We start from the raw sequence: 56695 nt of genomic DNA, 5'->3' as shown, positions 1-56695 counted from the left end.
GCCAGCGCCTCCTGCGCGAGCGCGGCGTCGCGCATCGCTTCGTCGCGGGCGAGGACGGATTTTGCATGCGCCGGCGCCAGCGTCGCGAGGGCCGCATCGAGCTGCTTCGCGCGATCCAGTTGCGGACCCGCCTCGCGTTGGGTCTTGACCGCGATGTCTACCGCGCTGGCGGCGCTCGTCGCCGCCAGAACCGCATGCTCCTGCGCCGCGACGGCGTTTTGCACGGCGAGTTCGCCTTGCGCCAGCGCGGCATGCAGGGTCGCTTGTTCGGCGGCCAGCCGCTCGCACTCGGCCACCAGCGCGCGAGCCGGCTGCACCGCGTCGAGCGTGGCCAGCGACTGCCGGCGTCCGGCCGCCGCGGCGGCTAGCTCGGTGGCCGCGGCCAGGTCCGCTGACGCTTGCGCCTCGTGCTGGCGCAGCCTGGAATCGTCCTGGTGCCAGCGCAGGTGCTGTTCCAGCGCTTCCTTGCGCGCGTCGACGGCGGCCAGCGCCAGATTGGCCGCGGCGTGCTGTGCGTCGATCGCTGCGCGTTCCTCGGGCGGCAGCGGAGTCTGGTCTTTCAGCCGCATCGCCAGCTGCGCGGTCACGTTCTGCTCGGCCTTGTAGCGTTCGTGCGCGCGCTTCGAAATGTCGCTGTAGATCGCGCTGCCGGTCAGGGTTTCCAGCAGCGCGCCGCGCTCGTTTTCCTCGGTCTTCAGGAAGGCCGAGAATTCGTTCTGCGCCAGCAGCACGGCGCGCGTGAACTGTTCGAACGACAGTCCGATGCGCAGCACGATTTCATCCTGCACCTCGGTCTTGGTCTTGCCCAGCATGACCAGGTCGGACAGGCGCTGCAGCGCCATTTCCGAACTTTGCAGGGCGCCGCTGGCGCGCCGGTACGCGCGCCGCACGCTCCAGCTGGCGCGATACCGGCCGCCATCGTTGCCGACGAAGTCGACTTGCGCGGCCGCTTCGCTGGCGCCGCGCCGCAGCAGCGAGCGCGGATCCTGCGCGGTGACCGTGTCGCTGCCGACGTCGGGCAACTGGCTGCCGACGCCGCGCTTGAGCAGGCGCGGCGTGGCGTCGTACAGCGCCAGGCAGAGGGCGTCGAGCAGGGTGCTCTTGCCGGCGCCGGTCGGGCCGCTGATGGCGAACAGTCCCGCGGACGCGAGCGGCTCCTGCTCGAAGTCGACCGAGAATTCGCCGGCCAGCGATGCCAGGTTGCGGCCGCTGATTTTCAGGATCCTCATGGCGCGCTCTCCGCGCCGGCCGCCAGCACCAGTTCGGCAAAAGCGGATTGCTGGTCCGCCGGCGCTTCCTCGCCATACTTTTGCAGGTAGAGGCGTCGGAAGATATCGTCCGGCTGCATCTGCGCCAGCTGGTCGAGCGTCATCGCCGCCGTCTCCGGCGCCACCGTTTGCTGGCGCCGGGTCGGTTCGATCTTGGCCAGCCGCACCGGTTTACCGGCCAGCGCCGCCTCGATGCGGCCGCGCAGCCCCGGCTCGGGCGCGTCTAGCAGCACCCGCACTTCGAGGAAAGGATGGGCGCATGGCGGCAGGTCCTGGTCGAGTTCCAGCGCCTCGAGCGCGGCCAGCGCCTGTTCCAAAGGCGCCGGCTGCGGCGGCACGCGCAGCAGCTGCACCGGCCGCGGCACCATCAGCGGCGTGACTTCGCGCGCGGCGCCGTCGGCCAGGTCGATGCGCAGCACCTGGTGCTGGTAGCCGACTTCGGCGAACGACAGCGGCAGCGGGCTGCCGCAGTAGCGGATGTGGTCCTTCTGACCGACTCGCTGCGCGAGGTGCAGGTGGCCCAGCGCGACGTAGGCGATGGACGGATCGAACATGGTGGCCGGCAGCGCCTCGGTGCCGCCGATGACGATGCGGCGTTCGGATTCGAGCGAGGCCTGGCCGTCGACCATGTGGCAATGCCCCATCGCCAGGATCGCCTGGCCGGGTTGGCGCCGCGCCTGCGCCAGCGAGTACGCTTGCCGATACAGCGTGGCGATGCCGTGCGAGTAGGGATCGGCCGGCGCCTCGCCGTCGATCGCGCGCGGCAGGTCTCCCGGACGCAGGAACGGGATCGCGACGCACCAGGCGGCCACTTCGCCGCGCTGGTCGCGCAGCGGCACCAGCATGCGTTCGAGGTCGATCTCGCCGCCGGCGTTGCGCATTACGTGGCCGACCACCACCGTGCCGTGCGCTTCGAGCAGCGGACCGGGCGCTTCCAGGCGGCCGGGCGAATCGTGGTTGCCGGCGATGACGACGATATCGAGCTGCGGCGAGCGGGCGCGCGCCTGCTGCAGGAACCGGTACAGCTGCTTCTGCGCCGCCGCCGACGGATTGGCGGTGTCGAACACGTCGCCCGAGATCAGCAGCGCGTCGGCCTGTTCGTCCACGATGGCGTCGAGCAGCCAGTCGAGGAAGCACTGGTGCTCGTACGCGCGGTCGAAATTGTGCAGGGTCTGGCCGAGATGCCAGTCGGAGGTGTGCAGCAGGCGCATGTAAGTCGGTTAATGGCGGCAAGGCGCACACTATAACGCAGCCAGCGGGGGCGGGTCGGCGGGATCCGGCCCCCGGCGCAATCTACCCTTGTTTGACGGGTTTTGCGGTCGCCTTAGCGCGCGCGATGGCCGAGGCGAAGTCGGAAGCCTGCGCGTGCGTTTCCGCTTCCAGCTTGGCGAGGCGCTTCGCGTGCAGGGCGAGAATGCGTTCGAGTTCCTTGTTCTTGCGCTTGAGCTCCTCGCAGCACTTCGATTCAGGACGGCGGATCGGTGTCGCCTGGATGTGGCCGAACAATTCCCAGTCGCCTTCGTTATCCCAGCGACGGCTGAACGGGATCGGGCCGCCTGCCGCTTCCAGCTCGCCGTGGGCAAAGCGGAATACGGCGCTGCCGATCTGGTCATCCATGTTGCCGAAGCCAAGCAGCCATTCGACGACACTCACGCCATCCTTGATCGCCGCCTTCACGGCCGAGCCGATCTGGTCGGTCATCTGGTCGATGTCTGCCTGGGTGGGGGACTGATTGCTGATGCTCAGCTTGCCGAGCAGTTCGGACAGCTTGTCGCGCACCGTGCTGTCTAGCCGTTCATGGCCGCGCGCGGCATCGGAGTCGGAAGTGTTGTCCTCCTCCATCAGCACCACGATGCAGCCGATCATGCCGCCGACTTCGCTCTTGCCCAGCACCGGAGTCGTCAGTGGAATGGGCTTCAGGATCGTCCGGTACTCGCCAATAATGGCTGGAATGGCGACGTCGTCGCCCTCGTCGACATCGCTGGTGCCCAGATTGCCGTGGTTGCCCGGCGTGGTCGCGACGGTCGGTGCTCCTTGTAGGAACACGTGGCTCAGGTCGTCGGTATTGACGACGACGGTGTCGCCATCCACCTTGAAGAACACTGTCCAGAGATAAGGTTCGGCGTTCCCAGGGCCGTCGCCTTCGTCGTGACAGTGGATGCGGTCGAGTTTGAATTCGATGTTCAGGTCGTTCATGATGGAGTCCTGTTGGCGTTGGTCGAATTGTTGATCGTATAAGGATGAGCCGCGCGCTTCCTTGATCGACGCCAAAGGGGAGGGCGGCCGGCGCGTCGTGTTCAGCGGCATCGATCCCCGGCGCGCTTGACCGCCGGTATTAGAATTGCGGGCATGACCGAACTGACACTATCGCTGGCCGCCGCGCGCGCCCTCCACCTCGCTGCCCAGGGCATGCTGCAGCCGCGCCGCCGCAAGGCGACCAAGGACGACGTGATGGCCGCGATCCGCGCCATGGGCGTGCTGCAGATCGACACCATCAGCGTGGTCGCGCGCAGCCCCTACCTGGTGCTGTGGAGCCGCCTCGGCGACTACGACCCCGCGTGGCTGGACCAGCACCTGGCCGAAGGGCGCCTGTTCGAATACTGGGCGCACGAGGCCTGCTTCGTGCCGATCGAGGATTACGGCCTGTATCGCCATCGCATGCTCGACCCGTCCGCGATGGGATGGAAGTATTCGGAAAGCTGGAAGACCGAGAAGGCCGGCGAAGTGGCGGCGGTGCTGGATCACATCCGCGCCCACGGCGCCACCCGGTCGTCGGACTTCGAGCGCACCGACGGCGAGGCCGGCGGCTGGTGGGGCTGGAAGAGCGAGAAGCGTTCGCTCGAAGTGCTGTTCACGGCCGGCCAGCTGATGATCGCGCGGCGCCACAACTTCCAGCGCGTGTACGACCTGGCCGAGCGGGTCCACCCGACCTGGCACGACAGCCGGCTTGCGCCGCTTGCCGAGACCCGGCGCGACATGGCGCTGCGCGCGGTGAAGGCGCTGGGCGTCGCCAGGGCGGCGTGGATTCCCGACTATCACCGCACCCGCCGCCCGCATCCCGACGCCGACGCGCTGGTGGAGCAGGGCGCGCTGCTGCGTGCGCGCGTCGAAGGCTGGGAGGCGCCTGTATACGTGCATCCCGATCACGCCGACCTGGCCCGCAGCGCGGCCGATGGCGCCCTGGCGCCGAGCGTCACCGCGATTCTGTCGCCGTTCGACCCGATCGTCTGGGATCGCAAGCGCGCGCTGGAGCTGTTCGGCTTCGACTACCGGCTCGAGTGCTACACGCCGGCGGAGAAACGCCGCTACGGCTACTTCACCTTGCCGATCCTGCGCCGCGGCGCGCTGGTCGGCCGGGTCGACGCCAAGGCGCACCGGCGCGACCGACGGTTCGAACTGAAGGCGCTGGAACTCGAACCCGGCGTGCGCGTGAGCGATCGCTTCACCCGCGACGTCGCCGCCGCGCTGACTCGCTGCGCGCGCTGGCACGGCTGCACCGAAGTGGTGGTTTCGCAGACGATTCCCGCCGGTTTCGGCGCGCAACTCGAAGCTGCGCTCGCGTCCGGGGTCTGACCCGAAGTGCGGGTCAGACCCCGGCGCGGCGCGCGCCCGGCATCCTTCGTTGGCCTCCCGCAACGCTGGTTCCCGCAGAGCCAGACGGCCGAGTTTGCGCTAGATCAAACCCGGTTCTGTTGAGCTATTTACACTGGTTCCTTCGGGCTGATGAATAAAAGAAAACACCCCAGGCCCGTTCCCGACAACCCCTTTCCCGATTGGCAATGGCCGCGCAGCGCGCGGGCCGGTTGCTGGCCGGGTATTTCCGGAGGAGAACGAATGCTAACTGCCACATACACGCTGGTCGCACTATCGGTCGAGCAAGCCAGCGTCCGGGTGAGTCTGCAGTCCCTGCAAAAAGTCCTTTACAGCAATTTCATACAACAGCGGGCATTGACTCCGGGCCAGGTGGACTACGCCTGCGCCACCCTGCGCCGCGTCTACGATACTTGCCACTGGCGCAAGATCGAAAAATTCCTGATTCCGGCGATCCATCGCGCCACCCATGAGGCCGACCAGCTGCTGCTCGAGCTCGAGCGCCTGAACGGCGCCGCCGCCGACGCGCTGGGCGACATCGCCGAGCGCTTCGCCGGCCTGTCGGTCGACTCGGCCGACCGGGTGGCCGAATTCTGCGCCTCGGTCGACACCTTCTGCAACGCGCTGCTGCAGCGCCTGGCGCGCGAGGAGCAGGAACTGTTCCCGGTCGCGCGCAGCGTGATCTCGGGCGAGGCCTGGTTTTCGATCGCCAACAAGATGCTGGCGCACGACGCCTGGGTGCAGGCCACCAAACCCAGCCGCCCTCCCGACGAGGCCGCCGTGTCGTCGGGCCGCCTGGCCGCCGCGCGCGCCAGGCGGGCCACGCTGGCGCACTGAGCAGGCGCCGGCGCCGGTTCGCCGCCCGAAAGCCTGCCTTCTTGCTATCATGGCGGTTTTGAGCGATAGAGCCGACGCCATGTTCGAATTCCTTTTCAAGCGCCCGGGCGACAAGCCGGGCGACCCGCCGGCCGCGACGGATGCGAAGGCCGACCCGGCTGGCGCGCCGGGCGCTTCGCAACGCGCGCTGCAAGCCGAAAAGGTGCGCGAACTGGCGGGCGACGAGGCGCAAGCGGTCGAATTCATCCTGCACTCCGAGTATTCCGAGCTGCGCCTGGCCGCGGCCGAATTCGTCCACACGCCGGCCCAGCTGGAGCGCGTGCACGCCGCGATCCGCAATACCGACCGGCGCGTGGCCAAACTGATGCAGTCGCGCCTCGACGCGATCCGCCATCACCAGGCCGAACTGCAGCGCGGCCAGGCCTGCATCGACCAGGCCGCGCAGCTGCTGAAGGACGAAAAGCTCACGCCCAACATGGTGGCGGACCTCGATCGCCGCTGGTCGGTGATCGCGGCGACCGAGCTGGCGCCGCAGTTCGACGCCGCGCGCGCCGCGCTGGCGCAGCGCCTCGAAGCGCAGGTGTCGCTGCAGCGCTCCGTGATCGACAGCCTGGCAGCGCTGCGCAAGCTGGGTGCCGGCGGCATCCCGGCGGCCGACATCGCCGCGCAGCTCGCGCAGTTCGCCGACGCCCACGCCGCCGCGCTGTCGGCGCCAGAACACGCCTCGCTGCCGCGCCAGCTGCTCAACGACTTCGCCGCCGAACACGCGCGCATCACGGCCAGCCTGGGCGCGCTCGAGCAAGGGCAGGACGCGCACGCCAAACGCGAGGCGATCCTGGCCGGCTGGCTGGCCACGCCGCCGGCGTCGCTGCACGCCGACACCCTCAAGCGCGAATGGAGCAAGCTGCCCGCCAGTCCCGCCGGCGACGACGCGGCCAGCCAGCAGGCGCGCTTCGACGAACTGCTCGCCACCATTCCGCCGCCGCAGGCAAAGCATAAAGAACAGCGGCCCGCGCAGCAGAAGCAGCCCGGCGCCGACGCCCACTTCATCGACAACCTCTCCGCGATGGAATCGGCGCTGGAACAGGGTTCGCTGCACAGCGCGGCGGAGCACGACAAGGCGCTCAAGGAGTTAAAAGGCGCGCGCCTGACCGGCGCGCAATCGGAACGGCTGGCGCACGCGCGCGCCGAACTCAAACGCCTGTCGGACTGGGCGCGCTGGGGCGGCAATGTCTCGCGCGAAGAACTGATCAAGGCGGTCGAGCAGCTGACGTCGCAGTCGCTGGCGATGAGCGAGCTGGCCAAGAAGGTCGGCAGCATGCGCGAACGCTGGAAGGCGCTCGACACGCTGTCGGGCGCCGCGCCGAAAAGCCTGTGGGAGCGCTTCGACGCCGCCTGCACGGCGGCGTACGCGCCGGCCGCCGCGCATTTCAAGCATCTGGCCGAAGAGCGTCACACCAACGCCGCCAAGGCGCAGCACCTGATCGACGAGGCGAACGCCGAAGCGGAGAAAATGAAGGGCGCCGACAGCGTCGACTGGAAGCGCATGGCGTCGACGGTGCAGAAGCTGCGCCTCGGCTGGAGCCACCTGGGCGCGATCGACCGCAAGGAAAAGAAGAAGCTCGACCAGCAGTTCGCCGATGTGCTGAACATCCTGCAAGGACCGCTGGAACAGCAGCGCAAGTCGGAAGTGGCGCACCGCGAAGAACTGATCGAGCAGGTGGCCGCGCTCAATCCGGCCGACCGCCACGCGCTCGACGCCTTGCGCGCCGCGCAGGAACGCTGGCAGGAACTGGCGCGCGCGCTGCCGCTGGAACGCAAGGCGGAGCAGGCGATGTGGCATCGCTTCCGCGCCGCTTGCGACGCCGTGTTCGCCAAGCGCAAGGAGACTGCGCACGCGGCCGACGCCGAACGGCGCACGCACCAGATGTCGAAGGACGCCATCTCGGCGCGCCTCGAAGCGGCGGCGCAGGAAACGCTCGATGCCGCCACCGCGACGCGCCTGCTGCGCGAAGCGGCTAACGAATGGCACGCGATCGGGGCGGTGCCGCGCGCGGTCGAGGCCAAGGTCGACAAGCGCTACCACGCGGCGATCGCCGCCATCCAGCAACAGGCCGACAACGCGCGCCGAGCCGCCGGCATCGCGCAGGCGAATGCGATGCGCGACAAGCTGCGCCTGTGCCAGGACCTGGAAGCGGCGCTGGCCGCCGGCACCGCCGAAGGGCAGGACTGGGACGCGCGCTGGTCCGCGCTGGCGCCTTTGCAGCCCGACTACGAACGCATCCTGTCGACGCGCTTCCAGGCCGCGCTTGCCGCGCTGGCCGGCGACCGCGCCGCTTACGTCAAGCTGCTCGAACAGAACCGCGCGACGCTGCTGCGGGAAGTGCTGCGGCTTGAAATTGCCGCCGGCATCGACAGCGGCAGCGAGTTCGCGCGCGACCGCCTGAAGATGCAGGTCGAAGTGCTGCAGTCGTCGCTCAAGTCCGGCCACAAGCCGCTGACGCAGGCGGCGCAGTTCCAGCAGCTGGTGGCCACGCCGGCGCTGGTCGACGACCGCACCGCCGCGCGCATCGGCCAGCTGTTCGCGCGCATCGGCAAGGAGGCGCGATGAAAGAGGCGAGGGTGCAGAAGGAGGACTTCGACCTGACTGCCGAAGTGGCGCGCCTGCGCGCCGACAATCCGCGCGTGGGCGCCGTGGTGACGTTCGTCGGCGCGGTGCGCGACATGAACGAAGGCGCCAGCGTCGCCGAGATGGAGCTCGAACACTATCCAGGCATGACCGAGCAGTCGCTGAAGAACATCATCGAACAGGCTTGCGCGCGCTGGCCGCTGTCCGGCGCGCTGGTGATCCACCGTGTCGGGCCGCTCAAGCCGATGGAGCAGATCGTGCTGGTGGCGGTCAGTTCGGCACACCGCGGGGAAGCGTTCGCGGCCTGCGAATTCATCATCGATTACCTGAAGACCGACGCGCCGTTCTGGAAGAAAGAACAGACGCCGGAGGGCGCACGCTGGGTCGATGCGCGCGTCACCGACGAAGCCGCAATGGCGAAGTGGGCTCAGTCTTGAGCTGGGTGGCGGTGGGTTTCGGCGCTGCGCTCGGTGCGTGGCTGCGCTGGGGGCTGGCGCTGTACCTGGGCAGCGTGCACGGCAAACTGAATCTCGGCACCCTGGTCGCCAATCTGGGCGGCGGCTATCTGATCGGCCTCGCGCTCGGTTTCTTTTCCGCGTACCCGCACCTGTCGCCGGAATGGCGCCTGTTCGCCATTACCGGCTTCCTCGGCGGGCTGACCACGTTCTCCACATTTTCCGGCGAGTCGATGCTGCTGCTCCAGCGCGGCGATTACGGCTGGGCGCTTGCGCACACCGCGATGCACCTGTTCGGCGCGCTGGCGTGCTGCGTGGCCGGCTTTGCCACCTGGCGCGCGTTAGCCGGTTGAAGCAGGCGACGGCGACAAGAGCGGGGTCAGGTCCGCCGGACCTGACCCCGGCAAAACATTGGCAACGAACACTGCGCCCTCGGGCGCATTTTTCATTCATGATCGGGTTTCCAGGGTTCTTGAAAAGCAGGTTTCGGAACCCATCTTGTTTCTATTGAAAAATCCTCATTCAGGAGCATTCCATGCGGCAAGACAAACTCACGACCAAGCTACAGGAAGCGCTGTCCGACGCGCAGAGCCTGGCGGTTGGCAACGATAACCAATATATAGAGCCGGTCCACCTGTTGACCGCGCTGCTGAACCAGGATGACGGCGGCGCGCGCTCGCTGCTGCAGCGCGCCGGCGTCAACGTCGGCGGCCTGGCCACGGCGGTGAAAAGTTCGCTCGACCGCCTGCCCAAGGTGTCGGGCACCGGCGGCGAAACCCAGGTCAGCCGCGAGCTGATGGCGATGCTGAACCTGGCCGACAAGGAAGCCCAGAAGCGCGGCGACCAGTTTGTCTCCAGCGAGATGGTGCTGCTGGCGCTGACCGAAGACAAATCCGACGCGGGCCGCGTGGCGCGCGAAGCCGGCCTGACGCGCAAGTCGCTCGACGCCGCGATCGGCGCGGTGCGCGGCGGCGAATCGGTCAACTCGCAGGACGCCGAGGGCCAGCGCGAGGCGCTCAAGAAATACACGATCGACCTGACCGAGCGCGCGCGCCAGGGCAAGCTCGATCCGGTGATCGGCCGCGACGACGAGATCCGCCGCACCATCCAGATCCTGCAGCGCCGCACCAAGAACAACCCGGTGCTGATCGGCGAACCGGGCGTCGGCAAGACCGCGATCGTCGAAGGCCTGGCGCAGCGCATCGTCAACGACGAAGTGCCCGATTCGCTCAAGGGCAAGCGCGTGCTGTCGCTCGACATGGCCGGCCTGCTGGCCGGCGCCAAGTACCGCGGCGAATTCGAGGAGCGCCTGAAGTCCGTGCTGAAGGAACTGGCGATGGACGAGGGCCAGACCATCGTCTTCATCGACGAGCTGCACACGATGGTCGGCGCCGGCAAGGCCGAAGGCGCGATGGACGCGGGGAACATGCTCAAGCCGGCGCTGGCGCGCGGCGAGCTGCATTGCGTCGGCGCCACCACGCTCGACGAGTACCGCAAGTATGTCGAGAAGGACGCCGCGCTCGAGCGCCGCTTCCAGAAAGTGCTGGTCGACGAGCCGACGGTCGAAGCGACCATCGCCATCCTGCGCGGCCTGCAGGATAAATACGAACTGCACCACAAGGTCGAGATTACCGACCCGGCCATCATCGCGGCGGCCGAACTGTCGCACCGCTACATCAGCGACCGCTTCCTGCCGGACAAGGCGATCGACCTGATCGACGAGGCGGCGTCGAAGATCAAGATCGAGATCGACTCCAAGCCGGAGGTGATGGACAAGCTGGAACGCCGCATCATCCAGCTGAAGATCGAGAAGGAAGCGGTCAAGAAGGAGAAGGACGAAGCGTCGCTGCGCCGGCTCGGCCTGATCGACGAGGAGATCGCGCGCCTTGAACGCGAGTACAACGATTACGAGGAGATCCTGAAAGCTGAAAAGGCGATGGTGCAGGGGACCACGCACATCAAGGAGGAGATCGAGCGGATCCGCCACCAGATGGAAGAGGCCAAGCGGCGCAGCGACTACGCGCTGATGTCCGAGCTTCAGTACGGCAAGCTGCCCGAATTGGAGTCGCAGCTGAAGCACGCGGAGGAAGCGGCCGCGCGTGATGGCGCCGAGGCCAAGCCGAAACTGCTGCGCACCCAGGTCGGGGCCGAAGAAATCGCCGAGGTGGTGTCGCGCGCGACCGGCATCCCGGTGTCGCGCATGATGCAGGGCGAGCGCGACAAGCTGCTGCACATCGAAGAGAAGCTGCACGAGCGCGTGGTGGGCCAGGACGAAGCGATCCATGCGGTGTCGGACGCGATCCGCCGTTCGCGCGCCGGCCTGTCCGACCCGAACCGTCCGTATGGCTCGTTCATGTTCCTGGGACCGACGGGCGTCGGCAAGACCGAGTTGTGCAAGGCGCTGGCCACCTTCCTGTTCGACAGCGAGGAATCGATGATCCGCATCGACATGAGCGAATTCATGGAGAAGCATTCGGTGGCGCGGCTGATCGGCGCGCCGCCGGGATATGTCGGCTACGACGAAGGCGGCTACCTGACCGAGGCGGTGCGGCGCCGGCCATACAGCGTGATCCTGCTGGACGAAGTGGAGAAGGCTCACCACGATGTGTTCAACGTGCTGCTGCAGGTGCTCGACGACGGCCGCATGACGGACGGGCAGGGGCGCACGGTGGATTTCAAGAACACCGTGATCGTGATGACCTCGAACCTGGGATCGCACATGATCCAGTCGATGGACAACGCCGATCCGAGCGTGGTGAAGCTGGCCGTGATGGGCGAAGTGCGCAACCATTTCCGGCCCGAGTTCATCAACCGGATCGACGAAATCGTGGTGTTCCATGCGCTCGACGAAAAGAACATCGGCGCGATCGCCAAGATCCAGCTGCGCCAGCTGGTGGAGCGGCTGGCCAAGATGGAGATGTCGCTCGACGTGTCGGAAGAGGCGCTGCAGAAAATCGCGGAGGCCGGCTACGATCCGGTGTATGGCGCGCGGCCGCTCAAGCGCGCGATTCAGCAGCAGATCGAAAATCCGCTGTCCAAGCTGATTCTGTCGGGGCGGTTCGGGCCGAAGGACACGATCCCGGTGCGGGTCGGCAGCCACGGCAACCTGGTCTTCGACGACACCGGCGTCTAAGCAAGATGGGGTCAGGTCCGACGGACCTGATCCCTGTTTGCCACGGCGGCGCCAGCGAACCCGAACCATCGGCGCTACAATATCCTGCTCGACTACAGCAGGATAATTCATGCAAACGCCATCGCTGCGCCACGACGCGCGCGTCATCTCGCTGGTGGGACTCGCCCACGGCACCTCGCACTTCTATCACCTGATCCTGGCCGCGCTGTTCCCCTGGCTGAGGCCTGCATTCAATCTCACCTACGCTGAACTCGGCCTGCTGATGACGGTGTTCTTCGTCGTCTCCGGCGTCGGCCAGGCGCTCGCCGGCTTCGTGGTCGACCGCGTCGGCGCCTTCCGCGTGCTGTTCGGCGGCGTCGCCTTGCTCGGTGTGGCCGCGGTGCTACTGGCCGGCGCCAACGGCTACCCGATGCTGCTGGCCGGTTCGATGCTGGCCGGCGTCGGCAACTCGGTGTTCCATCCGGCCGACTACACGCTGCTGAACCAGCGCGTGTCGAAGGCGCGCCTGGCGCACGGCTTCTCGGTGCACGGCATCAGCGGCAACCTCGGCTGGGCCGCGGCGCCGATCTTCCTCGCCGGCGTCGCCGTCCTGTCGAGCTGGCGCACCGCCGTGCTGGCGTCGGCCGCGATCCCTGTGTGCGTGCTGCTGCTCCTGTATTTCAATCGTCACGCGCTGCGCGCGGATCCGGCCCCCGCAAAACCCGCAGGCAGCAAGCAGGAAGGCTCGTTCGACTTCCTGCGCCTGCCGACCGTGTGGATGTGCTTCGGCTTCTTCTTCCTGTCGGCGGTCGCGCTGGCCGGCATCCAGAGCTTCGCCTCGACCAGCCTGGTGGCGCTGTACGGCGTGTCGCTGGCGTCGGCAACCACTGCCTACACGGCCTACATGCTGGCCTCGGCCGGCGGCATGATCGCCGGCGGCTTCGTCGCCACCCGTTCGAGCCAGCACGACCGCGTGATCGTGATCTCGTTCGCGCTGGCCGCCGCGCTGGCCGTGCTGCTGGCGATGGCCGCCGTCCCGGCGTGGATGGTGGTGCCGCTGATGGGCGCGATCGGCCTCGCTTCCGGCGTGGCCGGCCCGTCGCGCGACCTCCTGATCCGCGCAAGCGCGCCGCCCAACGCCACCGGCCGCGTGTTCGGCGTGGTGTATTCGGGCCTGGACTCCGGCCTGGCGGTCGGCCCGCTGATGTTCGGCGCGCTGATGGATGCGCACCATCCGTCGTGGGTGTTCGTCTGCATCGGCCTGTTCCAGGCGCTGGCGATCGCCACCGCGGTCGGCGTCGGCGCCGGCAAACGCGCGCCGGTGCTGCAACAGGCATAAAATCACTTATCTTCATTTACCTGGAACCGCCATGGACTTTGCCACTTGCGATCTTTGCGACGCCCACCCGCAGGAGCTCGACGACGGCCGCGTGAAGGTGCTGCCGCCGGTGTTCCTGCTATACGGCCAGCGCGTGAAGTTCTCCGGGCCCGCAATCACCGTCAAGGTATTCGAGGACAACGCTCTGGTGCGATCGACCCTGGAAGGGCCGGGCAATGGCCACGTGCTGGTGGTCGACGGCGGCGGCAGCTTGCGCCGTGCGCTGGTCGGCGGCCAGCTGGCGCTGCTGGCGCAGGACAACGGCTGGAGCGGCATCGTGGTCGACGGCTGCGTGCGCGACTGCGACGAAATCAACAGCTGCGAAATCGGCGTGCGCGCGCTGGCGGCGCACCCGCAGCGCCCGGCCAGGACCGGCGCCGGCACCCACGGCGTGCCGGTCTACGTCGGCGGCGTGCCGATCAATCCTGGCGACTGGATCTACGCCGACGCCGACGGCATCCTCGTGTCGCAAAAGAAGCTCACCTGACTCCCTCTTGAAGTTGCACGGCGTCAACACGGACGCCGCTGCCTGCCCCTACAATTTCTTGCCCATCGCTGCGCTTTTCATCTGACGGAAATATCGTTTCGCATTGTGAAAAAGTGCGCGGATAAATATTCCTGTTTTCTCCCATGGCGAGAAATTTCATTCCGCATCCCGAAATACCTGTTTCAGGTAATTGATTTTAAACGAATAAATTTTGCTTATGTGTCTTATATAAGAGTGTGTTGCTACGCACCATACCGGCTTACACTGTGTCTAAGGCATTCGCTTTTTAACTCGGCTTTTCAATCAGGAGAACACCATGGCATCGCGTGAACAGCAAGCAGCAGCACTGCAAAAAGACTGGGACACCAACCCGCGCTGGAACGGCGTCAAGCGCAGCTATAGCGCGGACGACGTGGTGCGCCTGCGCGGCTCGCTGCAGATCGAGCACACGATCGCCCAGCGCGGCGCTGACAAGATGTGGGACTTGCTGCATACCGAGCCGTTCGTCGCCACCCTCGGCGCGCTGACCGGCAACCAGGCCATGCAGCAGGTCAAGGCCGGCCTGAAAGCGATCTACCTGTCCGGCTGGCAGGTGGCGGGCGACGCCAACGTGGCCGGCGAAATGTATCCGGACCAGTCGCTGTACCCGGCCAACTCGGTGCCGACGGTGGTTCGCCGCATCAACAACACCTTCCAGCGCGCCGACCAGATCCAGTGGTCCGAGGGCAAGGACGACGTCGATTACTTCGCGCCGATCATCGCCGATGCGGAAGCCGGGTTCGGCGGCGTGCTCAACGCCTACGAGCTGATGAAGTCGATGATCGACGCGGGCGCGGCCGGCGTGCACTTCGAGGACCAGCTGGCGTCGGTCAAGAAATGCGGCCACATGGGCGGCAAGGTGCTGGTGCCGACCCGCGAATTCGTCGAGAAGCTGACCGCCGCGCGCCTGGCGGCCGACGTGATGGGCACGCGCACCCTGGTAATCGCCCGCACCGACGCCGAGGCGGCCGACCTGCTGACCTCCGACATCGACCCCAACGACCAGCCGTTCTGCACCGGCGAGCGTACCGTCGAGGGCTTCTACCGCGTGAAGAATGGCCTGGAGCAATCGGTGTCGCGCGCGCTGGCCTACTGTCCGTATGCCGACCTGGTGTGGTGCGAGACCGGCAAGCCCGACCTGGCGTTCGCCAAGGCCTTCGCCGACGCGGTGCACGCCAAGTTCCCGGGCAAGATGCTGGCCTATAACTGCTCGCCCTCGTTCAACTGGAAGAAAAACCTGGACGACGCGACCATCGCCAAGTTCCAGCGCGAGCTGGGCGCGATGGGCTACAAGTTCCAGTTCATCACGCTGGCCGGTTTCCATGCGCTCAACTATGGCATGTTCAACCTAGCCCATGGCTACGCGCGCCGCAACATGACGGCCTTCGTCGAGCTGCAGGAGGCCGAATTCGCCGCCGCCGACAAGGGCTTCACGGCGGTCAAGCACCAGCGCGAAGTCGGCACCAGCTATTTCGATGCGGTGACGCAGACGATTCAGCAAGGTCAGAGCTCGACCACGGCGCTGCACGGCTCGACCGAAGACGAGCAATTCTTCGATGAGAAGAAGGTCGCTTAAGCACGCGCCGCCGACCAAGATTTGGGTCAGGTCCGCCGGACCTGACCCCGTTTTGGTCGCCGCCGCCAGCACAGCCCGCGCCAGCAGTTTCCAGTTGTAGTGGATAATGTCGGGATATTCCCCCGATTCACTACTTGGAAACACCATGCTTAGCTACCGCCACGCCTTTCACGCGGGTAACCACGCCGACGTCCTGAAGCACTTCGTGCAAATTCAGCTGCACGAATACATGAACCAAAAGGACACCGCCTACTCTTACATCGACACCCACTCGGGCGCCGGTGTGTACGCGCTCGACAGTGGCTATGCTTCCAAGAACGCCGAATACGAAACCGGCATCGCGCCGCTGTGGGACCGCAAGGACCTGCCCAAGCCGCTGGCCGATTACGTCGACCTGGTCAAGGGCCTGAACCCGAGCGGCAAGATGCGCTACTACCCGGGCTCGCCGTACTGCGCCGACAAGTCGATGCGCGAGCAGGACCGCCTGCGCCTGTTCGAGCTGCATCCGGCCGACGCCAAGATCCTGGCCGACAATTTCCGCAAGGTCGCCGAGCACGCCGCCGCCCAGGGCGAACGCCCGGCCGGCCGCGGCAAGCGCGTGCTGGTCGAGCGCGGCGATGGCTTCCACGCCCTGAAAACCCTGCTGCCGCCGCCGTCGCGCCGCGCGCTGGTGCTGATCGACCCGCCGTATGAAGACAAGCAGGACTACCGCAAGGTGCGCGACGCCGTCGAGGAATCGCTCGGCCGCTTCCCGTCGGGCACCTTCGCGATCTGGTACCCGCTGCTGCAGCGCATGGAATCGCGCCAGTTCGCCGACAAGCTCAAGCGCCTGCCGTGCAAGGACTGGCTGAACGTCACGCTGACCGTCGCGACGCCCGGCCCGGACGGCTTCGGCCTGCACAGCAGCGGCATGTTCATCGTCAACCCGCCGTACACGCTCGAGCCGATCCTGCAGCAGGTGATGCCTTACCTGGTGAAGGTGCTCGGCAAGGACGAGGGCGCCACTTTCGTGATCGAATCCGGCGTGCAGGTCACCGGCTCGGCGTCGAGCCGCGTGGGCGCCAACGGCACGGTCCGCGTGCCGGTCGGCAACGCGCGCCGCGCCAGCCCGACTTCGGGCACCGGCAGCTTGCGCCTGCCTGGCCAGGCCCCGGCAGGCACTCCGGCCGCTGCCGCGCCGCGCAAGACGTCGTCGCGCCCGACCAGCGGCCGTCCGACCGGCCCGCGCACGCCGGGGTCGCGCCGGCCGTGAACTCCGCACACGTTTTCGATGTCTAAATGTAAAGAAATCGAAAATTGGTGTATATTCGGTATGTAGGCATTTCACTGACGGTGCGACCGTCGGGAGTTTGCGTGCCTGACCGATTCAAGGGAGTTTCGCGTGTCCATAGTTGCGAATCAAATGTCTTTGCCGTTCGACGAGTTTTTCCTCGCGCGTCAGCCAATTCTCGGCCGTGACCAGCACCTGGTCGCGTTCGAATTGCTGTTTCGCACGGCCGGCTCGACCGAGGCAAACGTGACCGACGACGCCGCCGCCACGGCCGCGGTGATCTCGCACGCATCGCAGCTGGGCATGGAACATGTTGTAGGCGCACAACTGGCGTTCGTCAACGTCACCGAGGCGGCGCTGATGAGCGACTACGTGCGCTTCCTGCCGGCCGACAAGGTCATTCTCGAAATCCTCGAAACCGTCAAGGCCACGCCCGAGCTGGTGGCGCGCGTGCGCGAACTCAAGACGCTGGGCTTCAAGTTCGCGCTCGACGACGTGATCGCCGTGTCCGAGGACGTGCGCGCGCTGGTCGAACTGGTCGACGTGATCAAGATCGACGTCAAGGGCGTCGACCCGGCGCGCCTGCCGTCGCTGACCGCCTCGCTGCGCCAGCAGAACAAGAAGTTGCTGGCCGAGAAGGTGGAGACGCAGGAAGAATTCCGCCTGTGCCTCGAGCTGGGCTTCGAATATTTCCAGGGCTTCTATTTCGCCCATCCCGACATCATGAGCGGCAAGAAAATCGCGCCGTCCGAGCTGGCGATCCTCGACCTGCTGGAACTGGTGCGCTCCGATGCCGACAATCACACGATCGAGCTGGCGGTCAAGCGCGACGCCCTGATCAGCCTGAACCTGCTGCGCCTGGTGAACACGCCGGCCGCCGGCGTGCGCGGCAAGATCGACACCTTGGGCGAGGCGATCGAAGTGCTGGGGCGCCAGCAGTTGCAGCGCTGGTTGCAGATCCTGCTGTACGCGGCGCCAGGCGCCAAGGTCGAAATGAACATGCCGCTGCTGCAGATGGCCACCACGCGCGGCAAGATGCTCGAACTGATGAGCCTGAAGATCCATCCGGGCCAGCGCGCCGCGGCCGACACCGGCTTCACGGTCGGCATCATGTCGCTGACCGATGCACTGTTTTCGATGTCGATGCAGGACATTCTCGACACCGTCGACGTGGCGGGAGAGGCGCGCGCCGCGCTGCTGGACCGCGAGGGCGAGTATGGCGAGATGCTCAACATCGTCGAGATGCTGGAAAAAGACAAATGCGGCAAGTCGCTGACGACGGCGCTGCGCCATTTGGATTTGACGATCAAGGACCTGCGCGAGATCGAACTGGCCGCCTTCGAGTGGATCAACGAGCTGGCCCAAGAAGTCCACTAGCCAGGTCGTCGTACCAGCGAAGGCTGGTACCTATACTGAGCAAGCCGATCGATTCGCATCTTCAGCATGGGTACCAGCCTGCGCTGGTACGACAGGCGCTTACGCGAGCAGCAGGAAAACGGTCGGCTTCTTGTGGAAGTCCGGCGCCTTGCCGGCTGCCAGCTGCGACTTCCACTTCGCCGCGCTCAAGGTGCGGATCGATTCGGTCGGCAGCGACAAATCGGTCGCCACGCAAATCAGCGTCCCCGGCAGGCACGACCCCGACAGCGCTTCGAGCATCGCGCCGTTCCGATACGGCGTCTCGATCAGCAACTGCGTCTGCTTCTCGCGGCTGGACCGCTGCTCCAGCTCCTTGATCCGCTTGACCCGTAGCGCCGCGTCCGTCGGCAAATACCCGTTGAACGCAAAGCTCTGCCCGTTCAGCCCGCTCGCCATCACCGCCAGCAGCAGCGACGACGGTCCCACCAGCGGCTTGACCGAGATGCCGTGCTGATGCGCCAGGCGCACCAGGTCGGCGCCGGGATCGGCCACCGCCGGCACGCCCGCTTCCGACACCAGGCCGCAATCGCGTCCCGCCAGCAGCGGCGCCAGCAAGCCTTCGAGCGCCGCCGGCGGCGTGTTGACGTTCAGTTCCGCGATATCGATTTCCTGCAATGGCCTGGCCAGCGGATGGTCGATCGCAATCAGTTTCAAAAACGCGCGCGCGGTCTTCGCGTTCTCGGCGACAAAGCAGTCGAGCCGCGCGGTCAGCGCCTGCACGTGCTCGGGAATGACATGGTTCAGCGCGCCGGGAGCGGCGTCGGCAGGGCCCAGGGTGTTGGGAATCAGGTACAGAATGCCGGGCATATTTTTATTGGTGAGGTAAGAGGTTCAAAGGCCGAAAAACCGCACGCCGGCCTTGCGCAGCATGGCGCTAAGCGCAATCATCGGCAGGCCGGTCAGCGCGGTCGGGTCGCTGCTGTCGATCCGTTCCAGGATCGCGATGCCGAGCCCTTCGTTCTTGGCGCTGCCGGCGCAATCGTAAGGCTGCTCGATGCGCAGGTAGGCGTCCAGCTCGGCGTCGGGCAGGTCGCGGAAGGTCACGATGGTCTGGATGTTTTCCAGCTGCGCCGGGCCGGTGAGGGCGCAGGCGCGGCTGTCCCACACGCACAGGGCCGTATGGAACACCACGCGCCGTCCGCGCATCTTCTGCAGCTGGGCCAGCGCGCGCGGATGGTCGCCCGGCTTGCCGATCTGCTCGCCATCGAGCGTGGCGACCTGGTCGGAGCCGATGACGATCGCGCCTGGCGCCTGGCGCGCTACCGCCGACGCCTTTTCGCGCGCCAGCCGCAGCGCCGTCGTTTCCGGTTGTTCGCCCGACAACGGCGTCTCGTCGATGTCGGGCGCCATCACCTCGAACGGCAGTTGCAAACGCGACAGCAGCTCGCGGCGATAGGCCGAACTCGACGCAAGAATCAGGCGGGGCGGGGCGGAATTTGGTATCATCGAAGGCTCGGTGGGGAGGCAGCCTGCCAATTCGTGTCGCGGGCAACACGCCTGGCCCATCGCCGCAAAAAAAAGCGGCAAGTCTTTGACTGCATGGGGATAACCCTGCTATTATCGCAGGTTTTCTCGGGGTGGTTTCTCAAATGAGCGCTTTTGTCATCGACGCTTTTGAATTTAGTCGAAGCAACGGCCATCGCGATGGCGTCACGCCAGTCGCTGAAATGAGCCGCTTGAGCAAGGAATGCGCCGACCAGTCTGGCGATATCGCCTGGGCAGTCGACGGCGCGGTCACCAGCCATGGCTATCCGTCGATGACCTTGTCGGTCTCCGGAACCGTGCAGCTGGTATGCCAGCGATGCCTGACCCCGTTTGCCTATGAAATGGATTCGTCGACCATGCTGGTGCTGGGCAAGGACGACGAGGATGCCGATGCGATCGAGGAAGTCCTCGACGACGAGAGCATCGATGTGATCGTCGGCAGCCGCACCACCGACATCCGCGACCTGATCGAAGACGAGGCGCTGCTGGCGCTGCCGCAGGTGCCGAAGCACGAAGTCTGCCCCGATACCAGGCAGCTCGATGCGCTGAAGGCCGTCAAGCCGTCGCCGTTCGCCGGCCTCAAGGACCTGAAAACCGAATAAGCAGGACGTAACAAACGTGTCAAACGCGTGTAGCAATCGAGTATGGCAGTAAGCAGGGAAATGCAGTACAAGCGTTAAACATGTCGGCAAAGTAATTATTTGCCGCTGGGATACTCGATTCGCATGTATTTGCTGGTCGAATGTGTTAGAATTTTAGAACTTATGTATTAGGAGTTAGTCATGGCAGTTCAGCAGAATAAGAAATCCCCTTCGAAGCGCGGCATGCACCGTTCGCACGACTTCCTGGTCGCGCCACAACTGGGCATCGAGCCTACGACCGGTGAAACGCACCTGCGTCACCACATCAGCCCTAACGGCTTCTACCGTGGCCGTAAGGTTCTCAAGACCAAGAACGACGAGTAATCGACGTCCTTTTCTTGAGTAAGATGAAGGCGGTGCAGCGTAGCTTGTTTGCGTGGCACCGCTTTTTCTTTGTCTTCGGCTGCAAAAATTTGCACACCGTCATTTTGAATTACGCTGACTCTGACTGGCGCTCGCCCACAGATCGCATCCTGCCGCCCGCCATGTTCGAGCCGCGGCACGCCCCTTACAAATGACAATTACACTATCGATCGACTGCATGGGCGGCGACCACGGTTGTTCCGTGACCATTCCTGCGGCCATCTCTTTTCTCCAGCACGAGCCTGACGCCGCGCTGATTCTGGTCGGCATCGAAGCCGACATCCGCGCCGAGCTGCGCAAGCTCAAGGCCGACGCCCATCCCCGCATCACCGTGCAGCACGCCTCCGAAGTGGTGGAGATGGACGACGCTATCGAAATCGCGCTGCGCCGCAAGAAGGATTCCTCGATGCGCGTGGCGATCGAAGCGGTCAAGTCGGGCGCCGCCCAAGCCTGCGTCTCGGCCGGCAACACCGGCGCCCTGATGGCGGTCTCGCGCTACGTGCTCAAGACCATGCCCGGCGTCGACCGCCCGGCGATCTGCTCGATCCTGCCGAACCAGAAGGGCGAGCCGACCTACATGCTCGACCTGGGCGCCAACGTCGATTGCGAAGCCGAGCACCTGCACCAGTTCGCCGTGATGGGCTCGGTGCTGTTCTCGGCCATCGAAGGGGCCAAGCGCCCGACCATCGGTCTGCTCAACGTCGGCACCGAAGACATCAAGGGCAATGAAGTGGTCAAGGCCACCGCCAAGCTGCTGCACGCGGACCACGCGCGCGGCCTGCTGAACTTCCACGGCAACGTCGAAGGCAACGATATCTTCAAGGGCACCGTCAACGTGGTCGTGTGCGACGGTTTCGTCGGCAACGTCACGCTCAAGGCCGTCGAAGGCCTGGGCCGCTTCATGAAGGACGTGCTGAACACCGAATTCCGCCGCAACCCGCTGACCATGCTCGGCGCGCTGATCGCCAAGGGCGCGCTGAAACAGATCAAGGACCGCTTCAACCCGTCGCGCTACAACGGCGCCAGCCTGCTGGGTTTGCGCGGCCTGGTGTTCAAGAGCCACGGCGGCGCCGACGCCTACTCCTACGAGTGGGCGATCAAGCGCGCCTTCGACGCGGCGAAATATAATGTCCAGGAACAGCTGTCGACCATGATCGCCGAGCTGATGCCCAATGCGCCGGAGCGGGCCGTGCCTGACCTGGCGGCGCCAAACCCAACCCTTTAAGTGGACGGCCAGCAATGACTTTGTACAGCAAGATTATCGGCACCGGCAGCTACCTGCCGAAGCAACGCGTCACCAACGAAGACTTGACGGCGCAACTGGCCGCCAAGGGCATCGAAACCTCGGATGAGTGGATCGTTTCGCGCAGCGGCATCTCGGCGCGTCACTACGCGGCCGCGGACGAGCTGTCTTCGGACCTGGCGGTGAACGCGGCGCGCAAGGCGCTGGAAATGGCCGACCTGCAGCCGCACGATATCGACCTGGTCATCGTCGCCAGTTCGACCCCGGATTTCTACGGAAGTTTCCCGAGCACGGCGTGCATCGTCCAGCAGAAACTGGGCATGGGCAACAACAGCGCCGCCTTCGACGTCCAGGCCGTGTGCAGCGGCTTCGTCTACGCGGTATCGGTGGCCGACGCCTTCATCAAGGCCGGCTCGAACAAGAACGTGCTGGTGATCGGCGCCGAAGTGTTTTCGCGCATCCTCAATTTCGACGACCGCACCACCTGCGTGCTGTTCGGCGACGGCGCCGGCGCGATCGTCATGACCGCCTCGAGCGAGCCGGGCATTCTGGCGACCAAGCTGCACGCCGACGGCAGCCACGCCGACATCCTGTCGGTGCCGGGCAACCTGGCCAACGGCGCGATCGCCGGCAGCGGATTCCTGTACATGGACGGCCCGGCCGTCTACAAGCTGGCCGTGTCGGTGCTCGAGCAGGTCGCCAACGAGGCGCTGGAGCATGCCGGCATGAAGCCGGAGCAGCTCGACTGGCTGGTGCCGCACCAGGCCAACATCCGCATCATGAAGAGCACCGCGCGCAAGCTCAAGCTGCCGGAAGAGAAGATGGTCGTCACCGTCGACCAGCACGGCAACACCTCGGCCGCCTCGATTCCGCTGGCGCTCGATGCAGCCGTGCGCGATGGTCGGATCAAGCCGGGACATAATGTGCTGATGGAAGGCGTCGGCGGCGGCTTCACCTGGGGCGCCGTGCTCGCGCGCATGTAATCGCCGCACCCATAACAACAATATTTGGAGCTGATCGTTTCAATGACTAAATTCGCATTCCTGTTTCCTGGCCAGGGCTCGCAAGCCGTCGGCATGTTGAATGGCTTCGCCGGCAACGCGGTGGTCGACCAGACCGTCGCCGAAGCGTCCGACGCGCTCGGTTTCGACCTCGGCCGCATGATCGCCGAAGGGCCGAAGGAAGACCTCGACCTCACCACCAACACCCAGCCGGTCATGCTGACCGCCTCGGTCGCCGTGTACCGCGCCTGGATCGCCGCCGGCGGCCCGCCGCCTGCCATGGTGGCCGGCCACAGCCTCGGCGAATACTCGGCGCTGGTCGCCGCCGGCGTGATCAAATTCAAGGACGCGGTGCCGCTGGTGCGCTTCCGCGCCGGCGCCATGCAGGACGCGGTGCCGGTCGGGCAGGGCGGCATGGCCGTCGTGCTGGGCCTCTCGAGCGACGACGTGCGCGCCGTCTGCGCCGAAGCCGCCGCCGGGATCCCGGGCGCCGTGATCGAGCCGGTCAACTTCAACGAGCCGACCCAGATCGTGATTGCCGGCCACACCGCCGCGATCGACCGCGCCTGCGAAATCGCCAAGGCCAGGGGCGCCAAGCGCGCCATGAAGCTGGCGGTCTCGGCGCCTTTCCACTCGTCGCTGCTCAAGCCCGCGTCGGACCGCCTGCAAGCCTACATGGCCGGCATCGAATTCTCCGCGCCGGTCATCGACCTGGTCAACAACGTCGACGTCGCCGTCGTGCGCGACCCGGCCGCCATCAAGGACGCACTGGTGCGCCAGGCCGCGAGCCCGGTGCGCTGGGTCGAGGCGATGCAGTTCATGGCCGACCAGGGCGTGACGCAAGTGATCGAAAGCGCGCCGAGCAAGGTGCTGATCGGCATGGCCAAGCGCATCGTTCCGCGCCTGGCCGGTGAAGCGCTGGTCGACCAGGCGTCGCTCGAGCGCGTGCTCGCCACGCTGGTGTAATGCCCCGGCGGCTCGCGGGCCGCCGCAATAACTATAAATCAAGGACAACAATGAATCTGGAAAATCAAGTCGCGCTGGTCACCGGCGCATCGCGCGGTATCGGCAAGGCCATCGCGCTGGAGCTGGCGCGCCAGGGCGCCAAAGTGGTCGGCACCGCCACCACCGACAGCGGCGCGGCCGCCATCACCGAATACCTGTCTGAGTTCGGCGGCAAGGGCGTCACGCTCAACGTCACCGACGCCGCGGCCTGCGCCGCCGCCGTCGCCGACGTCGGTCACAGCTTCGGCTCGCTGACCATCCTGGTCAACAACGCCGGCATCACCCAGGACCAGCTGGCCATGCGCATGAAGGACGAGGAGTGGGACAGCGTCATCTCCACCAACCTGAACGCGGTGGGCCGCCTGTCGCGTGCGGTTCTGCGCGGAATGATGAAATCCAAACATGGGCGTATTATTAACATCACGTCGGTGGTAGCATCGTCGGGCAATCCGGGGCAAATGAATTACGCGGCGGCCAAGGCCGGCGTCGAAGGCATGAGCCGTGCGCTGGCCCGCGAGATCGGCAGCCGCAACATCACCGTCAATTGCGTGGCGCCGGGCTTCATCGACACCGACATGACCAAGGCGCTCGGCGCCGACCAGCATGCGGCCTTGCTGACCCAGATTCCACTGGGGCGCCTGGGCGCACCGGAAGATATCGCCCACGCCGTGGCGTTTTTGGCGGGGCCGCAGGGCGCTTACATCACGGGCACCACCCTGCACGTGAATGGCGGCATGTTCATGAATTGATGCAGATTTGGCTGAAGTGGGGCAGAATTGGCGGGGGCGCCACGGTCCTGTTCCAGTGAAATCTCGTCTTTTAGCAGTGCTTTCGGTTGAGTTGACGTCAGACGCCGAAATTAGTTCTAGAACGCGCAAACCTGATAAAATGCGCGCACTTTCCGTAACACACACAATGGAGCCATAACATGTCGGATATCGAACAACGCGTTAAAAAAATCGTCGCTGAACAACTGGGCGTTGCAGAAGCAGACATCAAAATCGATTCCTCGTTCGTTGACGACCTCGGCGCCGATTCCCTCGACACCGTCGAGCTGGTAATGGCACTGGAAGACGAGTTCGAGATGGAAATCCCGGACGAGCAAGCTGAAAAGATCACGACCGTGAAACAGGCAATCGACTACGCCACGGCGCACGTCAAGGCCTAAGTTTCGCTAGCACCAGGAGAATCGCTTGAGCCGTTCACGAAACCGTCGTGTCGTCATCACTGGCCTGGGCGCCGTTTCACCTATCGGCAACAACATTGCCGACAGCTGGAGCGCGGCCCTGGCCGGCAAGTCGGGCATTGCCAACATCACCAAGTTCGACGCCGAGCCGTTTTCGACCCGTTTCGCGGGCGAAGTCAAAGGCTTCAATATCGAGGACTACATCCCCGGCAAAGAAGCGCGCCACATGGATACCTTCATCCATTTCGGCATGGCGGCCGGCATCCAGGCATTGCAGGATTCCGGCATCGAAGTGTCCGATGAAAACCGCGACCGCATCGGCGTGATCGTCGGTTCCGGTATCGGCGGCCTGCCGATGATCGAAGAAACCAAGGAAGACTACGACAAGCGCGGCCCGCGCCGCATTTCGCCGTTCTTCGTGCCTGCTTCGATCATCAACATGATTTCGGGCGACCTGTCGATCAAGTACGGCCTGCGCGGCCCGAACCTGGCCATCGTCACCGCCTGCACCACCGGCCTGCATTGCATCGGCGCGGCTGGCCGCCTGATCGAATACGGCGACGCGGACGTGATGATCGCCGGCGGCGCCGAGTCGACCGTCTCGCCGCTGGGCCTGGGCGGTTTCGCCTCGGCTCGCGCGCTGTCGTCGCGCAACGACGACCCGGCAACCGCATCGCGGCCGTGGGACGTCGACCGCGACGGCTTCGTGCTGGGCGAAGGCGCCGGCGTCATGGTGCTCGAGGAGTATGAGCACGCCAAGGCGCGCGGCGCGAAGATCTACGCCGAGCTGATCGGCTTCGGCATGAGCGCGGACGCCTACCACATGACCTCGCCGGTCGAAGACGGCGCCGGCGCAAGCCGCTGCATGGTCTCGGCGCTGGACAATGCGGGCATCAACGTCGACCAGATCGACTACGTCAACGCGCACGGCACCTCGACGCCGTTGGGCGACCTGGCCGAAGTGCAGGGCATCAAGAAGACGTTCGGTGCGCACGCCAAGAAGCTGGTGGTGAACTCCACCAAGTCGATGACCGGCCACCTGCTGGGCGGCGCCGGCGGCCTCGAGGCGGTGTTCACGGTGCTGGCGATGCACAACCAGATCTCGCCGCCGACGATCAACATCTTCAACCAGGATCCGGCTTGCGACCTGGACTTCTGCGCCAACATCGCGCGGGACATGAAGATCGATTACGCGGTGAAAAACTCGTTCGGCTTCGGCGGCACCAACGGCACCCTGGTGTTCGGCAAAGCGCCGTAAGGCGACAGTTCGGCCGGCCTGCCGGCGGAACTTGCAGCGCCCATCCTTGTCTCAAGGATGGGCGTTTGACTTTTCAGGCTTCCCTTTTGCCCGGCCAGCACGGTCGGCGCCCCGTACCACCCTCATTGCCTTATGTCGCTTGCGGTGTCCGCCGTCGTTCACCCGTCACGCCTGATGCGCTGCGTGTTGCTGTGCCATGGCGCGGCCAACCTCGGCGCCTCGGTCGCCATTGCCGGCGGCGCCGGCGACTTCTCCCATCCGCGCCTCGCCGCCGTCGCCTGCGTGCTCGCGGCCGTGCCGGTGCTGCGCGCCTTGCGCGGCGCCGCAAACCTGCGCCGGATTGATATATCTGGACTCGGCCAATGTCGCCTGACGGTACAACAAGAGGGTGCGCCCGATGAGTTGGACGGCGTCGTGCGCTTGCTGCCTGGTTCGACGCTGTGGCCCGGCTTGCTCTTGTTGCGCCTGGACGGCGGCGGCGGCGCGCTGGCGCTGTGGCCGGACAGCGTCGGCGCCGGACAGTTCCGGCGATTGGCGGTGGCCTTGCGCGATCTCGCCGGGCGCATGGAAACACATAAAAAACTTTGAACTTATTGCAGCGCGCCAACTCTTATACACAAGGAGACAACGCCGCTGCCACCAACGGGGCATGGTTCAGTGACGACAGAACGCGAGTGCGACCAGTTGCTGGTCGAGCGGGTGCAAGGCGGAGACCGGCAGGCGTTCAACCTGCTGGTGGCCAAGTACCAGCGCAGGCTGATGCGCCTGGTGTCGCGCCTGGTGCACGATCCGGCGGAGGCGGAGGATGTTGTTCAAGAAACGTTCATCAAGGCGTACCGGGCCCTGCGGCACTTCCGCGGTGATTCGGCATTTTATACATGGTTGTACCGGATCGGCATCAACACGGCGAAAAATTTTCTGGTGACGCAGGGCCGGCGCGCGCCGACATCGACCGAGTCCGATGCCGAGCACGCCGAAACGTTCGACGACGCCGACAGCCTGCGCGACATCAACACGCCCGAGTCTATGCTGGCGAGCAAGCAGATCGCGCACACGGTCAACGCCGCGATGGAAGCGCTGCCGCTGGAACTGCGCACCGCGATCGTGCTGCGCGAGATTGAAGGATTGAGTTACGAAGAGATATCGGAAGTGATGGCGTGTCCGATCGGCACCGTGCGCAGCCGGATTTTCCGGGCGCGCGAGGTCATTGCCGAAAAATTGAAGCCCTTACTCGATTTCCCGGTTGACAAGCGGCGTCAGCCGTAGTCATGATGGCAATAGCTGGTAGTAAATTGATCACACGGACGGCGATGGAAAGCACGATGGACACAAACAAGAAAATTCGCGAGCACATATCGGCCCTGGGCGACGGCGAACTGGCGGCGTCCGACCTCGAGCTGGCGTTCGCGGCGCTGCGCGCGCGCGACGGCGAGCAGGCGTGGGACGTGTACCACCGGATCGGCGACGAGCTGCGCGCGCGCGCGACGCCCGAGCTGTCCGACGCGTTCGGCGAGCGCCTGGYGGCGCGCCTGGCGGCCGAGCCGGCGCCGGTGCGGCGCGGGGCGGCGCATCCGCCGGCGACCGCGGCAGTCGCCGCCGTGACGCCGGATCTGAAGAAAATCGCCGCCACGTCTTGACGTTCTTGCGGCTTTTGCACGAGCCGCGGCCCAACACCGGGGTCAGGTCCGGCGGACCTGACCCCTTACCTTGTCGGCGGCGCGTGAGCTGCCGCGACAATCCGCTTTTTTTCGCTTACCATTGCGTCAATTGTCGAACTGATCCCATGCTCCCAATGACCATTCCATCCTTCGCCACCCGCATCCTCCTGTCCGCCGCCTTGCTCGCCGCCTTTTCCGCGCCGACCGCATTCGCCGCCTCGCAAGTGTCGGTCCCGGTCGTCACCGGCCTGCCCGATTTCACCGACCTGATCGAGCGTGTCGGCCCGGCCGTCGTCAACATCCGCACCACCGAAAAGGTCAAGCTGGGGCAGGGCAGTCCCGGCGACGAGGAGATGCAGGAGTTCCTGCGCCGCTTCTTCGGCCAGCAGATGCCGCGCCCTTCGCCGCGCGGCAAGCGCGGCGCCCCGCAGCAGGAGGAGGAAGTCCAGCGCGGCGTCGGCTCCGGCTTCATCATTTCGAACGACGGCCTGGTGCTGACCAACGCCCACGTCGTCGAAGGCGCCGACGAGGTGCTGATCACCCTGACCGACCGCCGCGAGTTCAAGGCCAAGGTACTGGGCGCCGACAAGCGTTCCGACGTCGCAGTGCTCAAGCTCGAGGCGACCAACCTGCCTTACCTGAAGACCGGCGACTCGAGCAAGATCCGCGTGGGCGAATGGGTGATCGCGATCGGTTCGCCGTTCAACCTGGAGAACTCGGTCTCGGCCGGCATCATCTCGGCCAAGGCGCGCGACACCGGCGACTACCTGCCGCTGATCCAGACCGACGTCGCAGTCAATCCCGGCAACTCGGGCGGCCCGCTGATCAACATGCGCGGTGAGGTCATCGGCATCAACTCGCAGATCGCCACCCTGTCCGGCGGCTACAACGGCATCTCGTTCGCGGTGCCGATCGACGAGGCGATTCGCGTCTCGGACCAGCTGCGCAAGACCGGCAAGGTCGCGCGCGGCCGGCTCGGCGTGCAGATCGGCGAAGTGGGCAAGGACGTGGCCGAGTCGCTCGGCCTCGGCAAGGCGCGCGGCGCCGAAGTCGCGCTGGTCGAGCCGGGCGGTCCCGCCGACAAGGCCGGCATCAAGGTCGGCGACATCATCCTCAAGTTCAACGGCGTGGCGATCGACCGCAGCGGCGATTTGCCGCGCCAGGTCGGCGGCACCGCGATCGGCAGCCGTGCCATCGTCACCGTGTGGCGCAAGGGGTCGCAGATCGACATCCCGGTCACCGTCGCCCAGCTGGAAGACGAGAAGCCGGCCGCCAGGCCGACGCCGAAAAAACCGAAGCCCGAGGCCGTGCCGAACGCGCTGGGCCTGCACGTGTCCGACCTGACCGACGCGCAGCGCAAGGAGCTCAAGCAGGACGCGGTGCTGGTCGATTCGGCCGAAGGCGCCGCCGCGCGCGCCGACGTGCGTCCGGGCGACCTGATCCTGCAGGTCAACAACGTCGAAGTGAAAGACGCCAAGCAGTTCAACGCGATGGTCGCCAAGCTCGATCCGAAAAAGCCGGTGGCGCTGCTGGTGCGGCGCGACACGGTCACGGCCTATCGCGTGATCCGTCCGCGCCAGTGATCCGCTTCACCCTGTACTCGCGCAGCTACTGCCACCTGTGCGACGACATGCTGGCGGCGTTGAGGGCACTGGAGACTGGCAGCCGGCGCTTCGACATCGACGTGATCGACGTCGACGCCGACCCGGCCCTGGTCGAGCGCTTCGATGAGCTGGTGCCGGTGCTGTACGGCGCCGACCTGTCGGCGCCGGAGCTGTGCCATTATTTCCTTGACCACGATGCGGTCAATGCCTACTTGGAAAGCGCCGCAGCCTAAGATCCGGGGTCAGGTCCGGCGGACCTGACCCCGGGTTTGTCGCTGGCGCTGACCGTTCCGAGTACCCGGGTCGGCGATGGCTGTTGCAATTATGCAAAGTTTTGCATAATTTTGGCCGTGCTCCCTCCCGCGCCGCAGCAGAAACCCGGGCTTTCTACCCTGAAATCCGGTAAAATGCGAGGGTCGGAAAAGCTTCTGTCCTGGCAAACAGCTTCTCTCGCTTGATAAGGCGCTCGTCTGGGGAATCGCATAATCCCCCTCGGAGCGCTTTTTTCGTTGCACCGCTTCACTCTATTGGTCTCGAATTGGTTAATGAATAACATACGTAACTTCTCCATCATCGCCCACATCGATCACGGTAAATCGACGCTGGCCGACCGTATCATTCAAATCTGCGGCGGCCTGTCCGACCGCGACATGGAAGCCCAGGTGCTCGATTCGATGGACCTGGAGCGCGAGCGCGGCATCACCATCAAGGCGCAGACCGCGGCGCTGCACTACAAGGCGCGCGACGGCGTCGTCTACAACCTGAACCTGATCGACACCCCTGGCCACGTCGACTTCAGCTACGAAGTCTCGCGATCGCTGTCGGCGTGCGAAGGCGCGCTGCTGGTGGTCGACGCCTCGCAGGGCGTGGAAGCGCAGACCGTGGCCAACTGCTACACCGCGCTCGATCTCGGCGTGGAAGTGGTGCCGGTGCTGAACAAGATCGACCTGCCGCACGCCGACCCGGCCAACGCGATCAAGGAAATCGAAGACGTGATCGGCATCGACGCGACCGACGCGGTGCAGTGCTCGGCCAAGAGCGGCCTCGGCGTCGAGGACGTGCTCGAGTCGCTGATCGCCAAGGTGCCGCCGCCGAAGGGCGACCCGGACGCGCCGCTGCAGGCGCTGATCGTCGACTCCTGGTTCGACAACTACGTCGGCGTCGTGATGCTGGTGCGCGTGATGAACGGCACCTTGAAGCCGAAAGAAAAAATCCTGTTGATGGCGACCGAATCGACCCAGCTGGTCGAAAGCGTCGGCGTGTTCTCGCCGCGCTCGCAGCCGCTGCCGCAGCTGTCGGCCGGCCAGGTGGGCTTCGTCATCGCCGGCATCAAGGAACTGAAGGCCGCCAAAGTGGGCGACACCGTCACCCACGCGGCCAAGCCGGCCGCGACGCCGCTGCCGGGCTTCAAGGAAGTCCAGCCGCAGGTGTTCGCCGGCCTGTTCCCGGTCGAGGCGAACCAGTACGACGCGCTGCGCGACGCGCTGGAAAAGCTGAAACTGAACGACGCCGCCCTGATGTACGAGCCGGAAGTGTCGCAGGCGCTGGGCTTCGGCTTCCGCTGCGGCTTCCTGGGCCTGCTGCACATGGAGATCGTGCAGGAACGCCTCGAGCGCGAGTTCGACATGGACCTGATCACCACGGCGCCGACCGTGGTGTACGAAGTCGAAATGCGCGACGGCTCGATCCTGAAGGTCGACAACCCATCCAAGATGCCGGAGACGACCAAGATCGCCGAGGTGCGCGAGCCGATCGTCACCGTCAACCTGTACATGCCGCAGGAGTACGTCGGCTCGGTCATCACGCTGGCCGTGGGCAAGCGCGGCGTCCAGATGGACATGAGCTACCACGGCCGCCAGGTCAAGCTGGTGTACGAAATGCCGATGGCCGAAATCGTGCTCGACTTCTTCGACAAGCTGAAGTCGACCTCGCGCGGCTACGCCTCGATGGACTACGAGTTCAAGGAATACCGCGCGGCCGACGTGGTCAAGGTCGACATGCTGATCAACAGCGAGAAGGTCGACGCGCTGGCCATCATCGTGCACCGCTCGAATGCCACTTACCGCGGCCGCCAGGTCGCCGCCAAGATGCGCGAACTGATTCCGCGCCAGATGTTCGACGTGGCGATCCAGGCCGCGATCGGCGTGAACGTGATCTCGCGCGAAAACGTCAAGGCGCTGCGCAAGAACGTGCTGGCCAAGTGCTACGGCGGCGACATCAGCCGGAAAAAGAAACTGCTCGAGAAGCAAAAGGCGGGCAAGAAGCGCATGAAGCAAGTGGGCTCGGTGGAAATCCCGCAAGAGGCTTTCCTGGCAATCTTACAAGTGGACGAATAAATGAACCTGCAAGTCATCCTGGGAAATTTTGCATTGATCCTGTTCGTGTTGATGGTCATCACGGGCGTGATCTGGTTCCTCGATATCTTTGTGTTCGCCAAGCAGCGCCGCCTCGCCGCCGATACCGCGCTGGCGGCTTTCGACGGCCGCAACGCCAAGCTGGCCGCCGACGGCATCAAGACCGACAACACCAGCCGCGCCGCGATCGAGGCCGCGCTGCTGCGCCAGCCGACCTGGATCGAGTACTCGGGCAGTTTCTTTCCGGTCATCGCGCTGGTGTTTTTCCTGCGCTCTTTCCTGTACGAGCCGTTCAAGATTCCATCGTCGTCGATGGTGCCGACGCTGCTGATCGGCGACCTGATCCTGGTGAACAAGTACGCTTACGGCGTGCGTCTGCCGGTGCTCAACAAGAAGATCATCGAAGTGGGCGATCCGCAGCGCGGCGACGTGATGGTGTTCAAGTATCCGAAGGACATGAGCCAGGATTACATCAAACGGGTCATCGGCGTGCCGGGTGATAAAATCACCTATGAAAACAAGCGCTTGACGGTCAACGACAAGCCGGTCGATTACTCCGAGATGCCCGATTACCTGGAAGAGGACAGCCTCGAATTGCGTCAGCAATACAAGGAAGAATTGACAAACGTACCACACAACATCCTGACCGTGAAAAACCGGCGTACCATCGACTTGCAGCAGGTCGACAGTTTCCCGCACCGCGAAGCCTGCGTGTACTCGTACGAGAAATTTACTTGTATCGTGCCTGAGGGCAATTACTTTATGATGGGCGACAACCGGGATAACAGCCTGGACAGCCGCTACTGGGGCTTCGTGCCGAACAAGAACATCGTCGGCAAGGCCTTCTTTGTCTGGATGAGCAGCAAGTTCAATCTGAAGCGCATCGGTAGCATTCACTAAAGTCTTTCAGGGAGCAGTCAGATGCAAGGATCGAAACAGGTATTCAACGGCAGCCAGCGCGGCATTTCGCTGATCGGGCTCATTTTCGTGCTGGCCATCCTCGGCGTAACCGGGATCTTCGCGATGAAAGTGTTCCCGACCTGGGTCGAGTACCGTTCGGTCAAGCAGGGCATCGCCTCGGCCAAGGCAGCCGGCGGCAGCACCCTGGCGATGCAGCAGGCCTTCGACAAGAACGCCGAGATCAACGCCGTCGAAGCGATCCACGGCAAGGACCTGGAGTTCTCGCGCGAGACCGGCCAGACCGAAATCAGCTTCGCCTACCAGAAGAAGATCCCGATCGCCGGCAACGTCAGCCTGCTGATCGACTACGCCGGCACCACGGCGCCTGGCGGTGTGATGCCGGACGCCTCGGCCAAGTAACCAGGAACCACGACCCATTCGCCCAATGAATCTTCAGTTATTGCAAACTCGCTTAGGTTACACGTTCCAGGATGCTGGCCTGTTGCAGCAAGCCTTGACGCACCGTAGCCATAGCAGCGTGCATAACGAACGGCTGGAGTTCCTGGGCGACTCGATCCTCAACTGCGTGGTCGCCTCGGTGCTGTACGAGCGCTTCGCCGCGATCGACGAGGGCGACCTTTCGCGCCTGCGCGCCAACCTGGTCAAGCAGCAGTCGCTGTACGAAATCGCCCAGAAGCTCGAACTGTCGCAGTTTTTGCGGCTGGGCGAGGGCGAGCTGAAGTCGGGCGGATTCCGCCGTCCGTCGATCCTGGCCGACACCCTCGAAGCGCTGCTCGGCGCGATCTTCCTCGACGCCGGCTTCAACGCCGCGCGCGACGTGATCCGCGCCTTCTACATCCCGATCCTCGACTCGGTCGATCCGCGCACCCTGGGCAAGGACGCCAAGACGCTGCTGCAGGAATTCCTGCAAAGTAAAAAAATCTCGCTCCCGACCTACAACGTGGTGGCCACCCACGGCGCCGCGCACAGCCAGGAATTCGAAATCGAATGCCTGGTGCCGAAGCTGGGCATCCAGGTCTACGGACGCGGCGGCAGCCGGCGCGCCGGCGAACAGGCCGCCGCCAAGCTGGCGCTCGAGGTGGCCGAGCAGGCGCTGGTGAAGTCGCCGGCCGGCGCGCGCAAGACCAAGCCGCGCGCCGCCCAGCTCAAGCTGGCCGGCATCGCCACCATCCAGAGCGAGGCCGAAGCCGCCCCAGCCCCCGCCAAAGCGGACGGCAAGGCCGACGCCAAGGCTCCCAAACAAACGCATCCAGAAACGAAGTCGGCATGAATACCTCCAGCAGCACCCCAGATAATTTCCGTTGCGGCTACATTGCCATCATCGGCCGCCCGAACGTCGGCAAATCGACGCTGATGAACGTGCTGATCGGCGCCAAGGTGTCGATCACCTCGCGCAAGGCGCAGACCACGCGCCACCGCATCACCGGCATCCAGACCATCGACGACGCCCAGTTCATCTACGTCGACACGCCGGGCTTCCAGACGCGCCACTCGAATGCGCTGAACAAGACGCTCAACAAGACTGTCACCAATACGCTCATTTCGGCCGACGTGATCCTCTACCTGGTCGAGGCGGGCACCTTCGGGCCGGCCGACCAGCAAGTGGTCGACCTGCTGCCGAAAGAAGTGCCGGTGATCCTGGTGATCAACAAGTCGGACCGCGTCAAGGACAAGGCCGCGCTGATGCCGTTCGCCCAGCAGATCGCCGCCAAGCACGACTTCGCCGCCATCGTGCCGGTGTCGGCCAAGCTGCGCTTCCAGGTCGACGCGCTGCAGGCCGAGATCAAGAAGCTGCTGCCGGAAAACGCGCCGATCTTCGGGCCGGACGACATCACCGACCGCAGCGAGAAGTTCCTCGCCGCCGAGATCGTGCGGGAAAAAGTGTTCCGCCTGGTCGGCGACGAGCTTCCGTACACCAGCACCGTGCTGATCGAGCAGTTCGAGCAGGAAGGCGACCTGCGCCGCATCTTCGCCGCCGTGCTGGTCGAGCGCGACACCCACAAGTCCATGCTGATCGGTAACAAGGGCGCGCGCCTGAAAGAGATTTCGACCCAGTCGCGCCTGGACATGGAAAAGCTGTTCGGCGGACCCGTGTACCTGGAAATCTGGATCAAGGTCAAATCGGGCTGGGCCGATAACGAAGCCGGGCTGCGCGCCTACGGCTACGAATAAGGCAGCTTCCGGCTGCCGCCGCGCATGGACACCCTCGACGCCGACCTCGCCATCGCCGTGCCGGCCGCGGCGGCGCCGAAACGCAGCCGCGCCTTGCCGCGCGACCGCATCAACGGCCAGCCGGGCTTCGTCCTGCACAGCTATCCCTACAAAGAAACCAGCCTGATCGTCGATATGTTCACGCGCGAGTACGGGCGCATCGGACTGGTCGCCAAGGGCGCCAAGCGCCCGCACTCCAAGCTGCGCGGGGTGCTGCAAACCTTCCAGCCGCTGTCGGCGTCGTGGAGCGGCCGCGCCGAGCTGCGCACGCTGATCGACGCCGAATGGGTCGGCGGCATGCTGCCGCTGGAGCGAACCGCGCTCCTGTGCGGCTTCTACCTCAACGAACTGCTGGTCAAGCTGACCGCGCGCGACGACCCGCATCCCGCCTTGTTCGATCAATACGTCGCCACGCTGAACCAACTGGCGCACGGCGAGCCGGCACAAATCGTCTTGAGAAAATTCGAACGGGCCTTACTTAAGGAGACAGGCGTCGCTGCGGATTTAAGCCGCTGCGCCGGTTCGCACGATCCGATCGAGCCGGGCGTCGAATACGTCGTCGATCCCGAGCGCGGCCCGCGCGTGGCGCGCGCCTCCGACACCTGGCCGGCGGTCGACGGCCAGACCCTGCTCGACATGGAGCGCGACGACTACGCCGATCCGCTGACGCAGGCGCAGGGCAAGCAGCTGATGCGCTTCCTGCTGGCGCACCAGCTGGGAGGCGCGCCGCTCAACACGCGCCAGATCCTGATCGACCTGCTGCAGCTATAACCACAACAACGGAACCACCATGAGCTTCCTGCAACCATCCGGCCCGGTCATCGACCTCGGCGTCAACATCGACCACGTGGCGACCCTGCGCAATGCGCGCGGCACCGTCTATCCCGACCCGATCCGCGCCGCGCTGCTTGCCGAGCAGGCCGGCGCCGACGTCATCACGCTGCACCTGCGCGAAGACCGGCGCCACATCAAGGATGCCGACGTGATCGCGATCCGGCCGCAGCTGGTCACGCGCATGAATCTCGAAGCGGCGGTGACGCAGGAGATGATCGACTTCGCCTGCTCGGTCAAACCGCAGGACGTGTGTTTGGTGCCGGAGCGGCGCGAGGAAGTCACCACCGAGGGCGGGCTGGACGTGGTTCGCTACTACAAGCAGGTCGAGGCGGCCATCAAGCAGCTGCAAGGGGAGGGCATCCGCGTCAGCCTGTTCATCGACGCCGACGAAGCGCAGATCGGCGCCGCCGCCGACCTGGGCGCACCGGTGATCGAGCTGCACACGGGCCGCTACGCCGAAGCCGAAGGCGCCGAGCTGGCGCACGAACTGGAACGCATCCGCGCGGGCGCCCGCTTCGGCGTGCAGCGCGGCCTGAAGGTCAACGCCGGCCACGGCCTGCATTACACCAACGTGCAGGCGATCGCCGCTTTGCCCGACATCGGCGAACTGAATATCGGCCACGCCATCGTGGCGCATGCGGTGTTCGCCGGCTTCGAGAACGCGGTGCGCGAGATGAAGGCGATCATGGTCGCCGCGCGCCTCGGCGTCACCCTGGGCCGCGCGCAATGATCTACGGGATCGGCACGGACATCGTGCAAATCTCGCGCGTCGAGGCGGCGCTGGGCCGCAACGAGCGCTTTGCCGAGAAGATCCTGGGTCCCGAGGAGCTGGTCAAGTTCCACGCGCGCCGCGCCAAGAACGAGATCCGCGGCCTGCGCTTCCTGGCCACGCGCTTCTCGGCCAAGGAAGCGTTTTCGAAGGCGATCGGGCTGGGCATGCGCATGCCGATGACCTGGCGCTCGGCGCAGATGCTCAACTCGCCCAGCGGCAAGCCGATGATCGTCTGCAGCGGCGCGCTGCAAGAATTCATGCAGCAGCATAAACTGAGTGCACAGGTGACGATCAGCGACGAAGCCGATTACGGCGTCGCTTTCGTCATCGTCACGCAAGGCTAAATTAAGAATGTCAGAAGTGAATCCCGATCCGCGCGCGCAGGTGCTGGCCACCGTCGCCAAGCTGCCCAACCTGCCGGGCGTGTACCGCTATTTCGACGCCGCCGACGCGGTGCTCTACGTCGGCAAGGCGCGCGACCTGAAGAAGCGCGTGTCGAGCTACTTCCAGAAGAATTTGGCCAGCCCGCGCATCGCCATGATGGTCGAGCGCATCGTGCGGCTCGAGACCACGGTGACGCACAGCGAAGCCGAAGCGCTGATCCTCGAAAATAACCTGATCAAGACGCTCAAGCCGCGCTTCAACATCCTGTTCCGCGACGATAAGTCCTACCCCTACCTGAAGATCACCGGCGGGGACGTGCCGCGCATGGCCTACTACCGCGGCGCGCTGGACAAGCGCAACCAGTACTTCGGGCCGTTCCCGAGCGCGTGGGCGGTGAAGGAATCGATCCAGATCCTGCAAAAGGTGTTCATGCTGCGCACCTGTGAGGACAGCGTGTATTCGAACCGCACGCGTCCCTGCCTGCTGCACCAGATCGGCCGCTGCAGCGCGCCGTGCGTCGACCTGGTGGCGTCCGAGGATTACCGCATCGACGTAGAGAACGCCGGCAAATTCCTGCGCGGGCGCCAGAGCGAAGTGATGGCCGACCTGGAAGCGAAGATGCACGGTTTTGCCGAGCAGCTCAAGTTCGAGCAGGCGGCCGCGGTGCGCAACCAGATCCAGTCGCTGGCCAAAGTGCTGCACCAGCAGAGCATGGAAACGACGGGCGACGCCGACGTCGACATCATCGCCGTGGTGGTGCAGGGCGGCCGCGCCTGCGTCAACCTGGCGATGGTGCGCGGCGGGCGCCACCTGGGCGACCGCGCCTACTTCCCGACCCAGGTGGCCGAGGCGGTCACCGAATCCTCCATCGAGGTCGAAGTGCTGGCGGCTTTCCTGGCGCAGCACTACAGCGAGAAGTTCATCCCGGGTACGCTGATCCTGAATATCGAATTCGACCAGCCGGCCCTGATGGCGGCGCTGATCGAACAGTGCGGGCACCGCATCAACTTGATTTTCCAGCCGGAGAAGCAGCGCCGCCAGTGGCTCGAACTGGCGCAGAAGGGCGCCGAGATCTCGCTGGCGCGCCTGCTGTCCGAGCAGGGTTCGCAGCAGTCGCGCACGCGCGCGCTGGCCGACGTGCTGGGGCTGGAGACCGAAGACCTCGACGCGCTGCGCATCGAATGCTTCGACATCAGCCACACGATGGGCGAAGCGACGCAGGCCTCGTGCGTGGTGTTCCATCACCACGCGATGCAAAACGGCGAGTACCGCCGCTACAACATCACCGGCATCACGCCGGGCGACGATTATGCGGCGATGCGCCAGGTGCTGATGCGGCGCTACGAGAAGGTGGTCAACGGCGACGGCGTGATGCCGGACGTGGTGCTGATCGACGGCGGCAAGGGCCAGGTCGAGATGGCGCGCCAGGTGTTCGCCGAGCTGGGGCTGGACATCAGCCTGATCGTCGGCGTCGCCAAGGGGGAGGGGCGCCGGGTCGGCCTCGAGACGCTGGTGTTCGTCGACGGCCGCGCGCCGCAGGAGCTGGGCAAGGAATCGGCGGCGCTGATGCTCGTCGCGCTGATTCGCGACGAGGCGCATCGCTTCGCCATCACCGGCATGCGCGCCAAGCGCGCCAAGACGCGCCAGACGTCGAGCCTGGAAGAGATCGAAGGCATCGGCGCCAAACGCCGCCAGCGGCTGCTGGCGCGCTTTGGCGGGCTGCGCGGCGTGGTCAACGCCAGCGTCGAAGACCTGAAGTCGGTCGAAGGCATTTCGACGTCGCTGGCCGAAGAAATCTACAGGCAGCTGCATTAAGAGTCTGGGGCTGGTCCGCCGGACCTGACCCCGCCTTGGTCGCCGCAGGACGCAAGTCAAGCAGTTTCGTACATACGCCTTGCACATATGCACGTCCCAACTAGTTTAAAAAGCAATAGCACGGTAGACTAGCGGCGCAAGCATTTCTAACAGTAAACCAGTTCACCCCTTATGCCTTTCAACATTCCGATTCTGCTGACCTGGTTACGCGTAGCGCTCATCCCCCTCGTTGTCGGTGTCTACTACCTTCCAATCCACTGGCTGCCGCGTTCCGACCAGGACCTTGCCGCGACCCTGGTGTTCATCATCGCCGCCATCACCGACTGGTTCGACGGCTTCCTGGCGCGGCGCTGGAACCAGACCTCGGCGTTCGGCGCCTTTTTGGATCCCGTGGCCGACAAGCTGATGGTGGCCGGCGCGCTGCTGGTGCTGGTGCACCTGGACCGGGTGGACCACTTCATCGCCTTCATCATCATCGGCCGCGAGATTGCCATCTCGGCGCTGCGCGAATGGATGGCGCAGATCGGCGCGTCGCGCTCGGTGGCGGTCAGCTCGCTGGGCAAGATCAAGACCGCGGCGCAGATGACGGCGATCCCGATGCTGCTGTTCCATGACATCGTGTGGGGCGCGATCGACACCCAGCTGGTCGGCACCGCGTTCATGTACATCGCCGCGATCCTGACGGTGTGGTCGATGTTTTATTACCTGCGCCTGGCCTGGCCGCTGATCAAGGAAAAGTCGGCCGCGCTGGATTGAAAGAAACCTAAGGCCGCAGCCTTGACACCCCGGCTGGAACCTCTATAATGCGTGCCTGTTGTGAACGACGCGGGAGTAGCTCAGTTGGTAGAGCGCAACCTTGCCAAGGTTGAGGTCGAGAGTTCGAGACTCTTCTCCCGCTCCATAAATTCTGGAGCAAACGTCGAAATGTTGTCCTTGAAAAAAAGTACCTTTTCAGCGATAATAGCTGTCTTGCAAATGCGGGAGTAGCTCAGTTGGTAGAGCGCAACCTTGCCAAGGTTGAGGTCGAGAGTTCGAGACTCTTCTCCCGCTCCAGTGCTTCACTGGCGCATGCAGGTAGTGGTAAAATGCAGGACTCCAATGCGGGAGTAGCTCAGTTGGTAGAGCGCAACCTTGCCAAGGTTGAGGTCGAGAGTTCGAGACTCTTCTCCCGCTCCAGAATTCAAAGGGAAGCCTGGCTTCCCTTTTTGTTAGCGGCCCCCGCGGGCTGTGCAGCAAAGACAGTATTTCCTCGGCGAGGTAGCAAAGAGGTTATGCAGCGGCCTGCAAAGCCGTTTAGACGGGTTCGATTCCCGTCCTCGCCTCCAGCATCGAAAAAAATAGCCCACGTTCGCGTGGGCTATTTTTTTTGTGCGCCACGAACGTCGTCAGGCGGTTCGACGTCGCGACCGCCGCATCACGGGATCAGAATGACAAACGACGCTGTCGCTCCCTGGCCGATCGTCCCGGATACGCTGACCGATCCATCCTGGAAGGGGAGCCCCCCGCTCAGGGCGATCTCGTACGTTCCGACATCGTCCGGTGCGATCGTGGCCGTAATCGACAGCGTGGCAGAGCCGGCGCGCAAGGAACCGAGCGAGCAATTGTTTGATGCGCCAATTTCGGTCGTGCAAAGGATCCGACGATGACAACCGCCTCCCATGTCTCGTCGGCGGTCCGTCTGTTTGTAAACATGCCCGGTTGCAACTCAAAACGCAGAGTCTTCGTCGCGGCGTCATACGTTGCTGGCACCAGTTCAAAGCTGTCCAGCACTTCTTCGCCGCCATCCTGGAACACCTGAACAAAGACGCTCGGCTCATCTTTAGACTGCAGGCGCTGCGCAAGCTCAGCAGGCACATTCGCGCTAACGGTGAGCGTATTTGCGGTTTGGACCGAGCCGGTGTTGATCCGGATCTCACGCGCAGCCCGCTGCGCTGTTTTGAACATCTGCGACGTCACGTCGAAGTCCGCGGCGGTCTCCGCGGTCGCGGTGGTCCACAGCCCGATCCGTGTGGACGCAGTAAATGAGCCAGCGGGTACCTCGATCGAGGCCACTTGGGGCAGTGCGACGTTGAGTGCCATGCTCCCCACAGCTGCCGAAACGGCGGGAGTGGTGATCTCAATCGTGCGGTTCGCCGACGCGGTAGCACCGTCGTCGTCCGTGACCGTCAAATTCAAGACGTACGAACCCGAGGCGCCATAGGCGTGGCGCGGCGATATTTCGCTGCTCGTCGCGCCGTCGCCAAAATCCCACCGCTGGGCGACAATCTTCCCGTCCGCATCGCTGCTCGCTGCCGAAGACAGGACGTACGCAGTGACCTGGTCCGCCGATGGCTGTGAAATGGCAATCGCGGCCTTGGGCGCCTGGTTATCGCTGTGATGGTGACAAGCGGTCAGAAATATCGCCGTGGGATCAAAAGCGACCTGGTTCTCTGTAGATAAAGTGTCATGCTGCTCTCCCGTTCCTCGACTGATGCCCGCGACGAGTTTCGCTCGCAGGCGACGGCTCATTTGGTGTGCTTTGCCAGCATACGGGACGACGACTGTTACCATTTTGACCGAACTGGGAGCGGTAGCGACCGGAGCATGTGGAACGGCTGCGCCAGGTGTTCCGGTTCGCCAACGCCAAGCGCATGGCAATTGCCGTGCACCTGCGCGCGAGCATCAGCCTGAAGCGGCCTTATGGCGCCGAGCAAGCCAAGGTATTTCTCGAACAGCTGATGCCGCTCGCCGAAGACATCCCGGTCCAAGTCGCGCACATGGCCGGTTCCGGACCGGGCTACGACGATCCGCCTGCCCAGGCGGTGATGGGAGTGCTGGCCGCCGCGGTCGAGCGGCGCGACCCGCACACCCGCAATCTGTGGTTCGATGTCGCGTCAAACGCCGCGCCCAATCTGCCAGCAGCGCAGATGGCGCTGCTGGTCAGACACATCCGCCAGGTCGGCGCCGCGCGGATCCTGTACGGTTCGGACGCCGCCGCCGGCGACACGCCGCGCCCGCGCGAAGGCTGGACAGCGTTTCGCCAGTTGCCGTTGACCGGGGCGGAATTCACCCAGATCGCAAGCAACCTGGCGCGGTATTTTCCGCCGCGGGCAGCGGCTATCGAGGCGGCTCCTTCCGCATGTTCCCCCCGCGTCCGCTAATTTGCGCTTCAATCGCGAATCCGATCGAGCGCCGCATCGAGCGCTACCCGGCAGCGGCCACGCTGCGTGATTCCTGTCCTCGCTGCGACCCTGCGCCGTCACTGCGCGATTCGGCAACCGGCTCATCGAACTGGTAGCCGCTCGCTTCCACCAGCTCCCAGGCGCCGTCGCCCATCAGGCGCAGCACATGGGTATGATGGCGCAACACGGCGGCGCGGTGCGCGATGCTGATCAGCGTGGTTCCGCTTGCGCGCAGGCGGGCATACAACGCTGCTTCGTTTTCACTGTCGAGCGCGCTGGTCGCTTCGTCCAGGATGACGATGCTCGGCTGATGGACCAGCACCCGCGCGAAGGCAACGCGCTGCTGCTCGCCTACCGACAACAGTTTTTCCCAGTCGTGCACCGCGTCCAGGCCGCCCACGCGCCCGGCCAGCAGCGGCAGGTGAACCTGCTCCAGGATCTCCGACAGCTGCTCATCGCTCAGTGGTGACTGCGCGCTTGGATAAATCAGCTGGCTGCGCAGCGTGCCCATCTGGAGATAGGGCTGCTGCGGCAGGAAGAACAGCTGTTCCAGCGGCGGATGTTGAATCACGCCGCTGCCGGTGTGCCACAGACCGGCGATCGCGCGCAACAGCGAGCTTTTTCCGCAGCCGCTGTCGCCGGTGATGAGCAGGGCGTCGCCCGGCATCACGGCCAGGCTCAGCTCTTTGATGAGCACCCGTTCCGATTGCGGTGGATGCAGCGTCAGCGCTTCGAGCGCGAGGTGCTGACCCGAACGCGTCTCGATGCGCGGGTGCGCATCGGGGGCAACGGGCTTCGACTCTGCGTGCGGCATCACCAGTTGGGACAACGCCTGCAGGCGGTCGATTCCCGCCACGAAGCGGCTGAGGCTTTCAAAGTTGTCGACGATGACTCCAACCGCGGAGAGCACCGCAGAGAACGCTCCAGCCGCCTGAATCGCTCGCCCCACTTCCATCTGGCCCGACAGCACCGCGTCGGCCAGGATCACGGCGGGCAGCACCAGATCGAGGCGGCTGAACGCGCGCTGGAACAAATTGAGGGAGCGCTGCTTCTTGATCAGCCTGGCAAAATTCTCGATCACTTTCTCGAACTTGCTGTCGATATGTTCGCGTTCCTGCGCCTCGCCGCGGTAAAAGGCGATCGATTCGGCGTTTTCGCGCACGCGCATCAGGCTGAAACGGAAATCCGCCTCGCGCCGCAGCTGCCAGAAATTCAACTTGATCAGCGGATTGCCGAATACGTAGACGGCGACCACGGTGCCGACCATTGCGTACGCCACCAGCACGCCGACCAGCAGATGTGAAATCGACCACAGCACGGCGCTGAACGCCACCAGCGACATGATCGAGCCTAAAAAGATCAGCAGGAAGTTGATGGACCTGCCGGTGAAGGTGTTGATGTCCTCGCTGATGCGTTGGTCGGGATTGTCGATCTCGGTGTCGGATCCCAGCTCGTAATACTTGCGTCCTTTCAGATAGCCATCGAGGAAGCGGCTGGTGAGCCAGCGCCGCCACTGGTTGCCGAACAGGTCGCGCATGTAATAGTAAAACGCGTAGATCGGCACGGCGAACGCCAGTACGAACAGGCACGCGCGCACCGACTTCCAGAAGCGGTCGCCGCTCTGCGCAGCCAGCGCCGACGTCATTTCGCCGGCCTGATTGTTCAGCATCACGGCCAGCTTGGTCTCGACCAGCATCAGGACGATCAGCAGAAACAGCAGGCTCCAGGCCTGCTTTTTCTTGTCCTCCAGCCAGTATGGCTTCGCCACTTTGACGAATTGTTTCCAGGCCGCGAGCGACAAGCCAGGAGGGCGACGTCTTTTTTTGCGCGCCGCCGGGACCTCGGTGGTTGATGCGTCGGGAGGAGCTGAAGTGGGCGTGTTCATTTTCGGTAAATTGCAATAGCAGATAGGGTTAGAACGCGCGGGCTCGGAGGTCGATTGTGGCAAACGCCGCCATCGAAACACTGAGCATACGATCGGGGAAGAAACCGTTCAGTGCGGAAACGGACATAGCGAGCAGGGGGATTGATTCTTTTTTGGACCCGGACCGGATGCGCCGGCGTCGCGTTGGGTCTGGTCCCGCGGACTTGGCCCGTCTTTGTCGGCGCGACGCGGCGCCGAACCGCTTTCCGGTAGGTTCAGGACTGCGCTGCCGCGTCGCGCTTGCCGCGGCGCCGCCGATTCGCCGCGACCACGCTAACCCCGACCAGCGCCAGGCTCAACATGGCTCCGAGAGACGGCGACGCGAGCCAGCGCAGCGGCTGGCCAGGCCTTTCGGACGGCTCCTCGCGCTGGGGATCGGAGTGGCCGTGACGCAGGGCAGGACCATTGCCGGGTTCGCCGCTCAGAAACGGGATCAGCTCGTTGATGAGCGCGTCGATGTCCTCGGGGCACCTGCTCGACAGCCAGTTCGCATCCCGCACCACCGATTCGTTCAGCCAGGTGGCGCCGGCATTGACCAGGTCGTCGCGCACGCCGGGCCAGGAGGTCAGCGTGCGGTTCGTCGCCAGCCCGGCCGAGACGAGAATCAGGGGCGCCTGGGACATCAGCGCAATCGGCTTGCCGAGGGCGTTCATGGCGCGCACGAAGTCGCGCGCGGGGGCCGACTGGCGCAGCAGGTCCGGACTGATGTAGCCACCCGGAATCAGGAGGCCGTCGTAGTCCGGCGCGCGCGCGTCGCGCACGGTTTTGTGGACCGGCAGCAGGTCGGCCGGCTGATGCACATCCATGCCGCGGATCCTGCCGGAATGCAGGGAGACGATCACGACCTCGGCGCCCGCGTCCCTGAGTGCCGCGGTCGGCGCGACCATTTCCATCTTTTCAAAACCGTCCGCCGCCAACACGGCGATTCGCTTGCCAGCCAGTTTATTGGGCGCGTTCATGTGGTTCTCCCGACGACTCTCTCTTTCTACAGAGTTGCAGGCGGACGCTTTAGTTCCGGGAAGCGTAGTGCGCTAGCGACGGATTTACGCAAGCCTGTATTTCAGGGGAGGATAGATGGAAGCCGCTGGATCGTGATCGCAACGTCAGGCCGCATCGGGGTGGCGCGCCAGCCAGGCGGCGAGCGCGAGATCGTAACGTTCCATGGCTGCGTCGTACAAGTCGAACACGCAGGGCGTGCAGCCGCTGCGGCAGCAATCGTCCAGCTCCGGCTGGCGCGGCGGACGCGGACGCGCATCGGCCAGCTCGCTGCGCGAGCCGGCCGATTCCTTCGATGCGGCGTCCGGTGATTTCGGCGGCTTCGGCTTCATTCACGCATTGTAGCCGCGCTGCGCGCCACCTGCTGCCGGGGACCGTCAGCCCTTTTTCTCCATCATGGGAGCGTCGCCTTCGGGCGCCTTCTTGTCCATGTTGTCCTTGTTCATGTCCTTTTTCATTTTCTTGTGCATCTTCTTGTGCATCTTCTTGTGCGACTTCATGCCCATGTCGGCCTGGGTCGGCTGGTTCGACTGCAGCGCCTGCGCGTGCTTCTCGATCTCGGCGATCTTCGCAGGGTCGGTGATTTCGGTTGCCATTTTGTTTTGGGCCATTGCCACGCCGGCCAGGGACAGAAGGGATGCAAACAGCCAGATTTTTGCTTTCATGATTGCCTCACAAGAAAAGTTTTTAGTTGTCGGAGATTGCGTCCACATGGCAGCTTTGGTGCGTGTGTGCGCCTTGCCGGCCATGGCACAAAAACAAGCTTACACCGGTCGGCGCAAGGGCAGCGCACCGGACACGCCACCCGTCGGCTCCATCGTTTGACGCCGCTCCAAACGCGGCTTCGGCGCACGCATAATATTGGTCGTGGCGAGGTAGCAAAGAGGTTATGCGACGGCCTGCAAAGCCGTTCAGATGGGTTCGATTCCCGTCCTCGCCTCCAGTCAATCGACACCGCCGCCTACGGTCCGGGGTCGGGTCCGCCGGACCTGATCCTGGTTTTGTCGCTCCGGCATATCTTTTCCGACGAGACAAAAAAAACCGCGCTGAATGAGCGCGGCTGTGAACACATCTAGAGAGAGAACTCGCACTATAGCGCGATCGCGCGCGTGCTGGATTACACCCAGATTACATTTGGCGCGCCGCCTACTTCTTGCGCACGATCTTGCCGTGAATGTCGTTCACCGCCATCAGCCCCGCCGAGCTGAAAAACTTGTGGTACTCGGCCACCATCTCGCCGTTGATGATCACCGGATCGGTAGCCACGAACGTCTTCGCCTCTTCGATATCGCCGGTGGCGAAGACGAACACGCCGCGCCAGCCGTCGACGCCGTCCAGCGGCCCCGCCACCGCCAGCTTTTTGTCGGCCGCCAGCCGTTCCATATTGGCGAAATGGCCCTCGAACATCTTCTTGCGCGCCGGTCCATCCGCCATCTTGTTCGGCCCCGTCTTGAGGATCACCAGCACGTACGAGCGCATGCCGCTGTCGTTGCCGCCCAGCGATTGCGCCAGCGCGGCGTCGTAGGCCGGCGCGGGCACTGCCTGAGCGGACGCCGCGCCGACACACAAGACCGCGCACGCGGCCAACAAGGCTTGCTTGAACATGGAGGAGCTCCTGGATGAGGTTATCGCCGTTTGCCGGCCTGGTCGAACACGTGGACGCGCGCCGCCGGCGCTCCGAATAATACGCGCTCGCCGATCTCCCAATGACGCTCCGGGTCGGCCCGCGCGACGATCTGTTCGCCGCTGTGCTCCGCCTTGGCGTACAGGTAGGTGCCCTCGCCGAGCCGCTCGACGCCGAACACGCTGGCCGGTATCCCGTCCGCCGCGTCGGCCTGGATGTGCTCCGGCCGGATCCCCACCGTGACTTCTTCGCCGAGATTCATCCGCACCGGCGCCGCGACTTGCGCGCCGCCGGCCAGCGTCACCATCACGCCGTCCACCAGCAGCTCGCTCACGCGGCCCGGCAGGAAATTCATCGGCGGCGCACCCAGGAAGCCGGCCACGAACAGGTTGTCTGGCCGGTGATACAGGTCCAGCGGCGCGCCCACCTGCTCGATGCGCCCCGCGTTCAGCACCACGATGCGGTCGGCCAGCGTCATCGCCTCGACCTGGTCGTGCGTCACGTAGATCATCGTCGTCGCCAGCGTGCGGTGCAGCTTGGCCAGCTCGATGCGCATCTGCACCCGCAGCGATGCGTCCAGGTTCGACAGCGGCTCGTCGAACAGGAACACCTTCGGCTGGCGCACGATCGCGCGTCCGATCGCCACCCGCTGGCGCTGGCCGCCGGACAGCTCTTTCGGCCGGCGCTGCAGCAGCGGCACGATCTGCAGCGTCTGCGCCGCGTTCATCACCGCGGCGTCGATTTCGGCCTTCGGCTTGCCGGCCAGCTTGAGCGCGAACGCCATGTTCTCGTGCACCGTCATGTGCGGGTACAGCGCGTAGCTCTGGAACACCATGGCCAGGCCGCGCTGCGCCGGCGGCATGTCGTTCACGAGCTCGTCGCCGATCACGATCTCGCCGCTGTCGATATCTTCCAGGCCGCAAATGGCCCGCAGCAGCGTCGACTTGCCGCAGCCGGAAGGGCCGACGAAGACGATGAACTCGCCGTCGAGGATGTCGAGGTCGATCCCGTGCAGGATGGCGACGTCGCCATACGATTTGCGGATGCCTTCCAGTCTCAGTTCAGCCATGTGCGCCCTGGTGTTGTTGGATTGCGGTTGCGTCGAATTAAGCGGACGGCAGGATCATCTCGACCCGGTGCGCCTTGCCGTCGGCGACCAGCGGCACCAGCGCGGCGCCATCGGTCACGGGTACAGCCTGGCCGTCCAGTGTAGCCGAAGCCGCGCCGGCTGCGTGCTTCACCGTGATCTCGTAAGTGGTTGCGCCATCGGCCAGCCGGTAACGGATCGAATACGATGGCCACGATTTCGGCACCACCGGCTTCAGGCGAATGCTGTTGCCGCCCTCGATGGTGAAGCCCAGCACCGATTCCAGCGCCACGCGGTACATCCAGCCGGACGATCCCGTGTACCAGGTCCAGCCGCCGCGCCCCACGTGCGGATCGGCGCCATAGATATCGGCCGCGATCACGTAAGGCTCCACCTGGTAGGTCGCCACCGCCTCCGGCGTCAGCGCGTGGCTGACGGGACTCAGGTTCTCGAGCAGCTGCGCCGCGCGTTCGCCGCGGCCCGCTTCGGCCACCGCGCGCACTGCCCAGCATGCCGCGTGGGTGTACTGGCCGCCGTTCTCGCGCACCCCCGCCACGTAACCCTTGATGTAACCCGGGTCCTGCGGCGTGTCGACGAACGGTGGCGTGAGCAGGCGGATCAGGCCTTCGCTGTCCGACACCAGATGCCGTTCCATCGCGTCCAGCGCCTGCTGCGCGCGGTGCGCCGGCGCCGCGCCGGAAATCACCGACCAGGCCTGCGCCAGCGCGTCGATCTTGCACTCGTCGCTGTCCTTCGATCCCATCACGGCGCCATTGTCGTAGTAGGCGCGGCGATACCACTCGCCGTCCCAGCCGGTGTCGTTCAGCGCGACCGACAGGTGGTCGCGGTACGCCGTGTAGCTGGCAATGCGCCCGCTGTCGCCGCGCCGTTCGCACATCGGCAGGAAGTCGGTGATGATGCGGAACAGGAAGAAGCCCATCCACACGCTTTCGCCGCGGCCTTCGCGTCCCACCCGGTTCATGCCGTCGTTCCAGTCGCCGGTGCCCATCAGCGGCAGGCCGTGCGCGCCCCTGGTCAGCGAGCGGTCCAGCGCGCGGCAGCAGTGCTCGTACACGTCGCCGCTCTGGCCCGATGGCGACGGCGTGAGGAATTCCTCGTCCTCGCCTTCGGCCAGCAGCGGCGCGGTCAGGAAGCCTTCGACCTCATCGAGCACGCTCCAGTCGCCGGTGGACTTGATGTAGAACGCGGTCACGTACGGGAGCCACAGCAGGTCGTCGGAAAAATTCGTGCGCAGGCCTTTTTCCAGCGGCGCCGGATGCCACCAGTGCAGCACGTCGCCCTCCACGAACTGGTGCGCCGCGTGCAGGCGGATCTGCCGGCGCGTCATCTCCGGCAGCGTGTAGATCATCGCGCTCGAATCCTGCAGCTGGTCGCGGTAGCCGATCGCGCCGCCGGACTGGTAGAACGCCGAGCGGCCCCAGATGCGGCAGCTCAGGTTCTGGTAGGCCAGCCAGCCGTTGACCATCAGGTCCACCGCCGGCGCCGGCGTGGTCACTTCGATGGCGCCCGTGGTGGCGCGCCAGAACGCGCGCATCTCGGCAAGCGCCGCATCGACCGCGCCGGGCGCGCGATAGCGCTCGACCAGCGCAAGCGAGTCGGCGCGCGACGTGGTTTCGCCGAGCAGGAACGCGCAGTCGATGCTGGCGCCCGGGGCGAGGGTGACGCGCAGCTGGAATGCCGCGCATGGATCGAGGCCAGCGCCGCTGCGGCCGTCCAGCGTCGGCTGGGCCAGCGCCGCCGGCTGCGCGCAGCTGCCGCCTTCGCCGATGAAACTGGCGCGGTCGGCGCTGATCCACTGCTGCTCGGCGCCCGGCGCAATCGCCGCGGCGACCGTGACGCCGTCGGCGAATGGGCCGGCCATGCGGTTGACGGCGAGCAGCGCGCCGTCCTCGACGCCGGTGACGACGTGGCGTCCGCTGTCGAACGGCGTGGTGCCGAGCACCAGCTGCTGGAACGAGAACAGCGACAGCGTGCGCGCGCGCGCCGACTGGTTGCGCAAGGTCACGCGGACGATCTTCAGCGGATCGTGGCGCGGCACGAACACCGTGGTCTCCTGTTCGAGCTCGTGGCTGCGATGGCGGAAGGTCGTGTAGCCGAATCCGTGCACGGCCTCGTAGGCGGCGTCGGCCGGCGCGGGGCCGGGCATCGGCGACCAGAACTCGCCGCCGTCTTCGTCGCGTATATACAGTGCTTCGCCATGCGGGTCGCGCACCGGGTCGTTGAACCACGGCGTCAGGCGGTGCTCGCGGCTGTTGCGGCTCCAGGTGTAGCCGGCGCCGGTCTCGCTGATCAACACGCCGACCTTTTCGTTGGCGATCACGTTGGTCCAGGGCAGGGGCGGGCGCACGTGGCCGGCCAATGCGTCCCACGCCATCCGCACCACGTATTCCTTGCCGTCGGCGGAAAAGCCGCCGTTCCCGTTGAAGAACTGGAGCGGCTCGGCCGGCATCGGCGAGCCCGGTTCGGCGATGTGCGCGAGCGTGCTGGCGATGCGCGGCTGGCGCGGCGCGAACGCCGGAAGCGGGCCGTCGATCACGGCGCGCGCCAGGACCAGGATCCGATCGAGGTCCGCGGCCGGCACCCGCGCCGGGTCGAGCAGCGTGGCGTTGGCGGGCAGCGCCTGCCAGCCGGCGGTGTCGCCGACCACCACCAGGTGGATCGGCTGCGCCAGCGCCTGCCAGTAGCGCGCGGCCAGCAGCAGTGCCGGAACATCGGCCGCGCCGGCGATCGCCACGCACAGCGCCTTGCCGCCGGGGATCTGATATTCGCCCAGGATGCCGGCGCTGCCGGTCGCGCGGGTCTGCACGTCGGCGCGCGCGCGCAGGGCGGTGTCGCCGTACAGCATGGCCACCGCGAGTTCTTCGTAAGCACCCGCCTGCGCCGCATCGATGCCCAGTTGCCGCAGCAGGTCGCTCTGGCGCGCGGCCGCGCGCGCACTGGCCGCGTCGAAATCGGCCGTGCGCTGCGCCAGCGCCAATGCGGCGTCGCGATCGGCCGCGGCGCCGAGCAGGAAGCTCAGGGTGGCGCTGGCGCCGCCTTCCAGCACCACGCTGCGGCGCAGGCTCATGGCCGGATCGAGCACGTTGCCGGCGGTGCCGGAGAGAGTAGCGCCGGGCGCCATCATCGCCGGCGCGGCCAGGCTGTTCGCCCGTCCGACGAAGCGCTTGCGGTCCGTTTCGAATTCGCCGCCGGCGCCGCCGTGCACCGCATGCACCATCCACACGCTGTTCTCGCCGGCGCCGCGCGGACGGCGCCGCGCCAGCAGGGCGTCGCCATGCGCCTCGGTCTGCACGAACAGTTTCGAGAAGGCGGGGTGCGACGATTCGGCCGCGCGCAGGTTCAGCACGATTTCGAGGTAGCTCGTGACGTCGATGCGGCGCGCCCCGGCGCCCAGGTTGCGCAGCGTGAGCTTGCGCAGTTCGGCGTCGGCGTCGCCGACCGCGATCTCGAGGCGCGCTTCGATGTCCCGGAAGGTGCAGGCCAGCCAGGTGCCGGCGTCGCTGCGGCCGGCGGAGTAGGCGGCGCCGGCGCGCGGATACAGCGCGCCGATCGACCAGGATTCGCCGCTGTCGGCGTCGCGCAGGTAGAGCAGGGAGCCGTCGCCGTCTTCCACCGGGTCGCCTTGCCAGCGCGTCAGCGCGAAGTCCGGTAACTCGCTGTAGCCGCTGCCGGCGGCGGTGATCAGCGTGGAAAAGCGGCCGTTGGAAAGCAGGCGCGCGCCGGATGCGGGGCTGGGGGAGGTCGGGATCATGGACTCGCCAAAAGAGATGAAATCGGTTTGTAATCGGTTACATCGCGCAGATTCTACCGGACATTTTTCACGATGTGATGGAATTATTGTAATGACCGAAGTGTTGTATGCAGGGGAAAAATGAGCAGAAAAACTACACGATGGCAAAAAAAATGCGCTACATTAGAAAAATGTAATCGGTTACTTTCGCGCAACTTAGACCAAGAAGGCAAGATCTTATGGCGGTAACGATCAAGGATGTGGCGCGTGCGGCGAACGTTTCGGTGGCTTCCGTGTCGCGTGCCTTGAACGGTCATACCAACGTTACCGACGAAACCCGCAAGCTGGTGCTCGAGACCGCGCGCAGCCTGCGCTACATCCCGCACAGCGGCGCGCGCAGCCTGTCCACCAGCCGCACCGACACCATCGGCGTGGTCCTTCCCGACCTGTACGGCGAATTCTTTTCCGAGCTCATTCGCGGCATCGACCAGGCGGCGCGCCGGCGCGGCCTGCACCTGCTGGTATCGAGTTCGCACGGCGACGCCGGCGAGGCGGCTGCCGCCCTGCGCGCGATGAGCGGCCGGGTCGATGGCCTCATCATCATGTCGCCCCACGTCGACGCCAGCTTCCTGTCCGATAACCTGCCCGGCGTGCTGCCGGTGGTGCTGCTCAACACGCACGACACCGCGCACGAATATTCGTCGCTGGCGGTCGACAACTACGGCGGCGCCGCGGCCATGGTGCAGCACCTGGTGGAGATGGGCCACCGGCGCATCATGATGATCGCCGGCCCGTCCAACAATTTCGAGGCGGAGGAGCGCCTGCGCGGCTTCCGCGAAACCATGACGCGCCTGCTGCCGGCCTACGATCCGCAGGACGTCAGCGTGGTGCGCGGCGACTTCACCGAGGACTCGGGCTACCGCGCCGGACAGCAGATGCAGGCCCTCAAGCGCCTGCCCGACGCGATTTTCGCCGCCAACGACATGATGGCGATCGGCTGCCTGTTCGCCCTCAACGAAGCGGGCGTGCACGTGCCGAACGACGTCGCGCTGGTCGGCTTCGACGATATCCCGATGGCGCGCTTCATCTCGCCGCCGCTCACCACGGTGCGCGTGCGCATGACCGATATGGGCAGCCGGGCCTTGGAGGGCTTGGCGTTCCAGATCGAGAACCCGGAAGGCACCAGGAATTCGGTCCAGGTGCTTCAAACAGAGTTGGTTGTTCGTAGATCCTGCGGCTCCCCACGGGTCGCAGGCCGTATCGCAGTATAAAAAAATTAGAAATCAAAATCAGGAGACTTGCATGAAGATGAAGACTGGAGTTCGCGAACTGCGCATGGCCTTGCTCGGCCTGTCGACGGCTGCGATGCTGGCGTGCGCACCCGCGTACGCGCAGCTGAGCACCTCGACCATCAAGGGCCAGATCACCCAGGCAGGCGCCCCCGCGCAAGCCGCCACCCAGATCGTCGCGGTCAACCGCGCCACCGGGTTCACCTACCGGACCACGACGGCGGCCGACGGCAGCTACGTGATCACCGGCCTGGCGCCTGGCGTGTACCAGATCCAGGTGGGCGCCGAGAAGTCGGAAGCCGTCACCGTCGCCATTGGCGAAACCGCGTCGGTCGACCTGGCCGTGGGCGCCGCCGCCGCGCCGGGCGTCTCGCGCGTCGTGATCCAGGGCTCGCTGCAGCGCAAGGACGTCAAGACCTCGGAAGTTGGCACGGCAGTGTCGCGCGCCCAGATCGAGAACACGCCGCAGGCCTCCCGCAACTTCCTCGCGTTCGCCGACCTGGCGCCGGGCGTGCGCTTCGACGTCGATCCGAACTCGGGCTACGGCAAGCTGCAGAGCGGCGCGCAGAACCAGGACAACGTCAACGTGTTCATCGATGGCGTCGGCCAGAAGAACTACATCCTGCGCGGCGGCATGTCCGGCCTCGACGCCTCGCGCGGCAACCCGTTCCCGCAATCGGCGGTGGCGGAATACAAGATCATCTCGCAGAACTACAAGGCTGAATTCGACCAGGTCAGTTCGGCCGCGATCACGGCCATCACCAAGTCGGGCACCAACGAATTCCACGGCGAGGCGTTCTACGACCGCACCGGGGCCAACTGGACGGCCTACAGCCCGTTCCAGCAGAAGAACCGCGACCAGGGCGTGGATCGCCCGAACTACACCCAGAGCCAGTACGGCTTCAACCTCGGCGGCCCGATCAAGCAGGATGCGATGCACTTCTTCGCCGCCTACGAGGGCAAGGACATCAATTCGCCGCGCCAGGTGGTCGCGCAGCGCCAGGACCTGCTGCCGAACGCCGGCATCGTGCCAGGCCTGCTGGCGCGCGCCGGCGGCACTACGTCGAAATTCAAGGAGCATCTGTTCCTCGGCAAGGTCGATGCGCAGTTGAGCGACGAACAGCGGCTGGAAGTGTCGGCCCGCATCCGCCGCGAAAGCGACCTGACGCCCGAGGATTTCAAGCTGTCGGTGCCGGGTAACGAAAAGGACCGCACCAACGACGAGACCCGCTTCGACGTCAAGCACGAATGGACGCGCGGCGACATGCTCAACGAGGCGCGCTTCGGCTACGAGGAATTCCTCTTCAACCCGCACGCCTTGCTGAACGAGCCCTTCATCAAGTATGTCGTCTCGCCGTCGAATACCCCGAACAACACCTTCGACGTGCTGTTCACCGGCGGCTCGCCGGACGACCAGTATCGTCGCCAGCGCGGCTACACGATCGCCGACGACCTGACCTGGACCGGCCTGCAAGGCCACACGGTCAAGGGCGGGATCAAGATCAAGCGCGTCGATTTCAAGCTGACCGGCACATCGCGCAGCGTCGACATCCTGCGCCAGATGATCGACAACAAGACCGGCCAGCCGACCACCATCCAGACCGACAAGGCACTGGCTCCGGTTGGTATCGAGTACGGCGACACCCAGTATGGCCTGTACCTGCAGGACGACTGGAAGGTCAACTCGAAGCTGGAGCTGAACCTCGGCATGCGTTGGGACTACGAGACGAACATGCTTAACAACGGCTACGTAACCCCGGCCGACCGCGTGGCGATCTTCGGCAAGCAGGACCCGCGCCCAGGCGCAGCTGTCGGCCAGACCTACGCACAGTCGCTGGCCAAGGGCGGCGTGGTCATCGGCGATTACATCAGCAACGGCTCGAACCGCGAAGCGTACAAGAAAGCGTTCCAGCCGCGCGTGGGATTCTCGTATGACCTGAGCGGCGACCGCAACACCGTCATCTTCGGCGGCTTCGGACGCGCGTTCGACCGCACCATCGCCAACCACGCCGTGGACGAACTGCAGAAGAACGCCCAGACCAACGGCGAAATCTGGCTGGTGAAGAGCGATCACAAGATGCCTTACACCGACCAGTTCAGCCTCGGCCTGCGCCAGGGCGTGGGCAAGTGGAACACGGAAGCCGGCGCGACCTATTCGCGCAGCCACAACCAGTTCAACTGGTTCGGCGGCAACCGCGATCCACAGGGCGGATGGGGCACCCAGAGCCCGATCGATCCGCTGTGGGGTTCGATCGATCCGTACGGCACGCTCATCCTGGGCGACTTCATCACCCAGGCGCGCACGACGACGGTGTACGGGAAGGCTGACAAGCCGTTCTCCGTGTCTTCCGGCTGGGGCCTCGCGGCGACCTATACCTATTCCGAGGGCGAGACCACCAACAAGGAGTGGACCAACGATATCTTCAACTGGACCTACGGCCGCTCGACTTCGGGCTGGAATCCATCGACCGACGTTGAAAAACATCGCCTGGTGGTGTCTGGTCTGACCGACCGCCTGCTGCCTTACGGGATCATGCTGTCGTCGAAGGTCACGCTCGGCTCCGGCCGGCCGTACCGCATCACCGACTGCTCGAAGGGCTTCTCGAACTGCATTTCGCAGAAAGGTGAGGGCGGTTCGTTCCGCGAAGTCGACCTGGCGATTTCGAAAGACATCAGCGTCGGCTTCGGCAAGATCGGCCTGCGGATGGACGTGCTGAACCTGTTCAACACGATCAACTACGGCGGCTACGATTCGTGGGTTGGCGGTCCTTCGACGCCTCCTAGGAACTACCTGGGCGGCGACAACAGCAACCTCGGCGTACCGGGCAGCGTGTCCGGTCCGATGCGTACTGTGAAGCTCAGCGCGCGCTACACGTTCTAAGCAGTCCCCGGGGGCCGCGCCTTCCTGGCGCGGCCCCGTTTACCTGGAAGCACCGATCATGTTCCGACGCCTCATTCCGCTGGCCGCGCTTCTGTGCGGCTGTGCGTCTACGCCCCCTGTTGTCCAGGCTCCCGTTCCCGTCCAGGCGCCGGCGCCGGTGCAGTTCGACCAGGCCAAGCCCTACCTCGACGACCTGTCCGAACGCACCTTCCGCTTCTTCTGGGAGACCGCCAATCCGGCCAACGGGCTGATACCGGACCGCTATCCGACGCCGTCGTTCTCCAGCATCGCCGCGGTCGGCTTCGGCCTGACCGCGTATCCGATCGGGATCGAACGCGGCTACGTGACACGGGCCGACGCGCGCGGACGCGTGCTGACCACGCTGCGCTTCTTCCACGACGCGCCGCAAGGGCCGGCGCCACAAGGCATGAGCGGCTACAAAGGCTTCTTCTACCACTTCCTCGACATGAAGACCGGCGCCCGCAGCTCCAATTCGGAGCTGTCGACGGTCGACACCGCGCTGCTGCTGGGCGGCGTGCTGCACGTGCAAAGCTACTTCGACGGCGCCGATCCGCAGGAAGCCGAGATCCGCCGCCTGGCCGACGACATCTACCGCCGCGTCGACTGGCGCTGGGCGCAAAATCACGGCGCCGCCATCACCCACGGCTGGAATCCGGAAAACGGCATGCTGCCTTACGACTGGAAAGGCTACAACGAGGCGATGCTGGTCTACGTGCTGGCGCTCGGATCGCCGACCCATCCGGTCGGCGCCGACGCCTGGGCCGAATGGACCCAGCCTTACGACAAGAGCTGGGGCACGCACTACGGCCAGCAATACCTGGCTTTCCCGCCGCATTTCGGCCACCAGTATTCGGCGGTCTGGATCGACTTCCGCGGCATCAAGGACGGCTACATGCAGAGGAAGGGCATCGACTATTTCGAAAACAGCCGGCGCGCGACCTACGCGCAGCAGGCCTACGCGGTCGCCAATCCGATGGGCTGCAAAGGCTACGGCCAGAACATGTGGGGCGTGACCGCCAGCGACGGCCCGGCCGACACGGTAATTACCGACGGCGCCCGCCGGCGCAAGTTCCACAGCTACGCCGGCCGCGGCATGGGCGGCGAAGCCACCTACGACGACTGCACGATGGCGCCGACCGGCGCCGCCGCATCGATCGCGTTCGCGCCC

The 56695-nt window shown here is 65.2% G+C and carries 53 protein-coding genes and 5 tRNA genes (2 of these 58 cut by a window edge); 44 read left to right on the top strand and 14 right to left on the bottom strand.

The genetic code is table 11. The features are described from left to right. The 3 genes from AC1D02_RS04910 to AC1D02_RS04900 form a co-directional block, all read right to left on the bottom strand. Positions 1-1229: the start of an AAA family ATPase gene (locus AC1D02_RS04910; protein WP_477314307.1), read on the bottom strand. It extends 2515 nt beyond the left edge of the window; the window shows 1229 of its 3744 coding nt (coding positions 1-1229); the start codon lies at positions 1227-1229; its stop codon lies beyond the left edge, outside the window. Then, a complete protein-coding gene (locus AC1D02_RS04905; RefSeq protein WP_477314305.1) occupies positions 1226-2479 on the bottom strand; it encodes an exonuclease SbcCD subunit D C-terminal domain-containing protein in 1254 nt (417 codons plus the stop codon). The genes AC1D02_RS04910 and AC1D02_RS04905 overlap by 4 nt, the downstream gene beginning before the upstream one ends. A gap of 82 nt (positions 2480-2561) precedes the next feature. Beyond that, entirely contained in the window at positions 2562-3464 is a 903-nt protein-coding gene (locus AC1D02_RS04900; RefSeq protein WP_477314303.1) for a hypothetical protein, read from the bottom strand. Positions 3465-3617: 153 nt separating this feature from the next. Here AC1D02_RS04900 and AC1D02_RS04895 point away from each other — a divergent pair, with 153 nt between their 5' ends. The 8 genes from AC1D02_RS04895 (at position 3618) to rraA (ending at position 13757) form a co-directional block, all read left to right on the top strand. Then, on the top strand, positions 3618-4841 hold the full coding sequence (locus AC1D02_RS04895; protein WP_477314301.1) for a winged helix-turn-helix domain-containing protein: 1224 nt from the start codon (positions 3618-3620) through the stop codon (positions 4839-4841). Positions 4842-5102: 261 nt separating this feature from the next. After that, positions 5103-5696: a hypothetical protein gene (locus AC1D02_RS04890; RefSeq protein WP_477314299.1), complete on the top strand. Its 594-nt coding sequence runs from the start codon at positions 5103-5105 to the stop codon at positions 5694-5696. Between the two features lie 79 nt (positions 5697-5775). Further along, positions 5776-8307 (top strand): DUF349 domain-containing protein, encoded by a 2532-nt coding sequence (locus AC1D02_RS04885; protein ID WP_477314297.1) that lies wholly within the window; start codon positions 5776-5778, stop codon positions 8305-8307. Beyond that, positions 8304-8762, top strand: a complete 459-nt coding sequence (gene moaE / locus AC1D02_RS04880) for a molybdopterin synthase catalytic subunit MoaE (protein ID WP_477314295.1) — start codon at positions 8304-8306, stop codon at positions 8760-8762. Before AC1D02_RS04885 ends, moaE begins: the two co-directional genes overlap by 4 nt. Next, positions 8747-9133 carry a fluoride efflux transporter CrcB gene (gene crcB, locus AC1D02_RS04875; protein ID WP_477314293.1) on the top strand — a complete coding sequence of 129 codons (387 nt, stop codon included), beginning with the start codon at positions 8747-8749 and terminating at the stop codon, positions 9131-9133. The genes moaE and crcB overlap by 16 nt, the downstream gene beginning before the upstream one ends. 182 nt (positions 9134-9315) lie before the next feature. Beyond that, a complete protein-coding gene (gene clpB / locus AC1D02_RS04870; protein WP_477314291.1) occupies positions 9316-11913 on the top strand; it encodes an ATP-dependent chaperone ClpB in 2598 nt (865 codons plus the stop codon). A 109-nt stretch (positions 11914-12022) separates the two neighbouring features. Then, positions 12023-13231, top strand: coding sequence for an MFS transporter (locus tag AC1D02_RS04865; protein ID WP_477314289.1), 1209 nt, complete (start codon positions 12023-12025; stop codon positions 13229-13231). Between the two features lie 31 nt (positions 13232-13262). Then, positions 13263-13757 carry a ribonuclease E activity regulator RraA gene (rraA, locus tag AC1D02_RS04860; RefSeq protein ID WP_477314287.1) on the top strand — a complete coding sequence of 165 codons (495 nt, stop codon included), beginning with the start codon at positions 13263-13265 and terminating at the stop codon, positions 13755-13757. Here the strand turns inward: rraA and AC1D02_RS04855 are convergent. Beyond that, positions 13750-13917: a hypothetical protein gene (locus AC1D02_RS04855; RefSeq protein WP_477314285.1), complete on the bottom strand. Its 168-nt coding sequence runs from the start codon at positions 13915-13917 to the stop codon at positions 13750-13752. The two genes, rraA and AC1D02_RS04855, sit on opposite strands and share 8 nt — an antisense overlap. A gap of 156 nt (positions 13918-14073) precedes the next feature. On the opposite strand from AC1D02_RS04855, the gene aceA reads away from it, so the two are divergent. The 3 genes from aceA (at position 14074) to AC1D02_RS04840 (ending at position 18019) form a co-directional block, all read left to right on the top strand. Next, entirely contained in the window at positions 14074-15372 is a 1299-nt protein-coding gene (gene aceA, locus AC1D02_RS04850) for an isocitrate lyase (RefSeq protein WP_477314283.1), read from the top strand. 145 nt (positions 15373-15517) lie between these two features. Continuing rightward, complete coding sequence (locus tag AC1D02_RS04845) at positions 15518-16624, top strand: 23S rRNA (adenine(2030)-N(6))-methyltransferase RlmJ (protein WP_477314281.1); 1107 nt, start codon at positions 15518-15520, stop codon at positions 16622-16624. A 150-nt stretch (positions 16625-16774) separates the two neighbouring features. Then, positions 16775-18019 (top strand): EAL and HDOD domain-containing protein, encoded by a 1245-nt coding sequence (locus AC1D02_RS04840; RefSeq protein ID WP_477314279.1) that lies wholly within the window; start codon positions 16775-16777, stop codon positions 18017-18019. 99 nt (positions 18020-18118) lie between these two features. On the opposite strand, the gene AC1D02_RS04835 is transcribed toward AC1D02_RS04840, so the two are convergent. Continuing rightward, positions 18119-18865, bottom strand: a complete 747-nt coding sequence (locus tag AC1D02_RS04835; RefSeq protein WP_477314277.1) for an SAM-dependent methyltransferase — start codon at positions 18863-18865, stop codon at positions 18119-18121. Positions 18866-18889: 24 nt separating this feature from the next. Then, a complete protein-coding gene (locus AC1D02_RS04830; RefSeq protein WP_477314275.1) occupies positions 18890-19504 on the bottom strand; it encodes a Maf-like protein in 615 nt (204 codons plus the stop codon). Positions 19505-19647: 143 nt separating this feature from the next. On the opposite strand from AC1D02_RS04830, the gene AC1D02_RS04825 reads away from it, so the two are divergent. The 27 genes from AC1D02_RS04825 to AC1D02_RS04695 all read left to right on the top strand — a co-directional run bounded on the left by AC1D02_RS04825 (position 19648) and on the right by AC1D02_RS04695 (position 40118). After that, positions 19648-20145 carry a YceD family protein gene (locus AC1D02_RS04825; RefSeq protein WP_477314273.1) on the top strand — a complete coding sequence of 166 codons (498 nt, stop codon included), beginning with the start codon at positions 19648-19650 and terminating at the stop codon, positions 20143-20145. 180 nt (positions 20146-20325) lie between these two features. Further along, complete coding sequence (rpmF, locus tag AC1D02_RS04820) at positions 20326-20508, top strand: 50S ribosomal protein L32 (RefSeq protein WP_008449924.1); 183 nt, start codon at positions 20326-20328, stop codon at positions 20506-20508. Positions 20509-20698: 190 nt separating this feature from the next. Further along, a complete protein-coding gene (gene plsX, locus AC1D02_RS04815) occupies positions 20699-21772 on the top strand; it encodes a phosphate acyltransferase PlsX (protein WP_477314269.1) in 1074 nt (357 codons plus the stop codon). 14 nt (positions 21773-21786) lie between these two features. Then, positions 21787-22773, top strand: coding sequence for a beta-ketoacyl-ACP synthase III (locus AC1D02_RS04810; RefSeq protein WP_477314267.1), 987 nt, complete (start codon positions 21787-21789; stop codon positions 22771-22773). Positions 22774-22815: 42 nt separating this feature from the next. Continuing rightward, on the top strand, positions 22816-23757 hold the full coding sequence (gene fabD, locus AC1D02_RS04805) for an ACP S-malonyltransferase (RefSeq protein WP_477314265.1): 942 nt from the start codon (positions 22816-22818) through the stop codon (positions 23755-23757). Between the two features lie 50 nt (positions 23758-23807). Continuing rightward, positions 23808-24545: a 3-oxoacyl-ACP reductase FabG gene (fabG, locus tag AC1D02_RS04800; protein WP_477314263.1), complete on the top strand. Its 738-nt coding sequence runs from the start codon at positions 23808-23810 to the stop codon at positions 24543-24545. Between the two features lie 179 nt (positions 24546-24724). After that, a complete protein-coding gene (gene acpP, locus AC1D02_RS04795; RefSeq protein ID WP_005666812.1) occupies positions 24725-24964 on the top strand; it encodes an acyl carrier protein in 240 nt (79 codons plus the stop codon). A gap of 25 nt (positions 24965-24989) precedes the next feature. Next, positions 24990-26240: a beta-ketoacyl-ACP synthase II gene (gene fabF, locus AC1D02_RS04790; protein ID WP_477314261.1), complete on the top strand. Its 1251-nt coding sequence runs from the start codon at positions 24990-24992 to the stop codon at positions 26238-26240. Between the two features lie 132 nt (positions 26241-26372). Further along, positions 26373-26828, top strand: a complete 456-nt coding sequence (locus AC1D02_RS04785) for a hypothetical protein (RefSeq protein WP_477314259.1) — start codon at positions 26373-26375, stop codon at positions 26826-26828. A 69-nt stretch (positions 26829-26897) separates the two neighbouring features. Further along, positions 26898-27506, top strand: a complete 609-nt coding sequence (rpoE, locus tag AC1D02_RS04780) for an RNA polymerase sigma factor RpoE (protein WP_477314257.1) — start codon at positions 26898-26900, stop codon at positions 27504-27506. 56 nt (positions 27507-27562) lie between these two features. Then, positions 27563-27877 (top strand): RseA family anti-sigma factor, encoded by a 315-nt coding sequence (locus AC1D02_RS04775; protein WP_477314255.1) that lies wholly within the window; start codon positions 27563-27565, stop codon positions 27875-27877. A 155-nt stretch (positions 27878-28032) separates the two neighbouring features. Continuing rightward, positions 28033-29481: a DegQ family serine endoprotease gene (locus AC1D02_RS04770; protein WP_477314253.1), complete on the top strand. Its 1449-nt coding sequence runs from the start codon at positions 28033-28035 to the stop codon at positions 29479-29481. Next, positions 29481-29735 carry a glutaredoxin family protein gene (locus AC1D02_RS04765; protein WP_477315355.1) on the top strand — a complete coding sequence of 85 codons (255 nt, stop codon included), beginning with the start codon at positions 29481-29483 and terminating at the stop codon, positions 29733-29735. Before AC1D02_RS04770 ends, AC1D02_RS04765 begins: the two co-directional genes overlap by 1 nt. A 312-nt stretch (positions 29736-30047) precedes the next feature. Then, positions 30048-31838 (top strand): translation elongation factor 4, encoded by a 1791-nt coding sequence (gene lepA, locus AC1D02_RS04760; protein WP_477314251.1) that lies wholly within the window; start codon positions 30048-30050, stop codon positions 31836-31838. Continuing rightward, a complete protein-coding gene (lepB, locus tag AC1D02_RS04755; protein ID WP_477314249.1) occupies positions 31839-32756 on the top strand; it encodes a signal peptidase I in 918 nt (305 codons plus the stop codon). 21 nt (positions 32757-32777) lie between these two features. Beyond that, positions 32778-33176, top strand: coding sequence for a DUF4845 domain-containing protein (locus AC1D02_RS04750; RefSeq protein WP_477314247.1), 399 nt, complete (start codon positions 32778-32780; stop codon positions 33174-33176). Between the two features lie 25 nt (positions 33177-33201). Then, a complete protein-coding gene (rnc, locus tag AC1D02_RS04745) occupies positions 33202-34047 on the top strand; it encodes a ribonuclease III (protein WP_477314245.1) in 846 nt (281 codons plus the stop codon). Then, on the top strand, positions 34044-34949 hold the full coding sequence (gene era, locus AC1D02_RS04740; protein WP_477314243.1) for a GTPase Era: 906 nt from the start codon (positions 34044-34046) through the stop codon (positions 34947-34949). The genes rnc and era overlap by 4 nt, the downstream gene beginning before the upstream one ends. Before the next feature lie 24 nt (positions 34950-34973). After that, positions 34974-35759: a DNA repair protein RecO gene (gene recO / locus AC1D02_RS04735; protein WP_477314241.1), complete on the top strand. Its 786-nt coding sequence runs from the start codon at positions 34974-34976 to the stop codon at positions 35757-35759. Positions 35760-35778: 19 nt separating this feature from the next. After that, a complete protein-coding gene (gene pdxJ, locus AC1D02_RS04730) occupies positions 35779-36552 on the top strand; it encodes a pyridoxine 5'-phosphate synthase (RefSeq protein ID WP_477314239.1) in 774 nt (257 codons plus the stop codon). Then, a complete protein-coding gene (acpS, locus tag AC1D02_RS04725; protein WP_477314237.1) occupies positions 36549-36938 on the top strand; it encodes a holo-ACP synthase in 390 nt (129 codons plus the stop codon). Before pdxJ ends, acpS begins: the two co-directional genes overlap by 4 nt. 7 nt (positions 36939-36945) lie before the next feature. Beyond that, positions 36946-38793: an excinuclease ABC subunit UvrC gene (gene uvrC, locus AC1D02_RS04720; RefSeq protein ID WP_477314235.1), complete on the top strand. Its 1848-nt coding sequence runs from the start codon at positions 36946-36948 to the stop codon at positions 38791-38793. Positions 38794-38964: 171 nt separating this feature from the next. Then, positions 38965-39549 (top strand): CDP-diacylglycerol--glycerol-3-phosphate 3-phosphatidyltransferase, encoded by a 585-nt coding sequence (gene pgsA / locus AC1D02_RS04715; RefSeq protein ID WP_477314233.1) that lies wholly within the window; start codon positions 38965-38967, stop codon positions 39547-39549. 69 nt (positions 39550-39618) lie between these two features. Continuing rightward, positions 39619-39694, top strand: a tRNA-Gly gene (locus AC1D02_RS04710). Between the two features lie 76 nt (positions 39695-39770). Next, positions 39771-39846: transfer RNA gene (locus tag AC1D02_RS04705), tRNA-Gly, on the top strand. 47 nt (positions 39847-39893) lie between these two features. After that, positions 39894-39969: transfer RNA gene (locus AC1D02_RS04700), tRNA-Gly, on the top strand. Between the two features lie 75 nt (positions 39970-40044). After that, a tRNA-Cys gene (locus tag AC1D02_RS04695) sits at positions 40045-40118 on the top strand. 181 nt (positions 40119-40299) lie between these two features. On the opposite strand, the gene AC1D02_RS04690 is transcribed toward AC1D02_RS04695, so the two are convergent. Then, positions 40300-41301 (bottom strand): PKD domain-containing protein, encoded by a 1002-nt coding sequence (locus tag AC1D02_RS04690; RefSeq protein ID WP_477314231.1) that lies wholly within the window; start codon positions 41299-41301, stop codon positions 40300-40302. Positions 41302-41378: 77 nt separating this feature from the next. Here AC1D02_RS04690 and AC1D02_RS04685 point away from each other — a divergent pair, with 77 nt between their 5' ends. Continuing rightward, positions 41379-41933: an amidohydrolase family protein gene (locus AC1D02_RS04685; RefSeq protein WP_477314229.1), complete on the top strand. Its 555-nt coding sequence runs from the start codon at positions 41379-41381 to the stop codon at positions 41931-41933. Between the two features lie 43 nt (positions 41934-41976). Here AC1D02_RS04685 and AC1D02_RS04680 read toward each other — a convergent pair whose 3' ends face one another. The 4 genes from AC1D02_RS04680 to AC1D02_RS04665 all read right to left on the bottom strand — a co-directional run bounded on the left by AC1D02_RS04680 (position 41977) and on the right by AC1D02_RS04665 (position 45470). Next, positions 41977-43722, bottom strand: coding sequence for an ABC transporter ATP-binding protein/permease (locus tag AC1D02_RS04680; protein WP_477314227.1), 1746 nt, complete (start codon positions 43720-43722; stop codon positions 41977-41979). Positions 43723-44093: 371 nt separating this feature from the next. Further along, entirely contained in the window at positions 44094-44837 is a 744-nt protein-coding gene (locus tag AC1D02_RS04675) for a type 1 glutamine amidotransferase domain-containing protein (RefSeq protein WP_477314225.1), read from the bottom strand. A 144-nt stretch (positions 44838-44981) separates the two neighbouring features. Further along, positions 44982-45206, bottom strand: coding sequence for an oxidoreductase-like domain-containing protein (locus AC1D02_RS04670; RefSeq protein ID WP_477314223.1), 225 nt, complete (start codon positions 45204-45206; stop codon positions 44982-44984). A 45-nt stretch (positions 45207-45251) separates the two neighbouring features. Then, a complete protein-coding gene (locus AC1D02_RS04665) occupies positions 45252-45470 on the bottom strand; it encodes a hypothetical protein (RefSeq protein ID WP_477314221.1) in 219 nt (72 codons plus the stop codon). Here AC1D02_RS04665 and AC1D02_RS04660 point away from each other — a divergent pair. Continuing rightward, entirely contained in the window at positions 45454-45699 is a 246-nt protein-coding gene (locus AC1D02_RS04660; RefSeq protein ID WP_477314219.1) for a hypothetical protein, read from the top strand. The two genes, AC1D02_RS04665 and AC1D02_RS04660, sit on opposite strands and share 17 nt — an antisense overlap. A 44-nt stretch (positions 45700-45743) precedes the next feature. Continuing rightward, positions 45744-45817: transfer RNA gene (locus AC1D02_RS04655), tRNA-Cys, on the top strand. A gap of 203 nt (positions 45818-46020) precedes the next feature. Here the strand turns inward: AC1D02_RS04655 and AC1D02_RS04650 are convergent. Genes AC1D02_RS04650 through AC1D02_RS04640 form a run of 3 tightly spaced genes read right to left on the bottom strand, consistent with a single transcriptional unit; the run spans position 46021 to position 51357 of the window. After that, entirely contained in the window at positions 46021-46479 is a 459-nt protein-coding gene (locus tag AC1D02_RS04650) for a YciI family protein (protein WP_477314217.1), read from the bottom strand. A gap of 20 nt (positions 46480-46499) precedes the next feature. After that, positions 46500-47567 (bottom strand): ABC transporter ATP-binding protein, encoded by a 1068-nt coding sequence (locus AC1D02_RS04645; protein WP_477314215.1) that lies wholly within the window; start codon positions 47565-47567, stop codon positions 46500-46502. A 37-nt stretch (positions 47568-47604) separates the two neighbouring features. Next, positions 47605-51357 (bottom strand): GH36-type glycosyl hydrolase domain-containing protein, encoded by a 3753-nt coding sequence (locus tag AC1D02_RS04640; RefSeq protein ID WP_477314213.1) that lies wholly within the window; start codon positions 51355-51357, stop codon positions 47605-47607. Positions 51358-51575: 218 nt separating this feature from the next. On the opposite strand from AC1D02_RS04640, the gene AC1D02_RS04635 reads away from it, so the two are divergent. The 3 genes in view from AC1D02_RS04635 to AC1D02_RS04625 are tightly spaced (at most 58 nt apart) and all read left to right on the top strand, a layout consistent with a single transcriptional unit that may run on beyond the window. Continuing rightward, positions 51576-52607, top strand: a complete 1032-nt coding sequence (locus AC1D02_RS04635) for a LacI family DNA-binding transcriptional regulator (protein WP_477314211.1) — start codon at positions 51576-51578, stop codon at positions 52605-52607. Positions 52608-52638: 31 nt separating this feature from the next. After that, positions 52639-55506: a TonB-dependent receptor gene (locus AC1D02_RS04630; RefSeq protein ID WP_477314209.1), complete on the top strand. Its 2868-nt coding sequence runs from the start codon at positions 52639-52641 to the stop codon at positions 55504-55506. Between the two features lie 58 nt (positions 55507-55564). Then, on the top strand, positions 55565-56695 hold the 5' portion of the coding sequence (locus AC1D02_RS04625) for a glucoamylase family protein (RefSeq protein WP_477314207.1). It continues 309 nt past the right edge of the window; the window shows 1131 of its 1440 coding nt (coding positions 1-1131); it begins with the start codon at positions 55565-55567; its stop codon lies beyond the right edge, outside the window.

The sequence above is a fragment of the Massilia sp. P1_C10 genome, assembly GCF_056406475.1.
Note: the sequence above shows the minus strand (reverse complement) of the source record. Positions and strands in the feature narration are given on the sequence as shown.

Bases quoted from the DNA above. Each gene is read 5' to 3' on its own strand.
- AC1D02_RS04905 (WP_477314305.1), bottom strand. From the start codon at position 2,479: ATGCGCCTGCTGCACACCTCCGACTGGCATCTCGGCCAGACCCTGCAC.
- AC1D02_RS04900 (WP_477314303.1), bottom strand. From the start codon at position 3,464: ATGAACGACCTGAACATCGAATTCAAACTCGACCGCATCCACTGTCAC.
- AC1D02_RS04895 (WP_477314301.1), top strand. From the start codon at position 3,618: ATGACCGAACTGACACTATCGCTGGCCGCCGCGCGCGCCCTCCACCTC.
- AC1D02_RS04890 (WP_477314299.1), top strand. From the start codon at position 5,103: ATGCTAACTGCCACATACACGCTGGTCGCACTATCGGTCGAGCAAGCC.
- AC1D02_RS04885 (WP_477314297.1), top strand. From the start codon at position 5,776: ATGTTCGAATTCCTTTTCAAGCGCCCGGGCGACAAGCCGGGCGACCCG.
- moaE (WP_477314295.1), top strand. From the start codon at position 8,304: ATGAAAGAGGCGAGGGTGCAGAAGGAGGACTTCGACCTGACTGCCGAA.
- clpB (WP_477314291.1), top strand. From the start codon at position 9,316: ATGCGGCAAGACAAACTCACGACCAAGCTACAGGAAGCGCTGTCCGAC.
- AC1D02_RS04865 (WP_477314289.1), top strand. From the start codon at position 12,023: ATGCAAACGCCATCGCTGCGCCACGACGCGCGCGTCATCTCGCTGGTG.
- rraA (WP_477314287.1), top strand. From the start codon at position 13,263: ATGGACTTTGCCACTTGCGATCTTTGCGACGCCCACCCGCAGGAGCTC.
- AC1D02_RS04855 (WP_477314285.1), bottom strand. From the start codon at position 13,917: ATGAAATTTCTCGCCATGGGAGAAAACAGGAATATTTATCCGCGCACT.
- aceA (WP_477314283.1), top strand. From the start codon at position 14,074: ATGGCATCGCGTGAACAGCAAGCAGCAGCACTGCAAAAAGACTGGGAC.
- AC1D02_RS04845 (WP_477314281.1), top strand. From the start codon at position 15,518: ATGCTTAGCTACCGCCACGCCTTTCACGCGGGTAACCACGCCGACGTC.
- AC1D02_RS04840 (WP_477314279.1), top strand. From the start codon at position 16,775: ATGTCTTTGCCGTTCGACGAGTTTTTCCTCGCGCGTCAGCCAATTCTC.
- AC1D02_RS04835 (WP_477314277.1), bottom strand. From the start codon at position 18,865: ATGCCCGGCATTCTGTACCTGATTCCCAACACCCTGGGCCCTGCCGAC.
- AC1D02_RS04830 (WP_477314275.1), bottom strand. From the start codon at position 19,504: ATGATACCAAATTCCGCCCCGCCCCGCCTGATTCTTGCGTCGAGTTCG.
- AC1D02_RS04825 (WP_477314273.1), top strand. From the start codon at position 19,648: ATGAGCGCTTTTGTCATCGACGCTTTTGAATTTAGTCGAAGCAACGGC.
- rpmF (WP_008449924.1), top strand. From the start codon at position 20,326: ATGGCAGTTCAGCAGAATAAGAAATCCCCTTCGAAGCGCGGCATGCAC.
- plsX (WP_477314269.1), top strand. From the start codon at position 20,699: ATGACAATTACACTATCGATCGACTGCATGGGCGGCGACCACGGTTGT.
- AC1D02_RS04810 (WP_477314267.1), top strand. From the start codon at position 21,787: ATGACTTTGTACAGCAAGATTATCGGCACCGGCAGCTACCTGCCGAAG.
- fabD (WP_477314265.1), top strand. From the start codon at position 22,816: ATGACTAAATTCGCATTCCTGTTTCCTGGCCAGGGCTCGCAAGCCGTC.
- fabG (WP_477314263.1), top strand. From the start codon at position 23,808: ATGAATCTGGAAAATCAAGTCGCGCTGGTCACCGGCGCATCGCGCGGT.
- acpP (WP_005666812.1), top strand. From the start codon at position 24,725: ATGTCGGATATCGAACAACGCGTTAAAAAAATCGTCGCTGAACAACTG.
- AC1D02_RS04785 (WP_477314259.1), top strand. From the start codon at position 26,373: ATGTCGCTTGCGGTGTCCGCCGTCGTTCACCCGTCACGCCTGATGCGC.
- AC1D02_RS04770 (WP_477314253.1), top strand. From the start codon at position 28,033: ATGACCATTCCATCCTTCGCCACCCGCATCCTCCTGTCCGCCGCCTTG.
- lepA (WP_477314251.1), top strand. From the start codon at position 30,048: ATGAATAACATACGTAACTTCTCCATCATCGCCCACATCGATCACGGT.
- lepB (WP_477314249.1), top strand. From the start codon at position 31,839: ATGAACCTGCAAGTCATCCTGGGAAATTTTGCATTGATCCTGTTCGTG.
- AC1D02_RS04750 (WP_477314247.1), top strand. From the start codon at position 32,778: ATGCAAGGATCGAAACAGGTATTCAACGGCAGCCAGCGCGGCATTTCG.
- rnc (WP_477314245.1), top strand. From the start codon at position 33,202: ATGAATCTTCAGTTATTGCAAACTCGCTTAGGTTACACGTTCCAGGAT.
- era (WP_477314243.1), top strand. From the start codon at position 34,044: ATGAATACCTCCAGCAGCACCCCAGATAATTTCCGTTGCGGCTACATT.
- recO (WP_477314241.1), top strand. From the start codon at position 34,974: ATGGACACCCTCGACGCCGACCTCGCCATCGCCGTGCCGGCCGCGGCG.
- pdxJ (WP_477314239.1), top strand. From the start codon at position 35,779: ATGAGCTTCCTGCAACCATCCGGCCCGGTCATCGACCTCGGCGTCAAC.
- acpS (WP_477314237.1), top strand. From the start codon at position 36,549: ATGATCTACGGGATCGGCACGGACATCGTGCAAATCTCGCGCGTCGAG.
- uvrC (WP_477314235.1), top strand. From the start codon at position 36,946: ATGTCAGAAGTGAATCCCGATCCGCGCGCGCAGGTGCTGGCCACCGTC.
- pgsA (WP_477314233.1), top strand. From the start codon at position 38,965: ATGCCTTTCAACATTCCGATTCTGCTGACCTGGTTACGCGTAGCGCTC.
- AC1D02_RS04690 (WP_477314231.1), bottom strand. From the start codon at position 41,301: ATGAGCCGTCGCCTGCGAGCGAAACTCGTCGCGGGCATCAGTCGAGGA.
- AC1D02_RS04675 (WP_477314225.1), bottom strand. From the start codon at position 44,837: ATGAACGCGCCCAATAAACTGGCTGGCAAGCGAATCGCCGTGTTGGCG.
- AC1D02_RS04670 (WP_477314223.1), bottom strand. From the start codon at position 45,206: ATGAAGCCGAAGCCGCCGAAATCACCGGACGCCGCATCGAAGGAATCG.
- AC1D02_RS04665 (WP_477314221.1), bottom strand. From the start codon at position 45,470: ATGGCAACCGAAATCACCGACCCTGCGAAGATCGCCGAGATCGAGAAG.
- AC1D02_RS04650 (WP_477314217.1), bottom strand. From the start codon at position 46,479: ATGTTCAAGCAAGCCTTGTTGGCCGCGTGCGCGGTCTTGTGTGTCGGC.
- AC1D02_RS04645 (WP_477314215.1), bottom strand. From the start codon at position 47,567: ATGGCTGAACTGAGACTGGAAGGCATCCGCAAATCGTATGGCGACGTC.
- AC1D02_RS04640 (WP_477314213.1), bottom strand. From the start codon at position 51,357: ATGATCCCGACCTCCCCCAGCCCCGCATCCGGCGCGCGCCTGCTTTCC.
- AC1D02_RS04635 (WP_477314211.1), top strand. From the start codon at position 51,576: ATGGCGGTAACGATCAAGGATGTGGCGCGTGCGGCGAACGTTTCGGTG.
- AC1D02_RS04630 (WP_477314209.1), top strand. From the start codon at position 52,639: ATGAAGATGAAGACTGGAGTTCGCGAACTGCGCATGGCCTTGCTCGGC.